This is a genomic window from Chryseobacterium sp. Marseille-Q8038 (assembly GCF_965111995.1).
On sequence record NZ_CBCOPN010000001.1, the window covers coordinates 1211104 to 1268774 of the forward strand.

The 57671-nt window shown below is 35.8% G+C and carries 54 protein-coding genes and 1 tRNA gene (2 of these 55 only partly in view); 10 read left to right on the plus strand and 45 right to left on the minus strand.

Annotated features, from left to right (window positions below):
- The 4 genes from rplT to ACWPWS_RS05655 all read left to right on the plus strand — a co-directional run.
- A protein-coding gene (gene rplT / locus ACWPWS_RS05640) for a 50S ribosomal protein L20 (protein ID WP_034694451.1) crosses the window boundary here: on the plus strand, positions 1-143 show its end. It extends 202 nt beyond the left edge of the window; 143 of the gene's 345 nt are visible here — the last part of the coding sequence; its start codon lies beyond the left edge, outside the window; it ends in the stop codon at positions 141-143.
- Positions 144-518: 375 nt separating this feature from the next.
- On the plus strand, positions 519-1700 hold the full coding sequence (locus ACWPWS_RS05645; protein WP_454045815.1) for a M28 family peptidase: 1182 nt from the start codon (positions 519-521) through the stop codon (positions 1698-1700).
- Between the two features lie 63 nt (positions 1701-1763).
- The gene (locus tag ACWPWS_RS05650) at positions 1764-2939 is read left to right on the plus strand and encodes a M28 family peptidase (protein WP_454045816.1); all 1176 of its coding nucleotides are present in this window, start codon (positions 1764-1766) and stop codon (positions 2937-2939) included.
- A 209-nt stretch (positions 2940-3148) separates the two neighbouring features.
- Positions 3149-4318, plus strand: a complete 1170-nt coding sequence (locus ACWPWS_RS05655) for a M28 family peptidase (protein ID WP_454045817.1) — start codon at positions 3149-3151, stop codon at positions 4316-4318.
- Positions 4319-4393: 75 nt separating this feature from the next.
- On the opposite strand, the gene ACWPWS_RS05660 is transcribed toward ACWPWS_RS05655, so the two are convergent.
- From ACWPWS_RS05660 to ACWPWS_RS05745, 18 genes are all read right to left on the minus strand, one after another.
- Complete coding sequence (locus tag ACWPWS_RS05660; RefSeq protein ID WP_454045818.1) at positions 4394-6517, minus strand: TonB-dependent receptor; 2124 nt, start codon at positions 6515-6517, stop codon at positions 4394-4396.
- A 217-nt stretch (positions 6518-6734) separates the two neighbouring features.
- Positions 6735-7322 carry a bifunctional phosphoribosyl-AMP cyclohydrolase/phosphoribosyl-ATP diphosphatase HisIE gene (gene hisIE / locus ACWPWS_RS05665; RefSeq protein WP_454045819.1) on the minus strand — a complete coding sequence of 196 codons (588 nt, stop codon included), beginning with the start codon at positions 7320-7322 and terminating at the stop codon, positions 6735-6737.
- The gene (gene hisF, locus ACWPWS_RS05670; RefSeq protein ID WP_454045820.1) at positions 7319-8071 is read right to left on the minus strand and encodes an imidazole glycerol phosphate synthase subunit HisF; all 753 of its coding nucleotides are present in this window, start codon (positions 8069-8071) and stop codon (positions 7319-7321) included. The genes hisIE and hisF overlap by 4 nt, the downstream gene beginning before the upstream one ends.
- Positions 8064-8786, minus strand: coding sequence for a 1-(5-phosphoribosyl)-5-[(5-phosphoribosylamino)methylideneamino]imidazole-4-carboxamide isomerase (gene hisA, locus ACWPWS_RS05675; protein WP_105682426.1), 723 nt, complete (start codon positions 8784-8786; stop codon positions 8064-8066). Before hisA ends, hisF begins: the two co-directional genes overlap by 8 nt.
- A gap of 2 nt (positions 8787-8788) precedes the next feature.
- On the minus strand, positions 8789-9367 hold the full coding sequence (hisH, locus tag ACWPWS_RS05680; protein WP_309512084.1) for an imidazole glycerol phosphate synthase subunit HisH: 579 nt from the start codon (positions 9365-9367) through the stop codon (positions 8789-8791).
- A 2-nt stretch (positions 9368-9369) separates the two neighbouring features.
- A complete protein-coding gene (gene hisB / locus ACWPWS_RS05685; protein WP_454045821.1) occupies positions 9370-10464 on the minus strand; it encodes a bifunctional histidinol-phosphatase/imidazoleglycerol-phosphate dehydratase HisB in 1095 nt (364 codons plus the stop codon).
- Positions 10465-10631: 167 nt separating this feature from the next.
- Positions 10632-11657, minus strand: a complete 1026-nt coding sequence (hisC, locus tag ACWPWS_RS05690) for a histidinol-phosphate transaminase (RefSeq protein WP_454045822.1) — start codon at positions 11655-11657, stop codon at positions 10632-10634.
- Between the two features lie 383 nt (positions 11658-12040).
- Positions 12041-13315 (minus strand): histidinol dehydrogenase, encoded by a 1275-nt coding sequence (gene hisD / locus ACWPWS_RS05695; RefSeq protein ID WP_454045823.1) that lies wholly within the window; start codon positions 13313-13315, stop codon positions 12041-12043.
- Positions 13316-13640: 325 nt separating this feature from the next.
- Entirely contained in the window at positions 13641-14498 is an 858-nt protein-coding gene (gene hisG, locus ACWPWS_RS05700; RefSeq protein ID WP_454045824.1) for an ATP phosphoribosyltransferase, read from the minus strand.
- 246 nt (positions 14499-14744) lie between these two features.
- Positions 14745-15842, minus strand: a complete 1098-nt coding sequence (locus ACWPWS_RS05705) for a glycosyltransferase family 4 protein (protein WP_454045825.1) — start codon at positions 15840-15842, stop codon at positions 14745-14747.
- Positions 15839-16615 (minus strand): polysaccharide deacetylase family protein, encoded by a 777-nt coding sequence (locus ACWPWS_RS05710; RefSeq protein WP_454045826.1) that lies wholly within the window; start codon positions 16613-16615, stop codon positions 15839-15841. The genes ACWPWS_RS05705 and ACWPWS_RS05710 overlap by 4 nt, the downstream gene beginning before the upstream one ends.
- 1 nt (position 16616) lies before the next feature.
- The gene (locus tag ACWPWS_RS05715; protein WP_454045827.1) at positions 16617-17546 is read right to left on the minus strand and encodes a glycosyltransferase family 2 protein; all 930 of its coding nucleotides are present in this window, start codon (positions 17544-17546) and stop codon (positions 16617-16619) included.
- A gap of 5 nt (positions 17547-17551) precedes the next feature.
- Entirely contained in the window at positions 17552-18721 is a 1170-nt protein-coding gene (locus ACWPWS_RS05720; RefSeq protein WP_454045828.1) for a glycosyltransferase family 87 protein, read from the minus strand.
- Between the two features lie 29 nt (positions 18722-18750).
- The gene (locus tag ACWPWS_RS05725) at positions 18751-19563 is read right to left on the minus strand and encodes a 2,3,4,5-tetrahydropyridine-2,6-dicarboxylate N-succinyltransferase (protein ID WP_209784536.1); all 813 of its coding nucleotides are present in this window, start codon (positions 19561-19563) and stop codon (positions 18751-18753) included.
- Positions 19564-19646: 83 nt separating this feature from the next.
- Positions 19647-20258 carry a methyltransferase family protein gene (locus tag ACWPWS_RS05730; RefSeq protein ID WP_454045829.1) on the minus strand — a complete coding sequence of 204 codons (612 nt, stop codon included), beginning with the start codon at positions 20256-20258 and terminating at the stop codon, positions 19647-19649.
- Between the two features lie 214 nt (positions 20259-20472).
- Positions 20473-20844: a DUF2255 family protein gene (locus ACWPWS_RS05735; protein ID WP_454045830.1), complete on the minus strand. Its 372-nt coding sequence runs from the start codon at positions 20842-20844 to the stop codon at positions 20473-20475.
- 110 nt (positions 20845-20954) lie between these two features.
- Positions 20955-21284, minus strand: a complete 330-nt coding sequence (locus tag ACWPWS_RS05740; protein ID WP_209784538.1) for a LytR/AlgR family response regulator transcription factor — start codon at positions 21282-21284, stop codon at positions 20955-20957.
- Between the two features lie 10 nt (positions 21285-21294).
- Positions 21295-21867: a C40 family peptidase gene (locus tag ACWPWS_RS05745; RefSeq protein ID WP_209784539.1), complete on the minus strand. Its 573-nt coding sequence runs from the start codon at positions 21865-21867 to the stop codon at positions 21295-21297.
- Positions 21868-22020: 153 nt separating this feature from the next.
- Here ACWPWS_RS05745 and ACWPWS_RS05750 point away from each other — a divergent pair, with 153 nt between their 5' ends.
- On the plus strand, positions 22021-22659 hold the full coding sequence (locus ACWPWS_RS05750; protein ID WP_454045831.1) for a hypothetical protein: 639 nt from the start codon (positions 22021-22023) through the stop codon (positions 22657-22659).
- 40 nt (positions 22660-22699) lie between these two features.
- On the opposite strand, the gene ACWPWS_RS05755 is transcribed toward ACWPWS_RS05750, so the two are convergent.
- Positions 22700-23068, minus strand: coding sequence for a hypothetical protein (locus ACWPWS_RS05755; protein ID WP_105682437.1), 369 nt, complete (start codon positions 23066-23068; stop codon positions 22700-22702).
- A gap of 383 nt (positions 23069-23451) precedes the next feature.
- Here ACWPWS_RS05755 and ACWPWS_RS05760 point away from each other — a divergent pair, with 383 nt between their 5' ends.
- Both ACWPWS_RS05760 and ACWPWS_RS05765 read left to right on the plus strand, forming a co-directional pair.
- Complete coding sequence (locus ACWPWS_RS05760) at positions 23452-24135, plus strand: hypothetical protein (RefSeq protein WP_454045832.1); 684 nt, start codon at positions 23452-23454, stop codon at positions 24133-24135.
- 209 nt (positions 24136-24344) lie between these two features.
- Positions 24345-24809, plus strand: a complete 465-nt coding sequence (locus ACWPWS_RS05765; RefSeq protein WP_454045833.1) for a hypothetical protein — start codon at positions 24345-24347, stop codon at positions 24807-24809.
- Positions 24810-24959: 150 nt separating this feature from the next.
- Here ACWPWS_RS05765 and arr read toward each other — a convergent pair whose 3' ends face one another.
- A complete protein-coding gene (gene arr, locus ACWPWS_RS05770; protein WP_454046889.1) occupies positions 24960-25364 on the minus strand; it encodes an NAD(+)--rifampin ADP-ribosyltransferase in 405 nt (134 codons plus the stop codon).
- Between the two features lie 528 nt (positions 25365-25892).
- On the opposite strand from arr, the gene ACWPWS_RS05775 reads away from it, so the two are divergent.
- A tRNA-Ala gene (locus tag ACWPWS_RS05775) sits at positions 25893-25966 on the plus strand.
- Positions 25967-26224: 258 nt separating this feature from the next.
- On the opposite strand, the gene ACWPWS_RS05780 is transcribed toward ACWPWS_RS05775, so the two are convergent.
- Together ACWPWS_RS05780 and ACWPWS_RS05785 are read right to left on the minus strand one after the other, a co-directional pair.
- Positions 26225-29188: a response regulator gene (locus ACWPWS_RS05780; RefSeq protein WP_454045834.1), complete on the minus strand. Its 2964-nt coding sequence runs from the start codon at positions 29186-29188 to the stop codon at positions 26225-26227.
- Between the two features lie 151 nt (positions 29189-29339).
- Positions 29340-30026: a MarR family winged helix-turn-helix transcriptional regulator gene (locus ACWPWS_RS05785; protein ID WP_454045835.1), complete on the minus strand. Its 687-nt coding sequence runs from the start codon at positions 30024-30026 to the stop codon at positions 29340-29342.
- A gap of 168 nt (positions 30027-30194) precedes the next feature.
- On the opposite strand from ACWPWS_RS05785, the gene ACWPWS_RS05790 reads away from it, so the two are divergent.
- Entirely contained in the window at positions 30195-30482 is a 288-nt protein-coding gene (locus ACWPWS_RS05790) for a hypothetical protein (RefSeq protein WP_209784558.1), read from the plus strand.
- 56 nt (positions 30483-30538) lie between these two features.
- Here the strand turns inward: ACWPWS_RS05790 and ACWPWS_RS05795 are convergent, their stop codons facing one another.
- The 18 genes from ACWPWS_RS05795 to ACWPWS_RS05880 form a co-directional block, all read right to left on the minus strand.
- Positions 30539-30910 (minus strand): response regulator, encoded by a 372-nt coding sequence (locus tag ACWPWS_RS05795; protein ID WP_209784559.1) that lies wholly within the window; start codon positions 30908-30910, stop codon positions 30539-30541.
- Between the two features lie 18 nt (positions 30911-30928).
- On the minus strand, positions 30929-31480 hold the full coding sequence (locus ACWPWS_RS05800) for a chemotaxis protein CheB (protein WP_454045836.1): 552 nt from the start codon (positions 31478-31480) through the stop codon (positions 30929-30931).
- A gap of 27 nt (positions 31481-31507) precedes the next feature.
- A complete protein-coding gene (locus ACWPWS_RS05805; RefSeq protein WP_209784561.1) occupies positions 31508-32338 on the minus strand; it encodes a CheR family methyltransferase in 831 nt (276 codons plus the stop codon).
- Entirely contained in the window at positions 32339-32704 is a 366-nt protein-coding gene (locus tag ACWPWS_RS05810; protein WP_454045837.1) for a response regulator, read from the minus strand.
- Between the two features lie 15 nt (positions 32705-32719).
- Positions 32720-36322 carry a response regulator gene (locus ACWPWS_RS05815; protein ID WP_454045838.1) on the minus strand — a complete coding sequence of 1201 codons (3603 nt, stop codon included), beginning with the start codon at positions 36320-36322 and terminating at the stop codon, positions 32720-32722.
- 5 nt (positions 36323-36327) lie between these two features.
- Positions 36328-37803: a hybrid sensor histidine kinase/response regulator gene (locus tag ACWPWS_RS05820; RefSeq protein WP_209784564.1), complete on the minus strand. Its 1476-nt coding sequence runs from the start codon at positions 37801-37803 to the stop codon at positions 36328-36330.
- A 327-nt stretch (positions 37804-38130) separates the two neighbouring features.
- On the minus strand, positions 38131-38430 hold the full coding sequence (locus ACWPWS_RS05825; protein WP_454045839.1) for a hypothetical protein: 300 nt from the start codon (positions 38428-38430) through the stop codon (positions 38131-38133).
- A gap of 128 nt (positions 38431-38558) precedes the next feature.
- Entirely contained in the window at positions 38559-39149 is a 591-nt protein-coding gene (gene ribA / locus ACWPWS_RS05830) for a GTP cyclohydrolase II (RefSeq protein WP_454045840.1), read from the minus strand.
- Positions 39150-39173: 24 nt separating this feature from the next.
- A complete protein-coding gene (locus tag ACWPWS_RS05835; protein ID WP_454045841.1) occupies positions 39174-39722 on the minus strand; it encodes a lipocalin family protein in 549 nt (182 codons plus the stop codon).
- Complete coding sequence (locus ACWPWS_RS05840) at positions 39712-40401, minus strand: lycopene cyclase domain-containing protein (RefSeq protein ID WP_454045842.1); 690 nt, start codon at positions 40399-40401, stop codon at positions 39712-39714. Before ACWPWS_RS05840 ends, ACWPWS_RS05835 begins: the two co-directional genes overlap by 11 nt.
- Positions 40398-40850 (minus strand): sterol desaturase family protein, encoded by a 453-nt coding sequence (locus ACWPWS_RS05845; RefSeq protein ID WP_209784569.1) that lies wholly within the window; start codon positions 40848-40850, stop codon positions 40398-40400. The genes ACWPWS_RS05840 and ACWPWS_RS05845 overlap by 4 nt, the downstream gene beginning before the upstream one ends.
- A gap of 1 nt (position 40851) precedes the next feature.
- Entirely contained in the window at positions 40852-41319 is a 468-nt protein-coding gene (locus ACWPWS_RS05850; RefSeq protein ID WP_454046890.1) for an SRPBCC family protein, read from the minus strand.
- A 62-nt stretch (positions 41320-41381) separates the two neighbouring features.
- Positions 41382-42218: a phytoene/squalene synthase family protein gene (locus ACWPWS_RS05855; RefSeq protein ID WP_454045843.1), complete on the minus strand. Its 837-nt coding sequence runs from the start codon at positions 42216-42218 to the stop codon at positions 41382-41384.
- Position 42219: 1 nt separating this feature from the next.
- Positions 42220-43710, minus strand: a complete 1491-nt coding sequence (locus tag ACWPWS_RS05860; RefSeq protein ID WP_454045844.1) for a phytoene desaturase family protein — start codon at positions 43708-43710, stop codon at positions 42220-42222.
- Between the two features lie 39 nt (positions 43711-43749).
- A complete protein-coding gene (locus ACWPWS_RS05865; RefSeq protein ID WP_454045845.1) occupies positions 43750-44409 on the minus strand; it encodes a MarR family winged helix-turn-helix transcriptional regulator in 660 nt (219 codons plus the stop codon).
- Between the two features lie 328 nt (positions 44410-44737).
- Complete coding sequence (locus tag ACWPWS_RS05870) at positions 44738-45796, minus strand: cytochrome-c peroxidase (protein ID WP_454045846.1); 1059 nt, start codon at positions 45794-45796, stop codon at positions 44738-44740.
- A gap of 176 nt (positions 45797-45972) precedes the next feature.
- Complete coding sequence (locus tag ACWPWS_RS05875; RefSeq protein ID WP_454045847.1) at positions 45973-47388, minus strand: RagB/SusD family nutrient uptake outer membrane protein; 1416 nt, start codon at positions 47386-47388, stop codon at positions 45973-45975.
- A gap of 10 nt (positions 47389-47398) precedes the next feature.
- Positions 47399-50188: a SusC/RagA family TonB-linked outer membrane protein gene (locus tag ACWPWS_RS05880; protein WP_454045848.1), complete on the minus strand. Its 2790-nt coding sequence runs from the start codon at positions 50186-50188 to the stop codon at positions 47399-47401.
- A 578-nt stretch (positions 50189-50766) separates the two neighbouring features.
- On the opposite strand from ACWPWS_RS05880, the gene ACWPWS_RS05885 reads away from it, so the two are divergent.
- Positions 50767-51795 (plus strand): LacI family DNA-binding transcriptional regulator, encoded by a 1029-nt coding sequence (locus ACWPWS_RS05885; RefSeq protein WP_454045849.1) that lies wholly within the window; start codon positions 50767-50769, stop codon positions 51793-51795.
- A 315-nt stretch (positions 51796-52110) separates the two neighbouring features.
- Here the strand turns inward: ACWPWS_RS05885 and ACWPWS_RS05890 are convergent, their stop codons facing one another.
- The 5 genes from ACWPWS_RS05890 to ACWPWS_RS05910 all read right to left on the minus strand — a co-directional run.
- Positions 52111-53724, minus strand: coding sequence for a UxaA family hydrolase (locus ACWPWS_RS05890; RefSeq protein WP_454045850.1), 1614 nt, complete (start codon positions 53722-53724; stop codon positions 52111-52113).
- Positions 53725-53729: 5 nt separating this feature from the next.
- On the minus strand, positions 53730-55193 hold the full coding sequence (locus ACWPWS_RS05895; RefSeq protein WP_454045851.1) for a tagaturonate reductase: 1464 nt from the start codon (positions 55191-55193) through the stop codon (positions 53730-53732).
- A 48-nt stretch (positions 55194-55241) separates the two neighbouring features.
- Positions 55242-56768 (minus strand): MFS transporter, encoded by a 1527-nt coding sequence (locus tag ACWPWS_RS05900; protein ID WP_454045852.1) that lies wholly within the window; start codon positions 56766-56768, stop codon positions 55242-55244.
- A 223-nt stretch (positions 56769-56991) separates the two neighbouring features.
- Positions 56992-57660, minus strand: a complete 669-nt coding sequence (locus ACWPWS_RS05905) for a bifunctional 4-hydroxy-2-oxoglutarate aldolase/2-dehydro-3-deoxy-phosphogluconate aldolase (protein ID WP_454045853.1) — start codon at positions 57658-57660, stop codon at positions 56992-56994.
- Positions 57661-57662: 2 nt separating this feature from the next.
- Positions 57663-57671 carry the final stretch of a sugar kinase gene (locus ACWPWS_RS05910; RefSeq protein ID WP_454045854.1) on the minus strand. It continues 996 nt past the right edge of the window, so 9 of the gene's 1005 nt are visible here — the last part of the coding sequence; the start codon falls outside the window, past its right edge — the gene reads right to left on this strand; the stop codon is at positions 57663-57665.

Consider the following 57671-nt stretch of genomic DNA (forward strand, 5'->3'; position numbering starts at 1 on the left):
GAACTAGAGAGCACGGAATGTCTTACTCTCAATTTATGGGAGCTCTTAAAAAGAACAACATCGAACTTAACAGAAAAGTTTTAGCAGATTTAGCAATGAATCACCCTGAAGCTTTCAAAGCTGTTGTAGATCAAGTAAAATAATGTAGAATAGATTTTGTTATCAATATAGTCCCGGGATTTCCCGGGATTTTTTTGTTATATACTTTTCATTTTTTTGATTGCTGTTTAAAATCCAGCTGGCAGCATAAACATTTCAGGGTAATTACCATATCAACAGCCCTACTTGCCGGATAGAAATTCTCAATGTGTAAAATATTTAAATCAAAATATATGAAACAAACGAAAAATATAAACACATCTCATTCATTAAATGAATTTTAATATAACATGATGATAAATTATATAAAAAGACATATTTTTATCAAAAAATTAAGCAAATAAACATTGATACTTATGATTATTAACAATAAATGATGATTTATTATTATATTAGCAATCTCTAAAGAAAGTATCAAAATGAAAAAAGTTGCAGCTTTATTGCTCACTTCCATTGCCCTGCAGAATATGGGTGCACAGAGTTTTATTCAAGCGTATAAAGACCGGGCAGATATGGTTACCCAAGCCAATATTACCACCAACCTTCAGGAATTTGCAGGGTTTGGGGTAAAAAAAACAGGTACAACAGCAAACACCAATGCATTAGACTGGCTTAAAAACAAATACCTGTCCTATGGATATACTGCAAGTAATATGTCTGAAGATACTTTCACTTATGGGAGCAGCACTTCAAAAAATTTAATCATTACCAAGACAGGAACGGTATACCCCAACAAATATGTTATCATCTGCGGACATTATGATACCATTGTAGGCCCCGGAGTAAGTGACAATGGCAGCGGAACTTCCATTATTCTGGAAGCAGCAAGGATATTGAAAAATATTCCGACAGAATACTCCATCAAGTTTATTCATTTTTCCGGTGAAGAACAAGGCCTTGTGGGAAGCAGCCATTATGTAAATAATGTAGCTTATCAGAATGGCAGCCAGGTTCTGGATATAAAACTGGTTTTAAATATTGACCAGGTGGGTGGACTTCTTGGAAACAATAACAATACCATTACCTGCGAAAGAGATACAGGCGGTGTATCATCCAATAATACAGCCTCTAACGCTGTAACACAGGAACTGATGAACTGTACGACTCTTTATTCTCCTCTTCAGACTCATCTTTCTTACGCCTACAGCTCAGATTATATGCCTTTTGAAGCCAAAGGATATACCATTACCGGTTTCTATGAGTATTTGAGAAGTGAAAACGAACATACGGTAAATGACACTTTTGCCAATCTGGATCCTGTATATATTTTCAATGTAGGAAAAGCAGCTGTGGGAGCTTTACAACATTTTGCTGTTGCCTCTACAGCCAGTAACCTGTTAAGCACAAACGATACTTCTTTACAAAAATCCGGTGAAGCCATCAGAATTTATCCCAATCCGGCAAAAGACCTTGTAACAGTGGAATTTCAGCAAAAAGTAAAAGAATTCAAAGTTGAAGTAAACGATATGGCGGGAAACACTGTTTTAAGTCTTGAAAATCAGGAAAAAATAAATACCTCGGCGTTAGTAAACGGAATCTATACCTTTACGATTAAAACTGACAAAGGAAATACAACCAAAAAAATAATCATTAATAAATAATGTCAGGCTGGATATTCTGAACTAGGTTTGCATTCAAAGGATATCCGATATTACTACTATAAAATGAAGAAAATCGCTACTTTTTTATTTACCTCTGTTATCATTCAAAATATTGGAGCCCAAAGTTTTATTCAAGCTTATCAGGACAGGGCGAATATGGTGAACCAGACCAATATTACAACCTACCTTCAGGAATTTGCCAATTTAGGAGTAAAAACTACAGGCTCACCTGCTAATGCCAATGCGCTGACCTGGCTTAAAAATAAATACATTTCCTATGGATATACAGCCACTCAAATTGTAGAAGATCCTTTTACAGCAGGCAGTTATAATTCTAAAAATCTGGTAATTACCAAAACCGGGACAGTATATCCTAATAAATATGTAATCATCTGTGGGCACTTCGATAGTATTACCGGCCTGGGAATCAATGATAACGGGAGCGGAACATCTATTATCCTTGAAGCAGCGAGGATTCTGAAAGATGTCCCTACAGAATATTCTATAAAATTCATCCATTTTTCCGGGGAAGAACAAGGGCTTTTGGGAAGCAAACATTATGTAAACAATGTAGCTTATCAGAGTGGAACCCGTGTTCTGGATATTAAACTGGTCTTTAATCTGGATCAGGTAGGTGGTGTAATGGGAAACAATAATAATACGGTTTACTGTGATGAAGATCAAGGTGGACTTTCTTCAAATAATGCGGCTTCCGCTGCTGTAACCCAGGAACTGAGAAACTGTACAGCACTTTACTCTCCTCTTTTAACCGCTGTAGATCCGGCTGCAGATACAGATTATATTCCTTTTGAACAGAAAGGTGAAGTGATCACAGGTTTCTTTGAAAGAATCAGAAGTACCTATCCGCATACCGTTAATGATACTTTTGCCAATACAGATCCTGTATATATTTACAAGATAGGAAAAGCATCTGTTGGAGCGCTGCAGCATTTTGCGGTTGCTACCGGTACATTGGGAACGCATGAAACTGATGTAAAAAACACTTTGGAAACGGTAAAAATCTATCCTAACCCAGCAAAAGACATCCTCAATATTGAGCTTCCTGATTCCGGAATTAAAAATTTCACTTTTGAAATTACGGATTTTCAGGGGCGTTCTCTATTCAAGAGAACCAATGAAACAAAAATCAATGTTTCCGGGCTTGAAAACGGAGCTTATATTGGAATTTTAAAAGTTGGAGACCAAAAGGTCGTAAGAAAAGTTATGATTGAAAAATAATTTGCATTGTCATAAAACCTTATTGATATAAAAACCTTTGAAGCAGTTCAAAGGTTTTATTTTTCATAGCATTAAAAGAATTATAACATTTACAAAGCCCTGTAGTATATTGATATGATATTCATAATAAATTTACATTTGTTTTGAAATATTAAACACATTATTGTGATTTATTTACTACATTCGTGTTACCAAAATAATATTTTAATATGAAAAAAATCACAACACTTTTATGTGCTGCCTTTATGATGCAGTCCATTGGAGCTCAAACTTTTATTCAGGCTTACAAAGACAGAGCGGATATGGTTACTCAAACCAATATCACAACAAATCTTCAAGAGTTTAGTAATCTGGGAGTAAAAACTACTGGTTCAGTAGCCAATACCAATACACTGAACTGGATTAAGAACAAATATCTTTCTTACGGCTATACGGCCAGTCAGATAGAAGAAAGCCCTTTTACTTTCGGAAGTACCAGTTCCAAAAATTTAATCATTACCAAAACAGGAACCCTTTATCCTAACAAATTTGTCATTATTTGCGGGCATTTCGACACCATCTATGGTCCGGGTGTGAATGATAATGGCAGCGGAACTTCCATTATTCTTGAAGCAGCGAGAATACTGAGAAATGTTCCCACTGAATACTCTATAAAATTCATCCATTTTTCCGGGGAAGAACAGGGATTAAAAGGAAGCAGCCATTATGTAAATAATGTAGTGTACCAAGGAGGTGTCCGTAAATTGGATATCAAACTGGTCTTCAATCTGGATCAGGTGGGTGGTGTGAAAGGAAATAACAACACAACCGTATATTGTGATGAAGATCAGGGAGGAGTTTCCAGCAATAATGCAGCGTCCGCAGCGGTTACCCAGCAGTTGAGAAATTGTACAGCACTCTACTCTCCTCTTCTGACTGCCGTAGATCCTGCTGCAGATACGGATTATATCCCTTTTGAACAGAAAGGTGAAGTGATTACCGGTTTTTTTGAAAGGATAAGAAGCAGCTATCCTCACAGCTCTAAGGATACTTTCACCAATATGGATCCTGTATATGTATACAAGATTGGAAAAGCAACTGTGGGAGCATTACAGCATTTTGCAACCGCTTCTACTACCATGAGCAAGCCTGCTTCTAAAAACGCAATGGAAGCCGTAAAAATATACCCTAACCCAGCCAATAATATTCTCAATATTGATTTACCAGAGTCTAAAGAGCTGAATTTCAGTTTTGAAATCAGCAATACTATGGGAAGATCCATGCTGAAAGTGAATAATGAAAGGAAAATTAATGTTTCAGGGCTTCAGAACGGAGTGTATATTGGAGTTTTGAAAGTGGGTGAAGAGACACTTGTGAAGAATATTATGATTGAAAGATAAAAGATAATTTCATTTAAAAACACAGCCCTTCTCTATTACGAGAAGGGCTGATTTTTTTTATAAAAAGAATTTAGATCAATAATTAAAATTAAGAGAAACCGTATAATACCTTCCGTTTCCACGTACATATTCTGCATCACGTGCGGTATACATTGAGGTAGGTGTGAAATAAGAGGTATTGAATACATTCTCTATTCCAAGTCCTACGGTTAAAAGTTTATTAATTTTATAGCTTCCCTGAGCATTGAAAATGTTAAAGCTTTGTACAGGACCTTCTCCTTCATCATACTTTCCTGAAGCTGCAGGCTCAAACTTATCTCTTTTAAATGAGTACATATGATAGACTCCCAACTGTAATTTTTGAGCTTTATCATTCCATTTGATGTAAGAATTCAATCTTGCCGGGGCAATTCTTAAACCACTCAAGTATTTTTCGTAGCTGTTGTCGTTTTTCACATCTACTTTCCCTTCCTGATAAGTATAATTGGTTCCGATAGTTAATCCTTGAGTTGGATAGAAATTCACTGCCAGTTCAACTCCGTTGATGTACTGAGGAGCCCTAAGCGGCGTCCAGAACCCATTAACAGAAACCAAATCAGCTCCCAACTTAGAATAATTATAGAAATAACTGGCTGAAAAATCTACATACTGTCCGATTTTACTGTTAAAACCAATTTCATAGTTGTCAATAACAACAGGATCTGTATTAATTTCACTTAAGACATTACTTTTTGCATCTCTAAGTACACGGCCTAAATCATAAATATTAAACCCTCTGGAATAAGAGGTAAAAGGCTGAAAGAAATCAAATGTGACATAGCTTACTCCCACATTGTAAGACAGGTTTGAATAATTTAATCTTCCTCCCTCTACATTGAACGGAACATCTTTATTGGATGGTAAAGTTGTATAATCCGGCACTTTCACCGACATTTTATCCCATCGTACTCCTGCTTTTACTGTCAGATCATCCGTAAGGAATAATTTTCCCTGTACAAAAGGTGCTGCAGCCAGCATATTCATTTCAGGAACCCACATCCTTCCATCTACCAAAGGCTGGCTTGTTTTTTCATTTAAAAGATCCAAACCATAAGTTAATGAACCTTTTAATCCTTTATCCTTGCCAAATTCCGTATTGAAATCAGCTCTGAACCCGTATTTTTTTTCTAAAATAGCTGACTGTCCTCCTGTTTTCCATCTTGGAGCATTTCTGTAGTCATAAATGGTATAGAAGTCCTGAAAATACAATGTCGTATTAAGGCTTGTGTTACGGAAAATATTCTTGTTAATATATTTCAGGTATCCGTTGTGATTATATCTTGTTCCTTCTTTTACACCTTCTCTATCACCCAATTTTCCGGTAGAGGGCTGCTCTCCATATTTTCCCTGATCCAAAATATATTTGGAATCCTGCAAGCTCGAATAGTAATTATACATCACTTCAAACCTGTTGTTTTCATTAAGGTCATATCCTATTTTAGCAAAAATATTATTGACAGCAGTTTCTCCCAATCCGTATCTTGGATTTTGAACTAATCCTTCACCATCTATTTTTACTCCATTTTGAGTCAAAGTTCCATTTACAAGATAATCGAACTTTCCTACTTTTCCAAAGAAGCTTTGAGAAACTCTGTATCCTGCACCACCATCTGATTTGAACATTTTATTATTAAACAAATCATGACTGGTAAATCCTAATACAGTTTTCCCCGAAAAAGGCTTACCAGAAGTACTTTTCTGTGTAATATAATTAATGATTCCGCCTTCTGCACCGTTCCCATAGATGGAAGTTGCTCCTTTTACAACTTCAATTCGTTCTAATACGGAAGGATCAATACTTCTGATTTCTCTGTCGTTGTTACGCAACGGGCTTGATTGGGGAATTCCATCGATCATGATCAGCACATTCCTTCCTCTTAATGTCTGCCCTCTGTTGCTCACAAGATTATTTCCAAATGCTAATCCAGGTACTTTGTAAGCCAAAATATTACTGAGATCAGCAGAAATCATTGATTGCTCTGCAATTTCTTTTTTATTGATGATATTGACAGTAGAAGCTGTTTTCTTTACAATTTCCGGAGATCTTGATGCGGTAACAATCACTTCATCAAGTCTGTTTTGGTCTAATGAATCTTTTTTCTGGGCAGCAAATTGAGAAAATGTCATAAGGCTCCCTATCAAAAAAATAGATTTATTCATACTTTAGTGTTATTTAGAATAATTAAAAACAAAAGTACGATTTTTGACAATTTTCTAATTATAGGTATTTTAACTGCTATGGATTTGATATGGTTTTAAATGCTTCAATTAGTCATTTTTAAATAAAATAATCAACAAACATGGTTTTTATTATTTATTTTATTCACGCTAAATGATAATCGTCATATCTGAAAACCTCTGAATTATTTCAAAGGTTTTATTTATTCCTGTTTTTAAGAATTTCTTCAATCTCTTCCAGCGTAAATCCTTTTGCTTTTAATAAAATCAAAAAGTGGTACAGCAGGTCTGCAGCTTCATTTTTAAAAAGTTCTTCGTTATTGTCTTTTGCTTCTATCACCAGTTCTACAGCTTCCTCTCCTACTTTTTGGGCCATTTTATTAATTCCTCTTTGGTAGAGCGAATACGTATAAGAATCCTCTGTTTTGTTATCTATTCTCTGAGCTATTTTCTCTTCCAGTTCATATAAAAATCCCTTGGCGTTCTTTTCTCCGAAACAGCTGAAACTTCCTGTGTGGCAGACCACATTTTTAGGAATAACATTAATTAATAGCGTATCCTGATCACAGTCTATATTAATGCTTTTTACCGTTAAAAAATTACCAGATTCTTCACCTTTTGTCCAGAGTCTGTTTTTGGAACGACTGAAAAAAGTAACGATTCCCTCCTTTTCTGTTTTTTCAAAAGCTTCTTCATTCATATAGCCTAACATCAACACCTGCAGTGTTCTGTTATCCTGAATCACCACGGGAACAAGTCCATTATCTTTATTAAAATCTATTTTCATCGTACTTCTATTTTTTGAGTTTTTAATTGTTTTTTTAGATCCTGAATTCCTATTTCATTAAAATGGAAAATACTGGCTGCCAATCCTCCTGTAGCTTTTGTTTCATTAAATACTTTAACAAAGTCATCTACCTTACCAGCACCTCCGGAAGCAATGACCGGAATACTTATATTTTCTGAAACCAGCTTTGTAATACGGAGATCAAAACCGTTTTTTGTGCCATCACCATCCATGGAAGTCAGCAGAATTTCTCCTGCGCCCAGAGACTCTGCTTGCTTTGCCCATTCTACGGTAAGAAGTTCAGTTGCTTCTCTTCCACCTTTAATATGGACAAGATCCAGATCTCCAAGTTGTCTTGTGTCAATAGCTACCACAATGCACTGACTTCCAAATTCTTTGGCCAAATCGGAAATAAGAGTAGGATTTTTCACTGCTGAAGAATTGATACTGATTTTATCTGCCCCTGCTTCCAAAAGCTTTCTCACATCTTCTACCGAAGAAATTCCGCCTCCCACCGTAAAGGGAATACTGAGTTCTTTTGCAATATCTTTTACCAGTTCTATAAACGTCTTTCTGTTCTCAATAGTGGCGGTAATATCCAGAAAAACAAGTTCATCAGCTCCTTCTTTCTCATATTTTTTAGCAAGCTCTACAGGATCTCCTGCATTTTTAAGATCTTCAAAGTTGATTCCTTTTACCGTAGCCCCATCTTTAATATCCAAACATGGAATAATTCTTTTCTTAAGCATTTTCAATAAAATTTTGAAGTTGTTGTAAGCTTATTTTTCCCTCATAAATTGCCTTTCCGATGATTGTTCCTGAACACCCTATATCTTTCATTTTATAGACATCAGCAATCCCTGAAATCCCTCCGCTTGCTACCAGCTGAACCGATGTTTTATATAAAATTTCAATATACAGCCCTGTTGATGGACCTTCCAGCATTCCGTCTTTCGAAATATCCGTACAAATCGTATTTTGTATTCCTTTTTCCTGATACTGAAGGATAAAGTCTATGATGTCATTATCACTTTCCTCAAGCCAGCCGGAGGTTTTAATTTTCCGGTTTTCACAATCTGCTCCCAAAATAATTTTCTCAGGGCCATATTTCCTGATCATTTCAAAACAGAACTCAGGATTCTGAACCGCTATACTTCCTAAAGTAATCTGCTTCGCCCCGGAATTAAAAGCTGTTTCAATATCTTCCTGAGTTTTTAATCCACCACCAAAGTCAATGTGTAAGGAAGTAGATGCCGCAATGTTTTCAAGAACTTTTTGATTGACAATATGCTTTGATTTCGCCCCATCAAGATCTACCAAATGAAGAAACTGAATACCAAAGCTTTCAAATTCTTTAGCCACTTCCACAGGATCTTCATTGTATATTTTCTTTGTATTGTAATCTCCTTTTGACAAACGGACACATTTCCCGTCGATAATATCAATAGCCGGAATTATTTTCATCATTATAAATTTATAAAGTTTTTAACGATCTGACTTCCCACGATTCCTGATTTTTCAGGGTGAAACTGCACTGCATAAAAATTATCTTTCTGTAAGGAAGCACTGAAAGGCAGTATATAATCACAAACAGACGTTGTAAAGTCTGAAAGCTCACAATAATAGCTGTGAACGAAATAAACGTCACTACTCTTTTCAATTCCGGCAAACAGTGGTGAAGTCTGTCCTGAAACCGTATTCCAGCCCATATGCGGAACAATATCTCTGGATGGAAATTTTCTGACCTTAATATCAAAAATTCCCATTCCTTCAGTATCGCCCTCTTCATTTCCTTTGCACATCAGCTGCATCCCCAGGCATATTCCCAAAACAGGCTGTTTTAGAGCTGGAATCAATAGATCGAGTTCTTTTTCTTTCAGCAGTTTCATGGTGGATGAAGCTTCTCCTACACCCGGAAAGATGACTTTATCTGCTTTTAAGATCTGTTCAGGATCATCCGTAATCACAGAATCAACATTCAGCCTGTTGAGGGCATTCTGAACAGAGTTTACATTTCCTCCGTTGTATTTTATTATGGCAATCATATTTATAAACTTCCTTTTGTGGAAGGCAGGCTGAAGTTAGTATCTGTTTGTTTTACCGCCATTTTAACGGCTTTTGCAAATGCTTTAAAGATGGATTCAATTTTGTGGTGTTCATTATCTCCTTCTGCTTTGATATTCAGATTGGATTTTGAGGCATCCGTAAAGGACTTAAAAAAGTGATAAAACATTTCGGTAGGCATATCCCCTATCTTTTCTCTTTTAAACGGAGCATCCCACACTAACCACGGTCTGCCGCCAAAGTCAATAGCCACCTGAGAAAGACAATCATCCATTGGAAGCAGGAAACCATATCTTTCAATCCCTTTTTTCTTTCCTAAAGCTTTTAAAATGGCTTCACCAAGCACAATTCCGGTATCTTCAATGGTGTGGTGTTCATCTACAGCAAGATCTCCGTTTACTTTAATCGTAAGATCCATATTTCCGTGTCTTGCAATCTGATCCAGCATGTGATCAAAAAAATGAAGTCCGGTTGAAATATCTGACCGCCCGTTTCCGTCAAGATTCACTTCAATTTCTATAGCTGTTTCATTGGTTTTGCGGGAGACTTTAGCTTTCCTCATTCCGGATTTTAAAAACTGATAAATCTCTGACCAGCTTGTTGCAGAAAGCTCAGCTTCGCTATTTAAGTTTTGATTAAGATAAATAGCTTTAGACTTAAGGTTTTTAGCGAGTTGAACGTCGGTATTTCGATCACCAATTACATAGGAATTTTCCAGATCATAATTGCCATAGATGTATTTCCCCAGCATTCCGATTCCTGGTTTTCTGGTGGGAAGATTCTCGGATTCAAAACTTTTATCAATTAAAATTTCGCTAAAAACGATCCCTTCATTTTCAAAAGCCTGTAGCATTTTTGTGTGGGGTTTTATGAAATCTTCTTCAGGAAAACTTTCAGTCCCCAAACCATCCTGATTCGTTACCATAACCAGTTCATAATCCAGTTCATTGACAATCTTTGACAGGTTTTGGAAGACTCCGGGATAAAACTCAAGTTTTTCAAGAGAATCAACCTGAAAATCAGTTGGCGGTTCAATAATAAGGGTTCCGTCGCGGTCTATAAAGAGTACTTTTTTCATATGTTTTTATCAAATTGTTTTAACCATTAAGCTTTTTTTAAGTGATTAAGAAGTAGTAAGAACATAGCTGAAGCTATTAATTTAGCTTTGCATTTTATTCATCCTGATGAATCTAAACTTTTCTTATTATCTTCGTTTCTCTTAATGGTTTATATTTTAACAAGCTATTATATTCCTTTTAAAAGGTTAATTAATTTTTCATTTTCTTCACGGTTTCCTACATTGATTCTGATGCATCCGGGAATGGCAGGATCTCTTCTGCTGGTTAAAATTTCTTCCTCGAGCATTCTTGTATACACTGAATCAACATTTTCCATTTTAATCAGAAAGAAATTGGCATCTGTTGAAAATACTTTTGAAATACAGTCAATTCCCACAAACTGCTCCTGCATCCATGTCCTTTCTTCCAGAATTCGGCTTACATTTTCCTGAAGCCTCTTTTCATCATTCAATGTCTTTATGATCAATTCCTGGCTTAAAACATTCACATTATAAGGTGCTTTTACCGTGTTGATAAAGCCGATAATCTCTGATGATGCATATGCCACACCTACTCTTGCCCCGGCAAATCCCCAAGCTTTGGAAAAAGTTTGCAGTACAATTAAGTTAGAATATTGATCCAATAGCTCCAAACTTGATTTTTTACCCGAAAATTCAATATAAGCTTCGTCAACAACAACAATTCCATTGAAGTTCTGAAGATAAAACTCAATATCGTCAATACTGTTTCCTGTAGGGTTGTTAGGTGAGCATAAAAAGAAAACTTTCAGGGACGGATCTGCTGCAATTTTTAAAAAATCATTTTTAAAAATTTCAAAATTGTCATCCAAATCCAGTTTCAAAACCTTATTTTCATTGATTGCCGCATAGAAACCATACATGGCAAATGACGGATTCATCATCAGAATGGCATCTTTTTTAGGCTCACAGAAGATTTTAATGATAAGGTCTATCAGCTCATCACTTCCGTTTCCTATGGCAATCTGTGAGGGAGAAAGCTTTTTAAGTTCTGCGAGCTTGTTTTTAAGCGTTTTATGGGTAGAATCAGGGTAACGGTTGCATTCCCCGAAAGGACTTTCATTGGCATCCAGCATTACCGGAGCATTAAATTCATTGTGATCCCTGAAACTTACATAAGGCTGTAGTTCTAATATATTTTTTCTTACTAAAGTATTGATACTGTTATTTTTCATTGTATTGATTTTCTTAAAAAATGATTCAATATAAAAATCGTTTTTAAACCATTAAGATGAATTGAGTTATTAAGAATAATGAAGAAAATATCTTCAGATCTTCATTAAGCAGTAAGCTGAATTCAAATGTATTGGAATCTTAACTTTACTTAAAAGCTTCATTTTCTTAATGGTTCAATTTTTTTGATAAACGCGAGGGCGCAAAGTTTTTTAATTGTGTAACACTTTTTTATGGCGCAAGAAAATCGAAGATTTTCAGCAAGGGTATTGGCTTTGTTTTGCGTTTTTATATACATTAATCAATTTTATCGGAGATAAAATCTTTGCGTCCCAAAAATTTATTTTTCAATATTATTTTGCGTCTTTGCGTTTTCCAACGTTTATTATTTTAATCTGATGGATACTGCATTTTTGTGAGCAAACAGACCTTCTGCTTCTGCCATGAGCTCTATTGTTTTTCCTAAATTCTGAAGACCTTCCTTTGAAAGATGCTGAAATGTTATTTTTTTTACAAAACTGTCCAGCGATACTCCACTGTAATTCTTTGCATAAGCATTGGTAGGAAGCGTGTGATTGGTTCCGCTGGCATAATCTCCTGCGCTCTCACAGGAATAGTTTCCGAGGAAAACCGAACCTGCATTCTGAATCTCAGGAATATATTTTTCAAAATCCTTGATCGCCAGAATAAGGTGTTCCGGAGCATAAAGGTTACTAAATTCCAGGGCTTCATCCAGGGAGTTCACTAAAATAAAAGAGCTGTTCTCCAAAGCCTGACCTGCAAACTCATTTCTGGGTAAGTCTCTGAGCTGCTGCCCAACAGCCTCTATAGTTTCGTCAAACACTTTAAGATCTGTGGTAATAAAAACAACCTGACTGTCACTGCCGTGTTCTGCCTGTGAAAGAAGGTCTGCAGCACAAAATTCCGGAACAGCCTGCTCATCTGCTATGACAAGAACTTCACTTGGTCCGGCAGGCATATCAATAGCAACTCCATAACGCTGAGCATATTCTTTGGCTGCTACTACAAACTGATTTCCAGGGCCGAAAATTTTATTGACTGCAGGAATGCTTTCCGTTCCAAAAGTCATTGCGGCAACGGCCTGTGCTCCCCCAGTTTTAAAGATTTCCGAAACTCCGCAAAGTTTAGCAGCATACAGAATCGCAGGATTGATATTTCCATTCTTATCGGGTGGCGTACAAAGAACTATTTCTTTACAACCAGCTAAATTGGCAGGAACAGCAAGCATCAATACTGTGGAAAATAAAGGAGCCGTTCCTCCGGGAATATAGATCCCAACCCTTTCTACAGCCCGGTTTTCACGCCAGCAAACCACTCCTTTTGTTGTCTCGATTTTTTGAATCTCCTGTTTTTGAGAAGCATGAAATGTGGCAATATTTTCTTTTGCCTGCTGGATTGCCTGTTTCAATTCATCATCAATCTGCTTTTCTGCCTCTTGAATTTCTACATCAGATACTTTAATACTCACCGTTTCGGCCTTATCAAATTTCCTGTTGAATTCTATTAAAGCTTTATCTCCGTTTTTTTCAACTTCCATGAATATTTCTGTAATCAGACCTGAAATCTCTTTCTGCTCAAGAACCGGGCGTTTTACTAAATCTGTCCAGGTATTTTTTGTGGGATATCTGTATATTTTCATTGTATTATTTTGAAAGTTTTTTTGAACCATTAAGATTCTTTTAAGTTGTTAAGTTTCATTAAGATCATAGCTGAAGCTATATTATTCAGCTATCTTAATTGCTATTTTTTTTGATAAACGCAAAGACGCAAAGTTTTTTTATCTTTTACTTTTTTAAGGCGCAAGAAAATCTTAGATTTTCAGCAAGTGTTTGAATTATATTTTTTTATTTAAAGCAGCATTCAATTTTATCGGAGATAAAATCCTTTCGCCTTAAAACAGTATTAATTTCATTTTCATTGCGCCTTTGCGTTAACCAATATTAACCATCTTAATAGTCAATTTTTTAAATAACCATTTTATCAATCGGGATGATTAAAATATCCTGAGCTCCATTGTCTTTCAGTTCATCAATCACTTCCCAGAAACGCACTTCATCAATAACAGAATGAATACTGCTCCAGCCTTCTTCTGCAAGAGGAATAACTGTAGGGCTTTTCAACACGGGAAGAACTTCAGATACTTTTTGAATTTTTTCGTTGGGAACATTCATCAGAATGTATTTTGAATTTTTTGCTTTTAAAACTGCCTTGATTCTGAACACAAATTTCTCAAGAATAGCTTCTTTTTCAGATGATAATTGAGGCGTTTGAGCTAAAACAGCCTCTGATTTCAGCAAAGTGACAGTCTCGCGCAATCCGTTTTTGAATAAGGTACTTCCGGAACTGACAATATCACATATCCCATCTGCAAGACCTATATTAGGAGCTATTTCAACAGATCCTGAAATCACGTGAATATCTGATACAATTCCTTCTTTTTCTAAAAAATTTTTGAGGGTGTTAGGGTAAGAGGTTGCAATTTTTTTACCCTGGAAAAAAGAGAGTTCATCCGTTTCAACTTCTTTGGGAACAGCCAGTGACACACGGCATTTTGAAAACCCAAGCTTCTGGATTGTTTTGATATTTTTACTTTTTTCAATCAGAAGATTTTCTCCAACAATGGCAATATCCACCACTCCGTCTTCCAGGTATTGTGGAATATCTGAGTTCCGAAGATACATGATTTCCATCGGAAAGTTATCTACTGAAACTTTGAGCTGGTCTTTGCCGTTATTGACATAGATTCCACAGTCTTTGAGAAGCTGAAGAGATTCTTCGTACAGCCGGCCGCTTTTTTGGATTGCAATTTTTAATTTACTCATTTTGCCTTTTTTGAGGTCTGAGCAAATAAAACTGATCTAATGAAATTTCTGAGGAGAATCCTGGAAACAAAAAAACCGCCTATTTACTCAGACGGTTTTAATTATTTTTGATTTTAGCACATACTTATATCAATCAATTCCGCCTAACAGAGATGATGATGATAATGATGTAATGCTAAAAATGTTGGTTTCATTGTTTGAATTATGATGCAAATGTAGGATTTATTTTTAAAATGCAAACTTTTTTCAGATTAATTTTTGATAAAAATTCATCAGCTGCTTTGCAATAGGTTCGTCATTAAACTTCTGAACAAACTCGAAACCCTTTTCCTCACGTCGTTTTCTCTCGGATTCATTTTCCCAGAGAAATTTGATTTTGGCCCGGATGTCAAGATCATTACCCGGATTGATGTAAACGGAGTCTTTTCCTCCCGCTTCCGGCAGGCAGCTTGTATTGCTGGTAACTACAACTGTTTTGGAGAAAAGTGCTTCTATGACAGGGATTCCAAAGCCTTCAAAGAAGCTTGGATAGACAAAAATATCTGCCAATTTATAAAGACAAGCCAGCTCATCCATGGAAACGCCTTCAAGGAATAGCACCTGCTTTTCCATTTTGTTCTTTTTCAGAAATCTTTCTATTTTCTGGAAATATTTGGTCTTCCTCCCTACCACAACCAATGGAATTTCTGTACCATTGACTGCTTTTACAATGTTCAAAAGATTTTTTCGGTCTTCGATAGTTCCTACGTTGAGTATAAACCTTTCCGGAAGCCTGAACTTCTCTTTTACCTCCTGCATCAGTTCCGGAGACTGATGTTCTTTAAAAGCCTGATGACATCCCTGATAAATGACTTCAATCTTAGTCTCAGGAACTTTTAAATATTGGATAATATCTCTTTTGGTCTGTTCTGAAATAGCAATGATTTTATCTGCCATATCAGCTGCTTTTTTAAATTTCCAGAAGTGAATTCTCCTGTCAAAAAAAGAATAATACTGCGGATATCTTACAAAGATCAAATCATGAATGGTAACGACCTTTTTAATAGGTTTTGAGTCCCATTTTAAGGGAAGTTCACCGGATAATCCATGGAAAATATCAGCGTTTTGCTTCTGGGCATCTTTACCCATTTTAAGCTGACGGGAAAAGTTTCCTTTTGAAGTTTCAATAAAATGAACATTCGGGTGCTCCAGGATATCCTTTCCACGCTCCGATTTGTTTTTGTTCAGTAACAGATATTCGTTTTCCGGTTGATACTCGGAAAGGATTCTTACAAGATCTCTCGAGTAATTCCCAAGACCGGATGTATTGTGGAAAAACCGTTTTGCATCAAAGGCAATCTTCATCGTTGTATCTGTTTTTGAAATTCCTGGAATGTACCGAATGTATGTCCTTTTTCTTTCAGCCAGCTTACAAACGCATCAAACCTTTCCACCATATCTTTTCCGGAGTTCTTTACCGTAAATCCAGGCAGTTTAAATGCTTCGTCTTTGATCTCTGCAAATTCCCACGGATGGAAATAGATGTTCAGATATTTATCTTTTTTCAAGCAGTCCGAAGCCAGTTTTTTGTAGAAAAATAAGGGGAAATTGTGAAAGCTCAACCAAAACAAAGGAACCCTGAAATTAGGAGAAACCGAAGCCGGAACCTGGGTTACATTTCCTTCTTTAAAATAAGTTCTGGATACTTTTAAATTATTATATCTTCCCGGCAAAAATGTGGGATTAATAGATGAATTGTATGAATATCCTGCTTTTTCCACTTCTTTGTTGTCTACAGGCATCATTCTTGGCATTCTCAACCCTGTTACCTTTGTGGAAAATAGTTCTTCCAGCTTTTCCCTTGATTCCTTCAGGTGTTTGTTTTCAAATTCTGAATGAAACCATGTGTGAGAAGCCAGTTCATGGCCTTCGTTTAATAACCTTTCAATAAGAGGTTTGCTGTTTTCTGCAAAAACTACTGTAGAAAAGAAAGTAGCTTTGGCATTATGTTTTTTAAGGATATCAAGAATTCTCTCTAATCCTGTTTGTGAAATTGAAATCTGCTTTTCAAAGGGAATTTCACCCTTATATTCTAATGGCATATCAAATTCTTCAATATCAAAACTCAATAAAACCATTTTAAAAATTTTTGTTTTTAATAATATAATTAGGTCTGTCTTTCACCTGTTTAAATATTTTTCCTAAATAAATTCCCATGATTCCGAGGATGATTAACTGAAGCCCTCCGAAGAAAACAATGGTCATAATTAATGATGCCCAACCAGAGATCTCCGTCTTTGCAATGAAAGAATGAATCACATAGGTACCGTATCCGATTACTGAAAGTGCTGAAAATAAAAACCCAAGATATGCGGCTAAATAAAGAGGTTTTACACTGAAAGCTGTGATTCCCGTGAAGGCAAAAGTGAACATTTTCTTAAGATTGTAGCTGCTTTTTCCTGAGAGTCTTTCTGCTGCGGTAAAATCAATCCCCGTTTGTTTGAAGCCCATCCAACTCGTTAACCCTCTAAGGAACAGATCGTCTTCATTAAAATTTCTCATGACTTCAACAGCGCCTGCATCCAACAGTCTGAAATCTGAGCCACCACCTTTCGTTAAATTAACATCTGACAGGCTTGATAAAAGTTTGTAAAATAAGTCTGATGTTTTTCTTTTAAAAAAAGAAATCTCTTTGGGATACGTTCTAAAGGTAAAAACGACATCATTACCTTCTTCCCATTTCTTAATCATCTCCGGGATAAGCTCCGGCGGATGCTGAAGGTCTCCGTCCATAGAAATGACTGCATTTCCGTGGGCATTATCCATTCCTGCTTTTACTGCGGGCTGATGTCCAAAATTACGGGAAAACTCAATGAATTTCACTTCATCATACTGACGGGAAAGTTCTTCTAATTTTTGTTGCGTATTGTCTCTGCTGCCATCATTCACAAATATGATTTCAAAGTCATAGTTACTCAAACCATCAAAAACTTCTTTAATTTTCTGATGGATCATGGCAACGTTACCTTCTTCGTTATAGGCGGGAATTACAATTGAAATTTTCTTCATATTTATTAATTCAAGCTATAATTTTTCTCAAAATCTTTAGTCAGGAGTTCATAAGTAACTCTCAACCAGATCACAATACAAGGTACTGCTTTTAATGAATATTTGATGATATAATTTTCTTTTACAAATTTCGGGAATAGATCCGAAGTTGAAAAACAAGTGAAAATAATGACAAAAACAAGCAATCCAATAATAAGCGGTGTTCTTTCTTTTTGAAGGAAAAACCATATCAGCACTCCTACTACTGCAATAATGTATGTTGGAGATTCTGAACTGGAGCTGAACAGGACCAGAAACAGTAATGTTGAAGCCAGAATCATCAGTTGGAAAGCATAGTGCTTGTATTGCTTAATTCTGATATAAGGCAACGCAAAAAGCGGTAATCCGCCTGCTAAAAATACAAGATTGGAAATGGAGGCATCCCCCAAAACTCTTCTTACAAAGCCCATTAATGAGATATCCTGCATATTTCCCAGCACCTGGTTTTCATTATTTTTTTCTACGATAGACTGAAACCAGTCTGAGTAACACTGAATCACAAACTGCGGACTTGAATACGCCATTGGAAGTACGAAAAATAAAATGGCAATGCCTACTCCTGAAAGAATAAATTTAGTCTTATTTTTAATAAAGAAAAACTGCGTTAATCCTACTATTCCATAGATTTTGACGAATATTCCAATTAAAATGGCAGTTACCGATTTTACTTCTTTTCTTTCGTAAATGTATACTGCAGATAACAGCAAAAGTCCTGTCAGTGCTACATTGAACTGCAAACTTAAAGCTGCTGTAATATATTCCTGAAGGCAAAGCAATCCGAAAATAGCTTTCTTACTGTCTGAAAACGGCAGTTTATAAATTCCGTAGATAAAGATAAAGGTGTTGGCAATATTCCAAAGTGAAATTCCCAGCCAATCCGGCATCATGGCAAAAGGAGCAATCAATGCACTGAAAAATACACCATAATGATTCAGATCAAAATAGAGATCCGGATAATGGATAATCAGATTTTTCTGATGAATGGTATTAAAGAATACGTTTTTAAAAATCAGATAATTATTGATCGCATAATCTCCTCTCAGATATTTGGAAATAGCTGTAACAACGGATATAATAAGATAAACCCCAAATATATATTTAGGGTTTAATAATATTTTAAGAAATTTTTCTTTCAAGATTGTGGTATTAGCTTAAAGTATTAATCTTAAACAGCTACATTATTATCTCTCAATGCATCATTCAGAGACGTTTTCTTATCTGTAGATTCTTTTCTCTGACCAATGATCAGTGCACATGGAACCTGATATTCTCCAGCCGGATACTGTTTTGTATAGCTTCCAGGAATGACTACTGAACGGGCAGGAACTCTTCCTTTAATTTCGATAGGAGTATCTCCTGTAACATCGATAATTTTTGTAGAAGCTGTCAATACTACGTTTGCACCTAATACGGCTTCTTTTTCTACATGAACTCCTTCTACAACGATACATCTTGAACCGATAAAGCAATCATCTTCAATGATTACCGGAGCTGCTTGTAATGGCTCCAATACTCCACCGATACCTACACCACCACTGAGGTGAACATTTTTACCGATCTGTGCACAGCTTCCTACTGTAGCCCAAGTATCTACCATTGTTCCGGAATCTACATAAGCTCCAATATTTACATAAGATGGCATTAAAATAACTCCCGGAGCAATATAAGCTCCTTCTCTCGCTACTGCATGTGGTACAACTCTCACCCCTTTTTCAGCATAACCTCTCTTCAAAGGCATTTTATCATGAAATTCAAACGGGCCTACTTCAATCGTTTCCATTTTTTGGATCGGGAAATACATTACGACAGCTTTTTTCACCCATTCATTTACCTGCCATCCGTTTTCAGTAGGTTCAGCAGTACGAAGTTCACCTTTATCAACTAAAGAAATAACCTCTCTGATCGCCTTCTGGCTGTCTTCATTTTGTAATAGTTCTCTATTATCCCAAATATTTTCAATAGTTTGTTGTAACGACATGTTTCTTATTTAAATTAGTTTGAAAAATTATACCAGCCAAAGATACAAAAAAGTTCAGCAAAATGGTTTTTAAGATGATGCTTTTAATGAAGGCCAAACATCCTTGCAACCCTCTTTTTATATGCAACATATATTGGTCCATGCTGTTTTAACAGATAGTCTTCTTCAATCCGGATTTGAATCTGCATCAAAATACTTCCAATCAAAAGAAAAGAAAAAGTAATTACCGTTGGAAAAACAAGAAAAAATCCTACCAGATTGATGGTCATCCCCAGAAATATGGGATTTCTTGAGAACCTGAATAATCCATGAGTAATAAGTTCTGTTTTTGTTGTGCTATCAACCCCGATCCGCCATGAATTTTTCATTTGCAGCTGAGCTATTATAACCCAAATCAGTGCGGAAATCATGATCACCACTCCAGTATATTGCAATAGAATATATTCCAGCATGGTAATTTTAAAAGCATTAAAAATCTTTTCTGGTAAAAAGAGTAAAAGCATTGTATAAATAAAAAGGACACACAAAGTCATCTTAAAATAGAATCCTACAAGTCCGTAGACAGAATCGTCTTTGGGAAGGACATTTGGGCTTTTACCGATCTGTTTTGCCACTTTATAACTGATTCCGACAAAGGAAATGGTAAAGAATACGATGAAATATAAAGGAATAAAGAATCTGATGAAATCTGCCATATGATAATAGTTTTGGGCAAATTTCCTGAGTTTAATGATGCAATACTATTGCAATGACAGAGACTTTATTGGGATTCCAGAAATTCCTTTCCTCCGGAGGGGTGGCAAAAATTCAAAGAATTTTTGACGGGGTGGTTAATTATAAGTTTTGGATAAAGCCGGTTGAAGTTTTTATTTTTCGATAAACGGGCTAAAGCCCGTTCCTATTGAATTTTTAATCCCAAATAATAAACTCCATTGTTCTGGCAATATGCTTGTCCTGAACAATTCCCTGTGAATATGGACTATTATGATCACTGTTATATTTTGTCAGATACGCCTGATTAATTTCTTCAGTAAGGTCACTGATATCTTCCGGAACGAGAGCTTTTATCGCATATGTTGTTTCGCCACATAGGATTTCACCTGCTGAGTTTTCTAAAAAGGTATTATACCAACTTCTTCTGGCGAGTCCCCAGGATCTTGCAAATATTCTGTTCTGTACCACAACCATCCATATTTCCAGGAATTCAGGTCTTTGATTTCCAGCTTTTATTCCGATAATCGTATTGTTTTGAATGTAATCTAATGCAGTGTCTTTGTTCATTGTTTTAATTTTTCAGTAAAACTAAAACATGAAAAGAGGAATGAAAATTTATTTATACATGAGATCAAAAATCTGATGTCGTTGGATCATTTTCTGATGCAGACGAGTTTTTAAAGCATCATTTTACCGAGAGCGGTTTGCAGACATTCTTTATAGCTTTTGGCTACTGTAATTTTTAAGTCGCCACAAATTAAGTGATTGTCTTCGAAAGATTCAATATTCATCAGATTGATAATATATGAATTATGAACCCGCATAAATTCGTCCGGCAGGCTTTCAATAAGATCTTTAAGTGTTTTGTAGTAAATATATCTCTTGTTGTCGATAGTGTGAACTTCCACATAATTTCCTAGCCCTTTGATCATACTGATATCTTTTAAGAAAATCTTAATCAGCTTCTTATCTGTTTTAATGAAGGCAAATGTAGGGTTCTCTATCATTTTACTATTTTTACAGAACCCTTTGGGCATGAAGGTAGGCCTTATTCCAGTATTTTTCGTTCAGGGAAGAAATGATTACACCTTTTGAAGTAGAAGCATGAATAAATTTCACTTCTCCGTCAGGACCAATATCATGAACTATTCCTACGTGGGATACTCTGCTTCCCCCTGCTGTTGCGAAAAATAAAAGATCTCCGGGCTTCACATCTTTGATATCAATATTCTTTCCTGCATCAGCCTGATCAGAAGATCGTCTGGGAAGACTGAAGTCATTTTCTTCGAATACTTTTACTGTAAATCCGGAACAGTCAAAACCTGAAGAAGTATTTCCTCCGAATTTATAGGGTGTCCCGATGTATTTTTCTGCATCTTTCAGAATATCATTGATTGATCTGGAGACATTCCCATTAAATTTTGAATCCAGCTTTCTGAGATTTTCAGCTTTCGCTACGTTCTTTGTATTTGATTTCTTACTGGCAGAAGCACTTTTCGAAGATCCGCAGGAAACTACAAAAGCAGATGCCATCAGTAAAACAGACAGCTGCTTTATCCTTATTCTTTGTTCAAATAATCCCAATCCCATATTCATCTGATTTATACTTAATTAACTAATTCATGACAAATATACATTTTATATTTTAATTATAATAGAACTATACTACAACTATATGATAAATATATGTTAAAATTTTGTTTTCCATTATTTATTGGTATATTTGATTTCTATTTTGAAGATATGGCGACATATGAAAGTGTAATTAAGATTACAGGAGCAGTGGGCGATCTGGTATTTTATACTCTGAACGGCAAAAATGTGGTTCGGAAGAAAAGCGGGTTCAATAAAGCTGCGTTTAAAAAAAATCCGTCATATGAGAAAGTAAGACAGAACAGTTCCGAATTCGGGCACTGTTCAAAAATCGGGAAGATCATCCGGAAGAGCCTTGAGGTGTATATTAAAGAATCGGGTGATCCCCTGCTCTACCAGAAGTTTGCAAAGGTGATGACGGCCATCAAGGATTTGGATATTATTTCCGAAAGAGGAAAAAGAACGGTTGAAAACGGTTTAAAGACTGAAGAAGGAAGGAAGCTATTGAGAGCATTTCAGCTGGGTACAATCCATACTGTTTCAGATTGTATCAGAAGTCAAAACCATGTTTTATATAAGAATAAAGGTTGTACCACAGATGAAGGAGTCATCTTAACCTTAAAATTAGATTCTGAAAGTTACAGCATAGAAACTCATGAAGAAATAATAAGCTGGAGCCAGCAGCAGGAAAAGTCTTTTAAAAAATATTTCTCCGAAGATGATTTTCTACTTTATTTTGTAGCATTGAAGAATGAGAAAGACGAGATTACCCATATGGGATTTGTTTAAATAAAAAAGTCTGCAGTAGATTCTGCAGACTTTCTTGTTTTTATTTCTTTTCTCCTTTCCAGCTTCCTGATATCGCAGGGGTTGGAAGTGAGTTGGACCAGTTTCCGTTTCCTTTTTTCTCTGTCGTTAACGTTCCTTTGAAATCTCCTTGTGATGGAAGTCCTACTCTGGCGTTCAGATCTCCTGTCTCACTTAAATTTCCGGTAATGCTGTAATTTTCATTATTCACATCGGAATGCATTGTTCCTACTACTTTACCACTCTCGTCTACCACAAAGTTCCAAACTCCCTTATCGCTTCCTTCATAAGAACCAGACCATGTTCCTACATAATCATAAATAGTATCATCATCAGAGCTGCAACCGATAAATAAAAACGCCGTTAATAAAAGTAAAAAAAGTTTCTTCATAGTTTCAGTAGTTTTATAACCTAAAATCCTGTTATTCTCATGTACTTTCCTCTTAAAAATCCAGTCACAGAGAATATTGCTTAATATGTATTATTTTTTGTTCCGTGCAAATCTACTAATTTTTTCATTCAAATTATCTGAATTTTAATTAGCACCCAATATGTTTATTAAAAAACAACATATTTCGGCTAAAATACAAATATTTTTCAAACAAATACAAGCTGTGTAAATTTTGAGTTATTTTAAAATTATACGTAAAACTTGGTATTATTAAATTCAATATTCGTTTACAATTACTTTATATCAGATTTCAGAGGTTTTTTCTCACTATTTTAAAGTTATTTCCTATATTAGTGAAAAATTTAACCTTTTCAAATAATAACATGAAAACAAAAACATTCTTTTTGGCAGCACTTGCTATTGGTGGGAGTTTAACAGCACAGGTTGGGATTAACACAGCTACTCCTTCTCATACATTGGATGTCAATGGTCTGGTAAGAGTAAGAGGACTTTCAAATGCTGAAAAAAAAATTGTTGCAGCGGATGCACAAGGAGTTTTAACGCTTATTTCTCCTGAAGAAATTTTTGCGCCAAAAGCATTATTAAACACTTCAATGTCAGCTACTGAGCAAAGGCTGACTATTTATGAAGGAAAATGTTTCCAGCCTGTTGACAATGCTTCTTCCTGCACAGTTTCAATCAATCATTACACCTCTTGCGCCGGGTTCAGCAATCCTGTAGATACTCAAATTATTGTAGGACAAGGAATTAATACCAGCAACGGACAGTTTTTAGGTACATGGACAGCCCGATATGTTGATAATAAGGGATTTGCAGGCTCGGCTCCCGTTGCTAACCAGACTGCTCCTGATTATCCCAGAATTTCTTATCCAAGTACTAATACAGTCAACTATTTAGGAAGCGGAAACTTTGCCGGTCAATGTAATACCGATTTGGTGACCACCATTAACCAAACGACCGGAGATATAAAAATAGAGTCTGTAAAGCGAAGCATGTACGCACACCTTGTGTACCTTATTAATATTGCCCGCTCCAGATCTTTATAATAGTCAATATTTGATTTCAAAAGAGGCAGCCACAATTGAATTGTGGCTGTTTTTTATTTAAGAATTAAAGATTTCCATTTAACTTAAGAGTATTAACTTCTATATTCAATCAAAGACTTTAATAATTCTTATGTTAAGCTGTAAATAACCAATCCAGTTTTTTTTGAATGAAAATGAAATACATCACTTAAAAACCGTACTATTATACTATGAAACAGATACTGACTGAAGAAATTTTTTCCTCACCACAATGGTTAAAAATAATCTGTTATTTTTCCGGTCCTCTCTTAGTTTTGACTGGATTCGGTCTTCTCATGCAGAAAGATCTTCCACAAGAGATTATTTTTTTGGTGCCATTACTTTTGCTGATTGCTGTGAGTATGCTGATGTATACCCGGCTAAAATTAATCATTTCAAATACGGAAATCCGCTTTACAGGTGGTTTGAAACAGCATCAGTTTCTCTGGACTGACATTACAGGAATAGATATGAAAATCGTTGGAAAATATTCAACCCCAGTCTGTACTGTATACTATGGCAAAAAATCACTGGAGCTCAATAGAGGTTTTTATTTAAAAGGAAATTTCAATAGAATCTTATCTTTATTGGAAATGAAGGCCGCACCGGAACTTTTCTCTAGGCAATATCAAACGATCCGCCGTCACCTCATTTAGTTAAAATGACCCAACAGAAACGCCCCCTATTCGGAGGCTAAAACTATAGGATGAATGAAAAACTTTTCCCAAATGTATGAAATATTCATCCTGAGTTTTATGAGTACAGTCATAATGAAACATTTTCCCAATTAACCGGATAAACAAAGATTAATTGATAATGTCACCCTTACTATTTTCTAATTTTTCGCGAAACTTCTGAAGATCTTCAGGCTTGGGTCTGCTCCATTCTGTGATCTCTCCTATGATTTTCAAAGGCATTTCGGAACGATAAGAACGGGTGGGATTTCCTGGAAATTTTTTATCTGTTACATTGGGATCATTTTCGAAATTCCCTGTTGGCTCTACAATATAAACCCTTTCTGCTCCATCCCCTTTTGCCAGTGCTGCAGCAAGACCTGCTCCTTGGGTGAAAGCGGTGAAGTAAATATGATTCATTTTAAATTCTGACTTATAATTTGAGTTTCCGCCAGCGGTCAACAGATCTCCAATCTGCAAGTCAGCTTTTGTTCCGTGGTAAAAAGGGCCTTTGTCAGACGGATGGTTTTTAAACAATTCCGACAACTCAGCATTCTTTTTTGAATTTTCATGATCTCCTGAGTTCTGATAGCATTGGGAAATATTCAGATAAAGAGAAGGTAAGGCACTTTTAACAGTATCATCATTAATTTTTAAGGCAAACGCTAAGGAAATTTCAAGCCACTTTAACTTATCTTCCACCCTTTTCTGATGACGTGATACATAATGAGATGTCAGAAACTTTTCATGGTCATCCGAAGCTTCTTTCCAGGCTTGTAAAAATAGTCGAGTCGCTTCTTCAGGCATTTCTTTCTCTTCAAAGCTCATTCCTTGCAAACAAAGCTTAATTACTGGATTAAAAGGAGAAAATTCCATGTTTTATTTTTTTCAAATCTAGGGTATTCTGTTGGAAATCTTTTGCTTAAGAGCAGATTTATATTTTAAAATCTATTAGTAAACCAAAAACTGTTCTTATTATCTTTTAATTTTCACCTAATAAAATCAACAAAATATTTGCAAATATCAATTAAATACTTACTTTTGTACCGCTTTAAAATAAAAGACGGGGGATTGGCGCAGTTGGCTAGCGCGTTTGACTGGCAGTCAAAAGGTCACGGGTTCGAATCCCGTATTCTCCACTGAGTGTATTTGAAAAAGTCTTCAAAATGCGCTAAAAGCTGATTAATCCTGCAAAATTTAATTTTTTGCAGGATTTTTTTTGAACGAGAAAATGCAGATTTTTCAAATAAATTCATAAACTTTGATTTTCATTTATGGATGAAGCTTTTCGGCTACTTGGGTAATATCGATATAGATAAAGGTTACATCTGATACATTTAAAATATATTGTGCATATGATTAACAGAAGAAATCGAGCTCCATTTTTTTCATAAGTCCTAAATACTAATATATTTTTTGAGTACTTCAACAAGGTCTGTCTTTCTTAAAGGTTTGGGAAGGAAATCATTCATTCCGGCTTCAAGACACTTTTCTTTTTCGCCCAGGACATTTCCTGCTGTAACGCCTATGATAGGGATATGTTCGTATCCCGGCAGCAATCTGATATTTCGGGTGGCATCAATACCACTCATTATCGGCATCTGCACATCCATCATTATAATGGAAAACTGCTTTTTCTTACATTCCTCCAAAGCCTGCAGCCCATTGACCGCTTCCGTTAAAAGTATATTGGGAGCAAGAGACTTCATCATTCTATTATTCAGGACCATATTCACTACGTTATCATCAACCAGAAGCACTTCTAATTCTGAGGCAAATGAATGCGAAACTTTCTCAGATTGATCCTTATTAATTTCTACTGCAAAACTTTGGTCTACCTTTTTTAAAGTTTTGTATAGATCATGTGATTTGATGGGTTTCAACAGTAAATGTGCATTTTCTATTTTCCTGACTGAATTAAGGATGCTAAGTTCTTCAGAAGAAGAAGAAAGTACAATAAACGGGGAAGTCTCTTTTCGCTCATTAAACAACCCTGTTATTTTATCTATTGTTTCCAATCCGGACATAAGAGGCATATGATAATCCATCAGGATCACATCGAACCGTTCACCTTTTAACAGGATCTCTAAGGCTTCCATTCCATTAGAAGCCAAGGTAGACTTTATATTTTTATAGGTAAGCATATGCTCAAGAATGATTCTGTTGGTTTCATTATCATCAACTACTAAAGCCGTTTGAATACTAATTTCCTCTTCCTCCCTCAATTGAGGGATCTCGTAAGGAATCTCAATGTCAAAGAAAAATACAGAACCTATTTCCTTTGTGCTGCTCAGCGACAAATGGCTTCCCATATATCCCAGGATATTGTTCGAGATCGTAAGGCCCAGACCTGTACCACCATATTGTTTACTGATTGAACTGTTTTCCTGAGTAAAGGCATCAAAAATATACTTTTGTTTCTCAACAGGGATACCGATCCCCGTATCTCTTACCGAGAAGCGCAAAGCAATAGTATTATCATCCATGCGCAATTTCTCCACCTTTAGCTCGATCTCTCCTTTTTCTGTGAATTTTACAGCATTCCCCAGAAGATTGATCAGGATCTGTTTTAACCTTCCTTCATCCATAAAAAGTATTTTTGGAAGACCAGGTTCGATATTGAGAAGAAGTTCGATATCTTTTTTCTGAGATTGATAAATAATAACATTTATAACCTGGCTCAACATATCATAAACATCGCATTTTTCAATTAAAAGCTCTAATTTTCCGGATTCTATTTTTGAAAAATCCAAAATATCATTGATGATGCTAAGCAGGTTTTCCCCTGACTCATTGATGTAATTCAGATATTGCTTCTGTGTTTCATTCAGTGGTGTGGTGAGGAGAAGGTCTGAAAAACCAATAACTCCGTTTAAAGGAGTTCTGATCTCGTGACTCATATTGGCCAGAAATTCAGATTTTGCTTTGCTGGCTGTATCTGCCGCTTCCTTGGCATTTTTCAGTTCTTCATTTATCTGCACAGCATTTGTAATATTCTGGATGGAAATAATTACACCTCCTACTTCATCTTTTGTAAGATACCAGGGACCTACTTTAAGGTCGTAATGCTGAATTTCTTCTTTTCCTTCCACCTTTAGCATAAAGTCACTGTTGATGTACGTTTTTCCCAAAAGCGCATTGTCATAGATATCTTTTCGTTCTTTGGGTATATTAGGTGATATCGCAAAAAGGTTATTACCGATAAGATCTACATTATTCATACTAAATTCCTCTCTCCATCTGCTGCTTACAGCAACATAGTTAAGATCTTTATCAAACATCGCCAAAGGAACAGGCACATCAGTGGCAAAAGACTTCATTATAGCCTCCTTTCGGGTAGCCTCCAGAAACATTTTTTTGAAGGCATCAATGTCCTGAATGATTCCGAAAACCCTTTTACAGGTATCATCTTCAAATTCGGGAATGCCTTTTACTCTTACCCAAATCGTAACACCATCATTACGCAGAAGCTGAAGTTCCTCATCAAAAGGAATTCCTTCTTGTATTGCCTTGTTAAAAAGATATTTTATTCTCTCCCTGCTTTTTCCTTTGTAAAATTCAAAGGCACTTTCGAAAGTAGGCTGGAGACCATCTTTTAGTTTGTGAATTTCTCTTGTACTTTGAGACCAGAAGAGCTTTCCTGTCTTCATATTGGCTTCCCATCCTCCCACCTGGGCAACTGAGCTTGTTTCCTCAAGCATTTCCTTCGTGTAAAACAGATCTTTTTCTAACTTACCGCGCCGGATAAGGTCAGATTTTAGTTGTATATAAACAAAAATAGTTACACCAATAGCGGCAATGGCAGAAAAGACGATTAACAAAACGGTCCTATTGGAGGACTTGTTCAAATCTTCATTTTTTATGGCAAGTTGGACTTCCTCATTTTTTACAAATTTCTGAACGAGCATGCGGCATGTGTCCATAGCCTCCTTATTTTGTAGAAGTTCTTCCGGACTCATTACTATTCCCTTTTTTCGATTCTCAATAAGCACGACATATTCCTTCATCACCATTTCTGAAGTACGCAGCAGTTCATTGAGAACATTAATCTGATCTTCATCACTAAGATTAAGTCTATCTTTACTAGAAACAAGCAACGGATATTCCTCCCTGCTTTTATTGAAAGGCTCAAGAAAATCTTCCCGTCCGGTAAGCTGATATCCCCGATTTCCCGTCTCAGCATCTAAAAGAATGTTTAAAATATCTTTTGTTAAGCTTATAGATTCCTTACTTTTTAAGAAGTCTTCCCTATTCTCCATCTGCTTATGTATGCTAATGTAAGATGCTATGGAACTAGCAATCAGAAGTATCAAAGAAATCACTACTCCTATTTGAAGATTTCTTATAATTTTTTTCGGCATTGAATAGTATTTTTGCAATAAAATACTAAAAATAGGTCATTTTATAATATTAACAAATTAATTTAAAAATTTGTCAGCAGATATTGAAAAATGGGTATAATTTAAGTGGTTTAAAGATAGAGTGCCTTTCATGAATGTATTAATTTAAATACTAAGAATCCATAAATACATACTCATCATTTACCGTATCGATAAGCTGGTCAGAATTAATATTTCTTGAAAAAATGGGATAATGAAAACGATCCAGTTTATTAAGAATACGTATAAGATCCATCTTCTCATAATAAGTGAGATTTCCTGCAACGATATTGGTAGCTTGCCGGATTTTTTCCATTTGATTTTCTAAGATCTGCAATCCTCTTCCGGTAATACGGATTAATTTACTGCGTTTGTCTAACTCAGAATCTGTCTGTTCTACAAGTCCCTGCCTTAAAAGCCTGGCTATAATAAGCATACCTACAGGTTTATCATGGATATTTCTTTTGATAAGAGCCATTTTTGTCATCTCTCCAAAAGCCTTAAGATTTATCAGGTAAATAAAGTCTTCCTGAGTAGAAAATTCAGAATCGGAGATGGCTGATTTCGAGTAGGTTTTCGCATATCGGTTAAGATGAACAAGCAATGTACTTATGGCACTTTCCGCAGTTCTTCCGTTCTCTTTACCTTCCCAATAAGGTTCTTCGAAATGTTCTTCACGATGAACATTCTCCTTGTTAGAAATCCAATCCTTAAACCCCTGAATAGTTTCCGGATATAAACCGGGAGAGGTATGAATTTCTGTTTCAAATTCCTGCAGCAAGTCAATAGAATCTTTAATAAGCTTGTAATCCATTTTCATTAAAATAGTTTACAAATATACCTAATTTTAGATTATAATTGTTCCCTGATCATATAAAATAAGAACAATTTTGCAACGAATTCAGAATGATAATTTCCTTATTCCGAATTCTTAAAATCTTTTATACGGCATAAAACTTGTTGAGAATAAATAATTATAATAATTGTTATGGACCGAATAGAAAGCCAACCATTACATTTAAAAAACGATAAAAAAATAATTGATAAATATTTCAATTTAGTTATTAAAAAGGAATTGAATATTGATGTCAATGCCAGCACTGAATATGTAGTGGTTCAGAATATTGTTTCAAAAAAATTAATTCTTGTCAAAACATTTTCGGACAGCACCATAGAAAATCCATCATTGTATCTTTTATTATCTTCTTTAATCCAGCAAATCAACACCTGTTCGTTAACGAAAAGACAGATTATTACAGTACTAGAAAAAAAATAAAAAATCTCTCAACGTTTTGTTTTGAGAGATTTTATTGATGAACTATTGAGTATCTGTTATGCAGGTTCTTGTATATGTTTTGCTACCATTGCTTCAAGATCATCCAGGTTAAATGGTTTTGAAACATAATCATCGGCACGGGCTTCTGATGCCAAAGCCACAATATCATTATTCGCCGTAACATAAATTACCGGAATGTGTTTAAATGCTTCCGTACTTTTAAGAAGTTTTGTAGCTTCTACACCTCCAATTTTTGGAATCCAGTTATCCATCAAAATAACATCCGGCTGATAATCTTCTACTTTCTCAAGAATATCATGTGATGTTTCGGAAATTCTGACTTCATACCCGTTTTCTTCAAATATAATGGTGATTACTTCTAAAATAGCTGTATCATCATCAAAAATTAAAATTTTCTTTTTACTCATATTATTTATATTCTTACATTATAACTGTTTTATATAACTCGCTAAAGTATCAGGCGTGATAATTAAATCATAATCAATTTCTTCTATAGCATGTCTGGGCATATAGTCTACTTCTGCGGTTTCCGGATCCTGAATCCAGACTTTTCCGTTATGCTTTTTGATATATCCTAACCCTTCCACTCCATCAGCATTAGCCCCTGATAAAAGGATACCAATCACATTTTCGCCATAGATCTCTGCTGCAGATCTGAATGTCACATCTATAGAAGGACGGGAATAATTCATTTTTTCGGAGCTATCTAATGACATATTTTTATTATTCTCAAACAATAAATGATAATCAGCAGGAACAATATATATTTTATTTTCTTCCAGCTCTGTTTTATCTTCAACCTCCACAACAGCTATTCTTGTAAACTGCTGCAGTAATGTCCTAAGAATATCTCCAGATTGTGCCTTACGGTGAATCACCAATATTATGGGAATATGAATTTTATTATCCAGATTTTTAATCATTTCAATAATAACCTGCAGACTTCCCGCAGATCCTCCGATAACAATTAATTTCATATTGGTTTGTGAGTTCATCGCAGTAAATTAATGGTGGTCAATTTTCTTCCAGATCTTCTGGTCTTCCATCTGATGATAATTCTTGTCAATAGTAGAAAACCGAAGGGTCTCTTTTGCTCCCAGCGCAAGAAAACCCAAATTCTCAAGGCTATTATCAAAAAGCCTGAATACTCTTTCCTGAAGATCTCTGTCAAAATAAATCAGGACATTTCTGCATACAATCAGTTGAAAGCTATTAAAAGAACTGTCTGATACAAGATTGTGAGTTGATAAAATTAATTTTTCCTGCAGGCTTTTATCAAACCTTACGCTATCGTAATTAGCTGTATAATAATCAGAAAAATCTTTTATACCACCGGAAAGCATATAATTTTCTGAATAAAGTTTCATTTGCTGTAAAGGAAAAATACCTGCTCTTGCCGTTTCAAGAACTGCGGGATTAAGGTCGGTACCATAAATCAAAGACTTATTATAAAGACCGGCTTCTTTAAGCAGGATAGCAATAGAATAAGCCTCTTCCCCGGTTGAGCAGCCTGCAATCCAGATTCTGATTAGTGGATAAGTGCCTAACTGAGGTAATATTTTCTCCCGTAAGGTTTTAAAAAAAGAGGGATCTCTGAACATTTCCGTAACATTCACTGTAACTTCCTCTACAAAGCGTTTTAAATATTCAACATCATTTATAATGGTGTATCTGAGCTCTGCAAAGCTTGTAAACCTGTCCAAGAGGCATATACGGTTAACTCTTCTTTTAAAAGAAGCTCTGCTGTAGCCAGAAAAATCATAGCCATACAGATCGTAAACATCTCTGATGAGATATTCTATTTCTTCATCTTTTACGATACTTGGTTCCAGCATCTATGAAATTTTTTCTATTGCCATTATTAAAAGATCTACATCAATCGGTTTTGAAATATAATCATCTGCTCCTGCTTCCAAGCATTTCTGACGGTCTTCGGGCATTGCCTGTGCAGTGACCGCAATTACAGGAACATGTTTGATTTCTGAAATATTTCTTATCATCCTGACTGCTTCATAGCCATCTATTCCCGGCATCATCATGTCCATCAGAACAATATAAGACTGGGAACCGGATTTCAGGGTTTCTAAAGCCTCCTGAGCCATTGTACAGGATTCAACTGTATACCCACGCGCTTTAAGAGTTAATTTCAATGCAAATATGTTGCGTGGATCATCATCCACGATTAAGATTTTCTTATTCATCAGAATTTTATCTGTTTAACTTTCATACAACCAAACACGAAGGAGTGATAATAACTGATCAATATCTACTGGTTTTGAGATATAGTCCGAAGCTCCTGCTGTAATACATTTTTCACGTTCTCCAATCATAGATTTGGCAGTAATGGCTATAATAGGCAGCTTTTTAAATGCCTGCATTTTTCTTAATTCCTTAATGGTTTCATAACCGTCCATTTCCGGCATCATCATATCCATCAAAACCACATCTACATCTGGATTCTGGTTTATTTGTTCCAGAGCGTGTTTTCCATCCATCGCCACAATTACTTCAACTTTATATTTTTCCAGGGCTTTGGTTAAAGAAAAAATATTGCGTACATCATCATCAGTAATCAATATTTTTTTACCACTCAGAACTTCCGTTAAAGAACCCAGCATTCGGCCTCTGTTATTTTCAGCTGAACCATTTTTCTCTTCTACCAGATGTAAGAATAACCCTACTTCATCCAACACTCTCTGGTAAGAATGTGCTGTTTTTACGACAATAGAATCGGCATACTGTTTTATTTTAAGCTCTTCTTCTTTAGATAAATGGTGTTCAGTAAAAATAATGATCGGAAGATTCTCCAGTCCCTCATAACTTTTAATTGACTCAATGATATGGTAATCATTTCCTTTTGCACTTCCAACATCCAGAATTACACAATCAACCAGGTTTGAAGTCAATGCTTTTACACTATCTTCAACAGTGTGTTCCACGGATAAAGAAATATTAAAATTACTCAGAAAATAGGATAATGCATTGGCATGTTTGGCATTTTCTTCAACAATCAAAACTTTTTGAGGCCCTTTTTGTAATGCTTCTTCAATTTTCCTGAATACATCAGTCATTCTATCAAGCGCTACCGGCTTATTGATAAAATCAACAGCTCCTTTCATAAGACTTTCTTTTTTCACATGCAGGGCAGACATCATGTGGACCGGAATATGCTTCACATAAGGATCGGACTTCAATTCATCCATTACTGCCCAACCATCTTTTACAGGAAGCTGAACATCCAATAAAATGGCATGAGGGTGATATTGCTGAGCTGCTGAAAGAGCATAATCTCCTCTTACCACCACAATACCTTTATAGTCTTGTAAATGAGCATATTTTAATAAAGCTTTTGCAAAATTAGTATCATCTTCAATAATAAGGATAACCTTATCCCCATCCTGAATATTCTCTCTGTCATCCTCTACATCATCAGGAATTTTCAGCGTGTTCAACGGAACAACTTCTCCCTCATCAAGAATGTTCTGAATTTCTTCAACATCTTCACGGATAATCTCTACCAGATCCTGATCAGTTTCGGAATGAGCAATTTCAGTTACGGGATGTACAGGAATTGTAAAACTGAATTCACTGCCTTTATTCACTTCACTTTTCAGAGCTAATTCACCTCCTAAAAGCCTTGCAATTTCACGACTTATTGAAAGTCCGAGCCCGGTACCTCCAAATTTCCTTTTTGTAGATCCATCAGCCTGCTGAAAAGCTTCAAAGATAATTTTTTGTTTATCTTCTGCAATTCCGATACCTGTATCTTTTACTGAAAATATAATAAATTCAGGCTTCTCAGAATGCTTTTTAATATGAAGATCAATGCTTCCTTTTGTTGTAAATTTTAAGGCATTAGACAATAGATTTCTTAAAACCTGATCAATTCGGAGACGGTCACTTTCAATCACTTTCTGGACGTTTGAATCTATCTGAATATTGAATGGAAGCATTTTCTCCTGAAATACAGGACTGAAAAGGTTTTTCAGGTCTTTTACGATGTCTTCAACAACCACCTCCTGATATTCCAGGGTCATTTTGCCGGATTCTATTTTTGCCAGATCAAGAATTTCATCTATTAATGTTAATAAACTTGTTCCTGAACTTTGAATAACTTTAGCAGATTCTACCTGATCTTCATTAAGGTTTTCCTCCGGATTTTCTGCCATTAACCTTGATAAAAGAAGGATTGAATTAAGAGGGGTACGTAATTCATGGGACATATTGGCCAGAAATTCAGATTTGTACTTGGTGCTGAGTGCCAGCTCCTCTACTTTTTTCTGAATCTCATTATTCCGTTCTGCAATTAAATGATTTTTTTCTTCCAGCAATCGTGAACGTTCTTCCAGTTCCGCATTGGCCTGCATTAATTCTTCCTGCTGTACTTTTAATTCTTCTTCCGAGGCCTGAAGTTTTTGGGTCTGAGCTTCCAGTTCAGTATTGAGATTTTCAAGTTCAGAATGTTGTACCTGTAATTCTTCAGACTGTGCCTGGGTTTCTTCCAGGAGCTGTTGTTCTTTTTCTCTTCCTTTCGCAGAATTCAGAGCAATTCCTATATTCACAGAACAATCTTCAAAATAGCTGATTCGGTCTTCATCAAAATTAGAGGTAGATCCCAGTTCAATAACTCCTATTGCATGTCCATCTGCGAAAACCGGTATCAGAACTATTCCATAGATCTTAATGGTACTGCTGGCAAAAGTTACTACAAAATCATCTTCATGAAGATTATTGTATACCTGCGTTTTAGCATTCATGAAAGCCTGCCCTACCATTCCCTCTCCGGGATCAAAGGTTCTTTTCATATTGGCTTCTAACCCAAATGCTTTATTAAGCCTTAGAACACCTTCATCAAAAAGATATAATGAACCATTGATGCAATTTCCATATTCAATCAACTGATATAAAGCTTTATCAGAAACTTCCTTTACCGATTTATTTCCTACAAGGGATTCATTCATTAAAGCAAGTCCTTTCTGACGCCAGTCGCTTTTATTAATTTTATCAAAAGATATTTTAAGGGATTCGGTCATGTGATTAAGAGATTCCACAAGATCTCCGAGATCATCCTCTGCATTATCTACTGCTTTTTCACTATAATCACCATTGGCCACTCTGTTTGCTATTTTTTGAATAGCACTTACACGCCTTGTCATTTCCTGATCTTTATCTCTCAGCATTTTCTCAAGTTCATCTCTCCGGATGAGATCTGCACGCATTTTAAAATAGAAGAATGCAGTTACCACCACTGCTGCCAGTGCAGAAAAAACAATGAACAAGACTGTTGTTTCTGATGAACGTGCTAAATCTTTATTTTTGATTTCAACCTGATTCTCTTCATATTGCACAAAATCTCTTACAATTTTACGGCACTCGTCCATATAAGCTTTACCTGTAACAATCTGCTGCTGGGTCATCACAATTCCTCTTCGTCTGTTTTCCACCAAATTTTCCAGATTATCCATCACTTGGCCGACTGCTATTTTTAATCCGTCCAGTCTTTCCTGTTGATTCTTATCCTTTACTCCAAGTGATTCTACCAGGACCAAAGCTTTAGAATATTCTCTTAGTCCACGCTTGTATGGCTCCAGAAAGTCTTCCCTTCCGGTAAGCTGATACCCTCTGTTTCCTGTTTCAGCATCCAGCAGGGCTACCAGGACATCTTTAACTGCTGTTACAGAACGTCTGCTTTGGGAAAGGCTTTCACGATGGTTCATCTGATTCTGAATACTCCAGTATGAGGCCACTGAGCTGGCTATTAAAATCAGAAGTGAAAGACCTATTCCAAATTGAAGATTTCGTATAATTTTTTTCGGCATGAAAATTAATTTAAAGGTAGGGTGAAATAAAATGTAGATCCCTCATCTACAATACTTGAAACGCCAACATTTCCATGATGCTGTTTAATGATTTCAGCGCAGATAAACAGGCCGATTCCCATCCCCTGGAACTGCAATGAAGATTCTTCTACACGATAGAATTTTTTGAATACTGCATCCTGTTTAAAATCGGGGATTCCAATCCCAAAATCAGTCACATTTACTCTTACTTCCTGGGCTTCATCATCTACAAAGGTGGTCACAATCACCTGGTTATTCTTCGGGGAATATTTAATAGCATTCGTGAGAAAGTTAATCAGTACCTGCTCGATACGGATCTCATCCAACGGAATTAAAATATCTGGTTTTGTTCCGTGACGATCAATTCTAACCTCCCGTTCATCATGGGTCTGTAATATTGTTTCAACCGCATTACTGATTACACTTTCAAGATTAACCGGCTTTTTATTAATCTTCAGTTTTCCATTTTCAATTTTCGATACGTCCAGGAGATCAGTGATAAGGGTATTTAACTTTTCAATCTGGCCCTGAACTTTTGTAACAAATCCTGCTTCCGGACTTTCTTTATCTAATTTCAGCTTTCTTTCCAATAGCTGAACGTATGCTTTAATACTGGTTAAAGGAGTTTTTAATTCATGGCTTGCAATGCTTAAAAATTCATCTTTTTCCTTTTCCACTTTTTTCTGATCATCAATATCAGTAAAGGTTCCTACCCAGTTTTTGATACGATTTTCATCATACACCGGAGTTATTCTCAGCAAATGATAACGGTAATTACCTGAAAATATATTTTTAATTCTGATCTCTAATTCGAGAGCTTTTCCTTTTTTTCTACATCGCTGCAATTCTTCTATGATATCATGATCATCAGGATGCGTTTCAGGAAAAACCTTTTCCTCTTCAGAATACTGGTACCATTTACCATTAACAAAATCAACGATTCCGTCTTCATTAAGTGTAAATGCAATCTGAGGAAGTGACTCCAGCATCAGATGAAAATGATCTATCTGAGATTTCATGGTAACCTGAGATTCGCGTCTTCCTTTCACTTCAAGTTCAAGATTCTGCTGTGTTTTTTTCATCTCAAGATTCTTCTCCTGAAGATTATAGAATGTTTTTACTTTAAGCAGAAGAATTTCAGGATCTACCGGTTTGGTTACATAATCTTTACCCCCCGAAGCGTACCCTTGGGTTATAAATTTTTTATCTGTATTGACTGCAGATAAAAATATAATAGGAACATCTTTGGTTTTGCTGTAATCTGCGAGTGTTTCCGCAACTTCAAAGCCATCCATATCCGGCATCTGAACATCTAAAATAATTAAAGCATAGTCATTCTTCAGCGCTTTACCAAGAGCTTCTTCACCAGAGCCGGCTGTTTCTACCTGAAAGTCTTTAGATTCAAGTAATTTTTGAAGTGAATAAAGGTTACTTTGGTTGTCATCAACAATTAAAATCATAGGAATTAAAATCAATAATTAGTTACGGATACTTTAGCTTCAAAAATACTCACAATATTTCGAAAAGCAGTAATTTTTAAAGGATAATCCTTAAGAATTCCATACCACATTTTACATCAAAAAAAATCCCTTGCACAGGGATTGGGATTGTTGATCCTATTTTAGGAAAAACGCTCAAAATTTCAGAAAAAAAATTCTCTATTCATTCTGATATGAACATTATCTATGTAAAATCAACCATATAGAATATTAGTAAACCAAAATCCATTTGTGATCATAAAAAAATGACCAGAACTTTAAAAGGTCTGGTCATTTTTTAAACTAACTTTAATTGGTTTTCTTTTTCCATTCTGCTTTCACATCTTCAGCGGCATCTTTCGTCTTCTCCCAAGCTTCATCAGCCTTATCTTTAATATCTTCCCAAGCATCGGAAACATTAGATTTTACTCGATCCAGCCAGTCTTCCTGAGTTGCTTCCTGATCGTTATCTCTTTTTTCATTGATATAATCTTTAGCTTTATCCGCTAAGTCGCTGATCTTCCATTTTGCCTCATCAGCTGCATTTTTTAAAGAATTTTTTGTTTGGTCTACTGCATTTTCCGCTTTGTTGTAATCTGAATTTTTCATAATATAATATTTTAGTAATTGGTATATAAATAAACAATCACTATGCCTAAAAAACAATTATTCTGTTAAAAAAATATTAAAAAAAATACTTCAATACATAGATCCCTGTTTTACAGCTATTAAGCGTGTTATATTTTTTCAAAGAGATGCCCGAAATAGTTCTTTTTCTTAACGAGATAACTTTCATTTACTTCATTAGAATCAATTTCCAAAGGAATTCTGCGGTTGAGAATGATATCGCTATTCTCTACAGATTTGATTTTATCGGGATTATTCGTTAATAAGTTGATCTCTTTTATATGTAAGATACCCAACATTTCAACTGCGATATCAAAGTTTCTTCCATCAGCAGGAAACCCCAGTTTTAAATTAGCTTCAACGGTATCCCAGCCCTGTTCCTGAAGCTCATAAGCCCTCAGTTTGTTGATGATTCCGATATTTCTTCCTTCCTGACGCAGATAGACAATTACTCCTCCATTTTTAGAGATATATTTCATAGCAGTATCAAGCTGTTGTCCACATTCACATTTTTTAGAATGAAAAATTTCTCCTGTAATACATTCTGAATGAAAACGTACATTTACGACTTTCGTAAAATTTGTATTTTCTGCCACCCAAACCAAATGAGGAGACCAGTCTTCTTCACTTTCCGAAAATGCATATACATTGAAGATTCCGTAGTCTGTAGGGATTTTTGATTGCGCCTGTATTTTAAGCATACTTTCAGATTTTGAGTTGATAATTTATTTGTCAAACGGACTTTCTTTATCCTGTTTTACCCATATAAGCTTTGAGGTATCGTAACCGATCTCCTGAGCCTTGCTGATGAAACGTTGTTTGATATTTTCAGGAATATTTTTTTCGCGGGAAAGAATCCACAGATAGTCTAAATTTTTTCCGGCAACCAATGCATATTTATAATCTTCAAGGGCAACTACATTATATCCGGCATAAAAAGGCCAGAAAAAACTCACTTTCAGAGCTGCGATATTTTTTTCTCCTCTAAATTTAGCTTTACCATTTACTGAAACCCATTTGTTCTTTTTAAAATTATACCCACTGTTCATTACATTCACGCTTCCGTCCTCATTAAGACTGTACTGAGCCATTGCATTATCAAGATCTTTTTCAAACCGATAGTCAAATCTTGCTATTTCATACCATGTTCCTAAATATCTGTTGACATCAAACTGATTGACAGGCTGAGTATTTTCAGGCATAGACGTACAAGAGGCCAGACTATTTAATAATCCGAAGCTCATTAACAAGATAAAAGTTATTCTATTTTTCATTTTTAGTTATTTTTTTAAAGAAATAAATATTTAATAAAAACTGACTGTATCCATAAACAGCATCCTCAATAGGAATTGTTCCCATTCTTACTCCTAAAAATTCATCAGGATTGTAGTTAACAACCGGCGAAGGAATTAAAGACCCTGTCAGGATTCCATTTACTGCAAAAAAGCCCGGCATCAGAATCAGATATACAAAACTAGCCCTGGCTATCCAATCTTTTTTAGCGATAAAATGCAGATAGCAAAGCGTGAGTATCGTTACCACTACTGTTAATAAAGTATATATTTTCTCATAATAAAGAAGCCCTGCCACACTGAGAACAATAACTGCTGTAAAAACAATAAGATTATTAAAAACACCCACCCACTCCATCTTAAAAAACTTTTCCAGACAGTAGTAAGTAAAAACACAGGCAAATGGAATACAGTAAAAAAACAGCCACTCTTCAATGGGAAGTTCTGCAATTTTAATCCCAAGGGTATAATGAAGATCAAACCACCACACTCCTTTTGCCGTAAACCATATATCCCAAAGAATAAATGGAATGGCTACAATAGTGGATGACAACAAAAATTTTCCGAAAAGCTTATTGAATTGTATCCTTCTGTCAAAAGAAGCCAAAAAGCAGATAATGACAGTGAAAAAATTAATCAGTAAATAAGTATAGTGCATCATTTTTTATTGAAATACATTTTAAAATATTTTACAGGAACCCATAGAAATCCAAAACATTCTCCATCTTCTTTCCCCAAATACTTATGATGTTGTTTATGTGCTCGTCTTATTGCAAGTAAATACGGATTATTTGTTTTGGTAAAAACTTTCGCTCTTTGATGAATAAAAATATCATGAACAAAGAAATAAGCCATTCCGTAAAGACTTATTCCCAGACCGATAAAAAACCAATAACTGAAATTCTGCTTTACTCCCAGATATAATAAAGCAATAGCCGGGCTTGCGAAAATGAAAAAGAACCAATCGTTCCTTTCAAGCTTGCCATCATTGCTATGATCATGATGATCCCGGTGCAGGAACCACAGAAAGCCGTGCATAATATACCGATGGATCAGCCATGTTGCTCCTTCCATTGAAATAAATACTCCCAAAACGATCAGAATATTCATTTTAATTATGTTTATTGTTAAAAAGATCATTGAGAACCCTGTATCTGAAATCAAAAATGCTTCTGAGCTTTTCTTTTACAAATAACTGATGGGCTATTTTACCTAAAACTCCCATTGGAAGTTCATAATCTACAGTATCTTTCATAAGTACTCCGGAACTGTTGGGAATAAATTCATGAAAATGATTCCAGTATTTATACGGACCTTCTTTTTGAAAATCAGTGAAGCTTTTATAGCTTTCTACCTGACTGATCACTGTTTTCCACTTCATCGGAATTCCCAATACGGGAGAAACTGTGTAATCAATCTCCATTCCTTCGAATATAGGTTCATCATTAATCTCTGAAAGAACCACAAAATTCATACTTTTAGGGGTTATTTCAGATAAGTTATGAGGAGATGAAAAAAATTTCCACGCTGCCTCAATATTGCAATTAAGCTGTTGCTCTCTGTATAATCTGTACATTATTTATTCTTTTTTTGAATAGTTCCACAACCTTAAAAAAATTAATCGCTACTACAATTTAAGTATTAGAAATAAGCAGATTTGTAGCGTATATAACTCTTGAATGCTACCAACAGTTTTTGTGAGTTTGCAATTCTTATCCTTTGCTGCAGCATTTTTTGAGAACTTGTTTTTTTTATTTTTTCAAACAGCGACAAGTAGTATCTGTATGCCAGATAAACTCCGAAAATAGATGAATTCGGTAATTTTTTAATTCCCAGTAATGCTTCTTTAAACTCTTCTTCAATCTCTTTTTCAATACAGGCTTTTAATGTATTATCAAATACTGACATATTCATAGACGGGAAATAGGTTCTGCCCAGAATCTGAAAGTCATCTTTGAGATCTCTCAAAAAATTAACTTTTTGAAAAGCAGATCCCAGTTTCATAGCGAAGGGTTTGAGTTTTTCATATTGCTGTTTATTACCTTCAGTAAATATCTGCAGACACATAAGACCTACCACTTCAGCAGACCCATAGATATATTCTTTATATAATTCCGAGTTATAATCAATACTATGAAGATCCATCTCCATACTGTACAAAAACTGACTGATCAATTGTATATCAATATTATACTTACGCACTGTTTCCTGAAATGATTGTAAAATAGGATTGAGTGATATACCATCTTCCAGTGCCTCATAGGTTTCTGTTTTTAATCTATTCAAGAGCTTTTCTTTATCATAACCATGAAAGCTGTCTACAATTTCATCCGCCAGGCGTACATAACCATAAACAGCGTAAACAGCAGGTCTGATGGAAGGCTTCAGTGCCAGTATCCCCAATGAAAAACTGGTACTGTATTTTTGTGTCGTGTACTTACTGACTTCGTAAGACAATTCATCAAACAATTTTTTCATATTATTTTATTTTTAGTTTACTGACTTCAGTTGCTACTATTTTCCCGGAAATTATCGAAGGAGGAACACCCGGCCCCGGAACAGTTAGCTGTCCCGTATAAAAAAGGTTTTTGATTTGTTTATTTTTGATTTTAGGTTTCAGGACAGCTGTTTGCGACAAAGTGTTAGACAATCCATAAGCATTACCCTGATAAGCATTATAGTCTGAAATAAAATCACTTACACAATAACTCTTTTTATACTCAATTCTTGAAACAAGATCGCTTTCTCCTGTGTGCTTTTCAATTCTATCAAGCATTTTTATAAGGTATTCTTCCCTTACCGCTTCTTCATCATGTATTCCAGGCGCAAGAGGCAGCAACAGAAAAAGATTCTCACAGCCTTCCGGAGCAACATCCGGATCTGTTTTTGAAGGACAACACGTATAAAAAAGAGGTTTTGAAGGCCATTTCTTATTTTTATAAATACAATCTATATGATTGTCAAGTTCATTTTCGAAAAAAAGGGTATGATGTTTTAAATGCGGAATTCTTCCCTTGATTCCAAGATAATAAATAAGGCACGAGGGCGCAAAGGTTCTTGTTTTCCAATATTCTTCCTTGTAGTTTCTGAGTGATTTAGGGAGTAATGTTTCTGTATGATGATAATCTGATGAAGCAATTATGGCATCAAATTCATAATTTTCACCGTCTATTGTGATTGAAACTACTCTTCCTTTTTCTGTATTTATTTTCTGTACTTCACGGCTAAAATGAAAAGTTACCCCTTGTTTTTCTGCAACTTTTTTCATGGCGAGAACCAGCTGATAAAACCCTCCCATTGGATACTTTGTTCCTAAAACATAACCTCCATAATTCATGAGACTATACAGAGCAGGAATATTTTGAGGAGAAGCACCAAGAAATATAACCGGAAATTCCATTAGCGATCTGAGTTTTGAATCAGAAAAATAGCCAGAAACATATTTCCTGAAATCACTTAAAAGATTAAGTTTCATTGCACTGCCTGCTATTTTTAAAGAAGCAAATTCTAACCAGTTATAACAAGGTTTTGTCACAAAATCTTTCATTCCTACCTCATATTTAAACTGAGCTGATTTCATAAACTGATCATACCTATTACCCGCTCCCTGCTCTATTTTTTCAAATAACTCCCGGATTTCATCATTGCTTTCAGGTATTGAAACTTTTTCTTTTGCAAAAACCATTTCAAACTGTGGGTCTAAGGATATCAGTGTAAAGAAATCGGATGCTTTATACCCAAAGTCATTGAAAAAGCCTTCGATAATATCAGGCATCCAGTACCAGCTGGGTCCCATATCAAAAACAAACCCTTCCTCTGTTTTAAATTGCCTTGCACGTCCTCCGGGCTGATCATGCTTTTCAAATACATGTACTTCATGTCCTGACTTTGCAGCATATGCAGCTGCAGAAAGCCCGGAAAAACCGGAACCTATTATCGCAATTCTCTTTCTTATGTTATCGGCATTCATTGTTATTGAGTCGTTTTATTCAACACTTTTACGATTTATTCAATTCAGTTTTTTATACGCAGCATCCAAAAGATCTCTTGCATCGAGATTCATCCGGTAAAAAGAATGATGAAATTCATCCAGTTTAGAAAGTATAGCAATGAGCAACATCTGTTCAGAATGAGTAAGATTTCCTGCCACCACCTTTGAAGCCATACGGATCTCTTCTATGCTATCAGCTAATACAGCCAGTCCTTTCTCTGTTATTTGAATCATCTTACTTCTTTTGTCTTTTTGAACAACAGTCTGTTCAGCCCAGCCATTACGAAGTAAACGGTTAATGATAAGTATCCCCGAAGATTTTTCATGAAGATTGCGTTTGATCAGTTCCATTTTAGACATGGTTCCCAATACCTTAAGGTTTATAAGATATATGAAATCATCCTGACTTGAAAAGGTAGAATGGCTAATTACAGAGCGTGAGTAAGATTTTGCATATCTATTCATTCTTATCAATAAAGTAGTGATAACACTATCAGAACTTCGTCCCAATTCTTTTCCTGTCCAATCAGGGTCTTGAGATTCAAAACCATCTTTACAGGACACATTAATCCATTTTATAAATCCTTTAAGGTCATTACTATAGAAGGATTTACCCTCATTTTGTTTCATGAATTGCTGAACAAGTTCTATAACCGATTTTATAAGATCAAAATTCATATAAAACATTTAGTACACAAATGTACTAATTTTAGAATATAAATATACTTTTATTTTATTTTTATTTGATAATAAAACCGAAATGATAAATAAACGTGCTTAACAAGAGGTAGAAAATCAATATGATCTTTAAATAAATAGTAATAAGAGAAGTATTAAATAGTAAATTAATAAACCAAAATGATTTTTTATAAATTGTTTGTTGATGACACAATGACCATAAAGACTTGAAGATACGCTCATCAAGGCTACCATAAAATAAATGGCACCCACTAAAGAAAGTGGGCGCCAAGTTAAAAGTCCATACATTGAAAAAACATGTAAATGATTATTCTGGTAATTTAGGCGGACTTATCCTTTGATTTTTAGTATTGAGTGTTCCCAGGAATGCTTCCAGTTGAGCTATTTCTTCATTGGTAAGATCCAATGGTTTCAACATTGAAGATTTCTGAGAATCTAATTGTATATTTCCATGTATTGTAGAACGTTTTTTAGGGGGCTCCGGATTTCCCTTATTATAGAAATGGATTACATCCGCCATGGTCATAAAAGCACCGTTATGCATCCAGGGGCCTGTTCTGGTAACTTCCCGTAATGACTGTACCCTGAATTTTCCGGCATCTGCAACATCCTTTGTTACCAAATATCTTCCGAGATCTTCCTGCTTTGAACCTAGTAGTGATGTTCCGATATTCTCAAAGCGATTATTTGAAAAATATCCTGAATTATGGCAGTTTATACATTGAGCTTTGGTTCTGAAAAGATGTAAACCCATAACTTCATTATCTGTAAAAGCATCTGATTTTCCATCAATAAACTGATCAAATTTACTTGACGGACTTTTGACCGTTCTTTCAAATGTTGCGATTGCTTTTGCAATTTTCTCCTTTGTCACTGATTGATCACCAAAAGCTTTTTCGAATAGACTGGCATATCCTTTTATATTGGCAATCTTTTCTGTGGCAAGATCAATATGTTCATTCATTTCTTTTTTGTCCTGAATCGGCATGTGCGACTGTTCCTCCAAAGACCCCGCACGTCCGTCCCAAAATAAAGTTTTAGCATAGGCAACATTTAAGATACTCATAGCGTTTCTTGAACCCAGCTGACGGTCATGCCCAAAAGAAAAAGTACGGTTATCCGACCAGCCCAGTTCAGGATCATGGCAGGATGCACAGGCAATCTGGTTGGACCCTGAAAGACGGGGATCATAGAAGAGTGTTTTTCCTAAAAGTACTTTTTCTGTAGAATAAGGATTATCTTCCGGGAACTGTATTTCGGGTAAATGACCTATTTCCGTAAAGTAAGGAATTGCTTCAGGGCTCAATTGCGGTTTGGGCCATCTCGAAATATCCCCTGATGAGTATAGCTTTCTGAGTTTCGCCATCAGAAAAGTCTTATCATTAACTTCTTTATTAACTCCTGTACTCAGACAATTATTAAACAGAAAAACTGTCACAAAAAAAACAAAAATCCAACTTATTACATTCTTCATTATTCCGTAGTGTTATGATACAATAATTATTTTTAAAGGGTTTACATTCATTGAGAAGCGACTCAGAATTAATATCCAGGATTCTGTTTCATATTACTATTGATCATCACCGATTCCTGCGGAATGGGAAGAACAAATCTATTGTTGGGATATGACGGACTGCAGTTATTGGCAATACACCCATTATTACGGATAATATTTTTATGATTTCTCATAAGATCAAAAAAGTATTGATTTTCAAAAACAAATTCTTTTCTTTTTTCTTCCAGTAAAACATCCATGGAAATTTGTGTTAATGAAGGTAATCCCGCCCTGTTTCTTATAGCATTCACATCCTCTAAAGCCTGAGGAGCATTTCCCTGATGAAGAGAGGCTTCTGCACGGATAAAGTAAACAAGACTTAAGCGATATACAGGACTATAATTCTGGACTTTATACTTTTTCGTGAAATAATAAGGTAGATTAGCCTGAGAGCTTCCTGTAACGGATGTTTTCAGATTTTGGGTCTCAAAGAGCTGTTTTCTTAAATCATCGGAAGTATAAAGGTTATAGATATCTTCCGAAGCCACATAAGAGGATCTGTTTGTACTTGTTTTAAAATTATAGAGATTAGCTGTATGAGATTGATTTTCAGATGTATTTGCAAAATACAGAATCATTTCTGAAAGGGCCCATTTTGAAAGGAATTCATTTTTCGGCGTAAGAGAGAGCCCGGATTCTGTAATAATTTCTCCCGCATACTGGTAAGCTTTAGACCAATCATTCTTCCACAATGCGATTTCAGCAGCAAGAGTTTTTACAGCAACAGGATTCATAAAATTGATGCTTTCTCCTGCAGGAATAGCATGCTGGGTCTGTACCAATGATAAAGCTTCAGTAATATCTTTTTCCAGTAAATCAAAAGTTTCAGCAGCGGTTCTTCTGCTTGGAAAATCAACTCCAACTTTCAGAGAAGCAATATTGTAAACAATTCCCAGGTGAGATGCATCAGGAGTATAAGTATAATTTTGGCCGTAATATTTCAATAATTGAAAATGGACAAAAGCTCTTAATGCCAGGGCTTCTGCTTTGATTTCGTTAATTTCCTGGGAGGTAGCATCGGTAAGCTTATCCACATACTGCAAAATAAGATTAACATTATTAATAACCTGATAAGAATTGGTATAATAGTCCTTTAGCTTACTTGCCGACGACTGATCATCAAATTGATAGGCATTGTCTACCCTAACCGGTACTGAAATGGTTCCTGATGTATTGGGAGGATACTTAAGGTTTCCAGATTGTAAATCGCCGTAGGTGTAGGCTGCTTCAGTAAAATAATTGTCACGAAGCTGATTGTAAGCACCATTCAGCGCTTCAAGAACTCCTTTTTTTGTTGCTAGCTGTGTGCTGATAGAAATAGCCTCTACCGGTTCATGCTCAAGAAAGTCTCTGCACGAAACAGTGGAAAACAGTACTATTGCCAGGAAAAATATTTTTTTCATTTTCTTACTTTTAAAAATTTGCTTTAAAACCAAAACTAAAGGTTCTCATTTCAGGATACATATATCTGAATTCCCTGATCCCGTTTTTACCGACCGGAGATTTTTCTTTATACCAGTACAGCACATTAGAGCAGTCTAAAAATATGCTCGCACTTTTGATAAAACTGTTTTTGATCTTATGTAAAGGGAGCTTATAATTAAGATTAACGTTCTGAAGCTTGATATAGCTGTTATCATAAACATATTTGCTGTTATTCGACATTGAAGGCTTATTTGTAGGCTTTCTATTGGGGGCCATATCTCCCGGAGCCTGCCAGTAATCCAGCGCATTAACACTTACATTACGGTTAATAAGAATGGTATATTTATCAATCAGATCACTGGCAATCAGCACATTTCCGCCCCATTCAAAATTCACTAAGAATGAAAGACTCAGATTTTTGTACCGGATGGTATTACTTAAACCTCCGGTAAAGTCAGGCTGGGTATCACCTATGATGGTATAATTGGTGGCATCCAGAGGAGTAAACTCTCCTGAATCCATAGGAACTCCTTTTACCATAAATCTGTCCAGACCATTTGCGGGATTCACTCCCAGCCATTCATATCCCCATATCGCTGAAGTTGAAGTTCCAATTTTTTGGGCACGGGCATACGCAGCTGTTGAAAATTTTTCTTCCAGTCCGAAAAGAGCGGTTACTCTGTTTTTTACGGTAGCAATATTGAAACTGCTGCTCCATGTAAAATTCTTTTTATTAAACCAGTTCCCTCTTACAGAAACTTCCAATCCCTGATTATACATTTCAGCGCCATTGATTTCTGCGGATTTATAGCCGGTTTCAATGGGAACATCCCTGGATACAATCATGTCTGAAATATTATTTCTGAAAAGTTCTATAGTGAAATCTATTTTCTTAAATAAACTAAAATCAATTCCCAGATTGTATTTTTCGTTTTTTTCCCACGTGAGCTCAACGTTCTGCGGCGAAGTCACTTCAGGATACGCATAATCATAGTCATAGGTAAACCCGTTTCCTGCCACGGTATACAACCCTGAAGAACGGTAACTTCCAATTCTGGAATTCCCGGTAATTCCCCAAGATGCACGAAGTCTCAGAAAACTTAATACTGAACTATCCTCCAAAAATCTTTCTTTAGAAATCAGCCATGAAGCACCAATTCCTCCATTTACAGAGGCGTTCACATCTTTTCCGAAAGCAGAACTTTCATCTCTTCTTACACTGGCAGAAAGAAAATATTTTTTCTTAAAATCATAATTTAGCTGACCAAAAAAGCTTCTCCCGCTGTCTTCCTGGGTAAGAGCCCGAAAAGTAGTTCCGTTAATAGCATTATAAGGATCCTGATAGGTGTCATACTCTTTAAAATTACTTCCGAGGATCGCTTCTTTATAATCTTTTGTATGGCGAAGCTCCATTCCAACCAGCAGGTCTGCATGATGTTTTTCCCAGAAAGTCTTTTCGTAATACAAATGGGTGCTCCAGTTCCATTTTTTACTGTCTGAAGTATTGATACGGCTTTTTCCAAAGCTTGTTTTCGTGGATCCGCTTTCATTAAGTCCGGATTTCCAATCTGTATTTTTCTTATCTGAGATATCAAGTCCAAAGAGTGTACTCAGCTTTAATCCCCTTATAATTTCATAGCTGATATTTAAACTTGAGAGCAAAGAATTATTTTTGACGTTGATTACATTTTGGGTGGCTGCAGCAAGAGGATTAGCAATACCTGAAGTACCTGTTGGTCTGAAACCTCCATCCTCATCATAGATTGCTTTATCCGGTGACAGGATAAAGTTGAAATAAGTATTAGGCTGCTCTTTAAAGAAATTATTATAGGCCGCATAGAGACTAATATTCAATTTTTTATATTTGAAGCCTATGGTAGCATCTATCCCTTTTTTTTCCAAAGAATTCATGACCTTGGATTCATTATTTTTTGAATAATCCAACCCTACCCGGTAAGTGAAATATTGCCCACCACCACTGGTGGTAAAATTGGTCCTGTAAAAATCACCATTCCTGTTCATTACATCAAACCAGTTGACATCTACTCCATTCCATGGATAAGCTACTGGCTTGGGAAGGTTTTTAGAATAATCATTATAAAGCTGAGCATACTGCTGTCCGCTCAGATATTTAATTTTGTTAATACTCTGCGAAACTCCATATTGGGTAGTAAATGAATAAGTCGGTTTTCCTTTATGTCCTTTTTTAGTGGTAATCAGGATCACTCCATTGGCAGATTCAGCTCCGTAAAGTGCTACTGCTGCTGCATCTTTCAGAATATTAATACTTTCAATATTATCTGTATTGAGCCTTGCCAGTGGATTAATATTCATCTCGGAATTGGATTCTGCACCATTAAAGTAAGTCTGAGCAAAGGGATTGTCTTCTCTCATAATGACACCATCTATAATGATGAGTGGCTGTGTAGAAGTTCCGAAAACTGCTGAAAGCGGAACCAGAGAGCCTAGTCCTCTAATATTTATATTTACAGGCTTTCCCAGTTCTGTATTATTTACAATCTGTACTCCGGGAGCCATCCCTGCAATCATCTTGTCTATACTTTCATAAGCTTGGGAAACATTAATATCTTTTTCTGTAAGCGTTACTATGGATCCCACAACTTCTTCTTTAAGCTTTTTGGTTCCATAGGAAGAAGTCACAACAACTTCCGCAATCGATTGCACATTTGTAGAGTCTTTTTTTTCGGCTGATGAAGTTTGGCCATTGATGAGAACAGCTCCGCAAATCATCAGAATACTTGCGACAGATTTATTCATTACTGTTGAAATAGGAATAATTTACAATAAAGAGAGGAGGTTTACAAACTATATTCTTAAAAGAAAACCTGATTGATACAGAAAGAATAAAAAGCTGATAAATACCATTGCATACCGTCCAAACTCATGAAATTTTAATTAGAATTAATAAAAATAATTGCAAATTTAAGTAATTAAAATAGAAAAAAAGAATCTGCATTTTAATTTTTACCGAAAAAGTCATCCGCTTTAATCAGCTATGCCTAAAAGTTCTATTGAGGACATTGTAATAAATCATTGCTGTTTAAAATTTGTTTTAAGCCTCAATTTTTAGTTTGAAACGGCAAGATAGCTATCATAAAAAATGATATAAGATACCTTTATTACCTTATAAATTTAAAGTTTTTCCGTACCTCCAAAAAAAGGTAATTAATATAAAAACAATAATTTAAGGGGATTCAAAACAAATTATTTAATTAATATCTTCATAAATAATGTAAAACACAGTCATTTTACTTTTAAATAGCTATAATTTGATTAAATTTACGTCAATAACGTCTGTTTATTCAGGCATCTTAAAAACGCTCAGAAAAAAAGGTATGAATAAAAAAAATGCCACTATTTATGATATTTCCAATAAGCTCAACGTAAGTGTGGCAACTGTTTCGAGAGCATTGAATGACCACCCGCGAATAAGTGAAGCTACCAAAGAGCTGGTTCGTAAAACGGCCAAGGAAATGAATTACAAGCAAAATAACCTTGCCAAAGCTTTAAAAAGCGGTGAAACCAAAAATGTAGGTATCATTGTTCCGTATATCAATACCAACTTTTTCTCGTCAGTAATCCGAGGAATTGAGGAAGAACTTTCCCCACTCGGTTATCATGTTATTATCTGCCAGAGCCACGAAGATGTGAATATTGAAAAAAGACAGCTGAACACGTTGCTGAATGCTCAAGTGGATGGTATTTTTATGTCTGTTTCCAAAACAACAACGGATATCAGTCATATCCAAAGCATTATAGATACTTCGAATACACCGGTTATTTTCTTTGACCGTAAAAAAGATATCTCAGGGATCAGCACGGTGACTATTGATGATTATCGTGGTGGTTACATGGCTACGGAACATCTTATCAAAGAGGGATATAAGAATATCTGCCATTTTGCAGGAGATCTTAATCTTGAAATTTACCAGAACCGTCTTAATGGCTATAAACAAGCTTTGGCGGATCATCACCTTCCTGTAAAAGAGGATAATATTATCTTTACGGGCAGTTCTATTGAAGAAGGAACAGAAGCCATCAAAAAACTTTGGAGCAAAAAATCTGTTCCGGATGCTATATTTTCATCCAGTGACTTTGCTGCCTTAGGTGCCTGCCAGGAATTAAAAAAGAGAAAAATAAAAATTCCTGAGGAAGTTGCCATTATCGGTTTTTCCAATGAACCATTTACTCAGTTTATGGAGCTTCCGATCAGTTCGGTAGATCAGACTCCTGTATTGATGGGGAAAATGGCAGGACAGGTATTTTTAGAAAGTGTAAAAGAAAACGGTTCCGGGGTTTCTATTGAGAAAAAGGTGGTGCTTACGCCGCAACTTTATATCAGGAAGTCGTCAAAGAAAAAATAGTTTTTCTCTTGAGATTACTACGTTACAGAAGTCATCAAAAGCCTGTTTGTCATTCTGAAGAAGGACGAATCTAAATTACACTCTATTTATAAGTTTGGCTAAAGCCAATGATCGTATCTCTGTTTTATTAAACGGGCTAAAGCCCGTTTCTATTGAATCACATTTTTACTATTTTATTGATCATTTTACTCGTGAGAAAGTTTCACTTCTCTAAATATTCCTCGCTCTGATATTTCATTATTATAAAAAGAAAATGCCTCCTACAAAGTAGAAAGCATTTTCATCCCTAATTAATATTTATAGTCAAAAAACATTTTATAAACTCACGCCTCTTCTCCAGGGAATAAAGTCGTTTTGATTTAAAATGGCAGCTTTTGTTTTTACTTCTCCACTGGCTATTTTAATAATAAACTCCAGCAGTTCTTCTGCTTTCTCGTCAATTGTCTTTTCCCCAGTAATCACATCTCCGGTATTGAAGTCGATGATATCCGGCATTCTCTCGGAAAGAGAAGTATTGGATGATATTTTTACCACAGGAACGACAGGATTTCCTGTCGGAGTTCCAAGACCTGTTGTAAACAAAACAACATTAGAGCCTGAACCTACCAAAGCAGTGGTGCACTCTACATCGTTTCCGGGAGTACATAGTAAATTCAATCCGGGTTTCTGAATATATTCGGTGAAATCAAGAACATCATTAATGGGAGATGAGCCTCCTTTTTTAGCCGCTCCTGCAGATTTCATGGCATCAGTGATCAATCCATCTTTAATATTCCCCGGTGACGGATTCATATCAAAGCCAGATCCTGCAGCAACGACTGATTCTTCAAAATCTTTCATCAATTGTAAAAATCGTTCTGCATCTTTCTCGTTTACACAACGGTTTACCAGTTCCTGCTCTACGCCGCATAATTCCGGGAATTCGGAAAGAATGGTAGCACCACCAATTCCTGCCATTAGATCTGATAACCGCCCTAAAACCGGATTGGCAGAAATTCCGGAAAAACCGTCTGAGCCACCACATTCCAATCCTAATACAAGCTTTGAAATAGATGCGGGTTTTCTTTGGATTTCATTGGCCTTTTTAATGGCTTCATAGGAATCCTTAATGATCCCGCTCAGCATTTCATCCACGGTTCCCGATTTTTGCTGCTCATAAACGATAATCGGTTTTTTATTTTCGGGACTGATCTTTTCAAGGGCATCTTTAAAAATCTGAACCTGCAAATTCTGACAACCAAGGCTCAAAACAGTTGCTCCAGCTACATTTGGATTATTAACATAGCCTGCCAGCAAACGTCCCAATGCTTCTGCATCCTGACGAATTCCGCCACAACCACCCTGATGGGTTATAAATTTAACGTCAATATTTTTAAAAACCCTGAAGTCCTGATCTTCTTCAGCGATAATTTCTTCCTCTGAATTATTGATAAGAGATCTCAGCAGTAACTGATGTTTTGTTACTTTTTCAAATAAAAGTTCTTTCTCAAAAACCTCTTTTAAAATCTCTACATTTCTGTTTTCACAAAAAACCAAAGGAAAAAACAGCCATACATTTTCTGTTCCTACCTGCCCGTCTTCCCTGTGATAGCCCATGAAAGTTCTGTCTTTCCACTGATCTACATTGGGAGCCGTCCAGGAAATAGTTTCTGTTTTGCCTTCTACTTTTGCGCTCTGATGTTTTACATTTTCCGTGGTAATCACCTCTCCTTTTTGGATGGGCTGACTGGCTTTTCCCACCAAAACCCCATACATGATAATGGAATCTCCTGCTGAAAGATTTTCTGTAACGAACTTATGTTTGGCCTTTGTATCTTTTATCATCTCATAAGTAAGATCACCCAGTGTAACCGTTTCACCCTGTGCAAGATCAACCAGCGCGACTGCTACATTATCATCAGGATTGACCTTCAGTACTTTCTTTTGCATAATATTTAAGAGTAAGATTGAATAAAGTTTTGATATGCTGTTTCCACATCATGATGGTCAATTTCCCACAATGCTTTTGCCACCGCCTCTTTCAAACCTTTAACTTGGGTAAGATCAGTATCCCAGAAAGCAACTTCACTTAGTGCCAGTGATGCTACCTTTTCATAATCGTTTGTTGTCCAGATATCTTTGAATCGATTGATAATTGCCTCTTCATCATTCAATGGAAGGGTTTCCCCATTAAAACTTCCCTGGTAGAATCTGATTAAACTTGCCAGAGAGAAGGTTAAATTAAGCGGTAATTTCTGATTAATTTCAACATACCCTAACAGGCTCGGAAGAATTCTTACTTTAAATTTAGAAACAAAATATAAAGCGATACTTGCCAGATGGTGTTTAATAAAAGGGTTTCTAAACCTGTCAAACACTTCTTCAGCAAAATCTTTCAACTCGTTCTCATCCAATCCTAAGGTTGGGTTGACTTCATTGAAAATCGCATCACGTAAAAACTTCCCGATAAATGGATTGTCAATGGATTCTTTTACCGTTTCTTTTCCTGATAAAAGTGCCGGAGCCAGCATTAAAGTGTGGCCGCCATTCAAAATTCTTACTTTTCTCAGGCGATAAGGCTGAATGTCATCCACCACTAAAATCTGCTCATTGATCTGATCGAAGGGAATTCTTTCTTTCAGATTTTTAGCATCCTGAATGACAAAAAGTAAAAATACTTCAGAAACAACCATCATCTGGTCTTCATAATCCAACTGTTCTTCATAAGATTCTGCATCATCTTTAGGATATCCCGGAACAATCCTGTCTACCAATGTATTGTGGAAATAATTACACTGTTCAATCCATTGCACAAAATCCTCTTTTAAATTCCATAATCTGGCATATTGAATAATGATATCTTTTAAGACAAAGGCATTATCTTCAATGAGTTCACATGGGATAATTCTTAATCCTTTTTCTGGTGCTCCTTTGAAATGTTTAAATCTTTCATATAATAAAACTGTCACTTTCGCCGGAAAGTTTTTGTGCGGTCCGGAATACTGATCTTCAGTTTCGTCATACGCAATTCCTGTTTCTGTGGTATTGGAGAAAACAAATTCCAACTCTTCTTCTTTTGCTAAAGCCAGAAATTCGTCATATCGTGTATAAGGATTGATGGACTTCTGAATGGAAGAAATCACCTGTTTTTCATCAATAATTTCGCCTTTTTTTATTCCTCTTGTAAAAAGGGTGTATAGATTATCCTGCTCTTCCAGCTTATGAACAGAACCTCCCTGTGTAGGCTGAACATTGACAATTCCAGCATTGAAATCTGCTTTTTTATTTAATTGATCTATAATATAATCTGTAAATCCCCGCATAAAATTTCCTCCTCCAAACTGTACGATTTTGATCGGAAGCTTTTCCTGAGAACCATTGAATTCACGATTTAATTTTTGTTTTATCTGATTTTCCATTTTTTCTAATTTGAATGAAACTATCTTTAGGTTTGATAGCTTTTGTTTCTATTTAATCACTTTATATTTCGGAACCAAAGTTTTCATGACACTCCAGGCAACCAGGTAAGCCACTGCACATACTGAGAAAATGATCATGTAGCCTTTATCAATTCCATCAGAAATAATAGCTCCTGATTTTTCCAGATCATGAACAAAATTTTCCGGAAGACGTTCATTAATGTATTGAGGATATTTTTCCAATAAAGGAATTCCGTCCACAGTAGTCCATGCTTTATGAGCATGATCAAACAGAACTCCAGAAGATTTATTAATTAAAAATGAGCCGATTCCACCTGCCATCCCTCCGATTCCTGTAATGGTTGCGATGGCTTTTTTAGGAAACATATCGCCAACCGTAGAGAAAATATTGGCAGACCATGCCTGATGTGCTGCTCCCGCAATTCCGATAATCAGAACCGGAATCCAATAGGAAACAGAACCTAATGGTTGTGCCAACAAAGCCAGCAGAGGGAAGAATGCGAATATTAACATCGCTTTCATCCTTCCGGAATAAGCATCCATGCCTTTTTTCTCTACAAAATATTTTGGAAGCCATCCTCCGATAATCGACAATAAAGTAATCATATAAAGAACAAATAGCGGTAAGGCACTTTGGGTAGAATCCATTTTATAAACAGAACTCAGATAAGCTGGTGTCCAGAACAGGAAAAACCACCAGATTCCATCTGTCATAAATTTTCCGAAAGCAAAAGCCCAGGTTTGTCTGTGACTGAAGCATTCCCTGAAAGAGAATTTCTTTTCCGGCAGCGACGCACCTTCCGATGGAAAATCATCCTGATCCTGCTGAATATAGATAAGCTCATGCTCATTAACCTTGTGATGTTCGTGAGGTTTTTTGTAATAGAATACCCAAAGGCCCATCCAAACAAAACCTAATGCTCCGATAATGATAAATGCCCATTCCCAGCCCATCGATTTTGCGATAAAAGGAATGGTAACCGGCGCAGCTAATGCTCCAACCGTTGCTCCGGCATTAAAGATACTGGTTGCCAGCGCTCTGTCTTTCTTTGGGAAATACTCTGCAGTCGTTTTTATCGCAGCAGGAAAATTCCCTGCTTCCCCAACAGCCAGAACGAAACGGGCAAAAATGAACAATGTAACACTGGTACTGATGATAGCCCCAACATTATCTACTCTTCCGATAATTTCTTTAGATTCTTCAAAACCTACCCACCAGCTTCCGGTCAGAGCCCCTGAAGTAGCAATTCCGCAGAAAGCATGGAGTACCGCTCCTATTGACCAGATTCCGATCGCCCAGAGAAATCCTTTTTTGGTATCCATCCAGTCTACGAATTTCCCGGCAAAAAGCATACTTATTGCGTAGAAAATAGAAAATAATGCAGTGATATTTCCGTAATCATTATTGTTCCAGTGAAATTCCGGAGCGATGAAATCTTTCCAGGTGAGAGACAGCACCTGCCGATCCATATAATTGATGGTCGTTGCAATAAAAAGGAGCAGGCAGATTGTCCATCTGAAGGTACTCGGTTTCGGAGATATTTCTTTTTTCATATCAATCGTTAATAGTATTGATTTTTATTGATTTTAACAATAGAACAAGACAAAAACTATCCTTTCTATGCTAAGCAAGCACAGAAACTATTAATTTTTTAAACCATTATTATGTAATTAAAGAATTGAAAACAGTTAAGTTGAGCTTCAATGGTTACCCTCTTGAAAGTTTTTACTTAGTTTTTAAATTTCTTGCTGGCTTAAATAAAATGTAAGGATCTCGTTATCTTAATTCATTAATAACCTGAATCGAATGGGCAACTGCTTCTGTAATCTTTTCATAGTCATATTCTCCTTCTTCATTTTTTACAAACAGCTGGGAACCTAATCCTACACAATAGGCTCCTGCAGAAATCCATTCGGTAATATTTTCTTTAGCAGGGATTACTCCTCCTGTAGGCATGATGTTTGACCATGGCAGCGGACCTTTCACTGCTTTGATGAATTCCGGACCTCCTACTTGTGTTGCCGGGAATATTTTTACAATTTCAGCACCCAGTTCTTCGGCGTAAGAAATTTCAGAAACGGAACCACAGCCGGGCATCCACGCAATTTTTCTCCGATTGCAAACTTTTGCGACTTCAGGATTTAAAATGGGAGCTACAATAAAATTCGCACCATTCTGAATGTATAATGAAGCCGTTGCCGGATCAAGGATAGAACCAATCCCCAGGATCAGTTCAGGAATTTCTTTGGCAGCATATTTTACCAGCTCAGCAAAAACTTCATGGGCAAAATCTCCCCTGTTGGTAAATTCAAAAACCCGGGCACCACCATCAAAACAAGCTTTCACAATTTTTTTGCAAACATCAAGATCTGTATGATAAAACACTGGTACAATCCCTGTCTGCTTTGCCATCAAGGCAACTTCTATTCTATTAAATCTTGCCATAATTATCTTTT

Coding starts and splice junctions, on each gene's coding strand:
- ACWPWS_RS05645 (WP_454045815.1), top strand. CDS start 519: ATGAAAAAAGTTGCAGCTTTATTGCTCACTTCCATTGCCCTGCAGAAT.
- ACWPWS_RS05650 (WP_454045816.1), top strand. CDS start 1,764: ATGAAGAAAATCGCTACTTTTTTATTTACCTCTGTTATCATTCAAAAT.
- ACWPWS_RS05655 (WP_454045817.1), top strand. CDS start 3,149: ATGAAAAAAATCACAACACTTTTATGTGCTGCCTTTATGATGCAGTCC.
- ACWPWS_RS05660 (WP_454045818.1), bottom strand. CDS start 6,517: ATGAATAAATCTATTTTTTTGATAGGGAGCCTTATGACATTTTCTCAA.
- hisIE (WP_454045819.1), bottom strand. CDS start 7,322: ATGAAAATAGATTTTAATAAAGATAATGGACTTGTTCCCGTGGTGATT.
- hisF (WP_454045820.1), bottom strand. CDS start 8,071: ATGCTTAAGAAAAGAATTATTCCATGTTTGGATATTAAAGATGGGGCT.
- hisA (WP_105682426.1), bottom strand. CDS start 8,786: ATGAAAATAATTCCGGCTATTGATATTATCGACGGGAAATGTGTCCGT.
- hisH (WP_309512084.1), bottom strand. CDS start 9,367: ATGATTGCCATAATAAAATACAACGGAGGAAATGTAAACTCTGTTCAG.
- hisB (WP_454045821.1), bottom strand. CDS start 10,464: ATGAAAAAAGTACTCTTTATAGACCGCGACGGAACCCTTATTATTGAA.
- hisC (WP_454045822.1), bottom strand. CDS start 11,657: ATGAAAAATAACAGTATCAATACTTTAGTAAGAAAAAATATATTAGAA.
- hisD (WP_454045823.1), bottom strand. CDS start 13,315: ATGAAAATATACAGATATCCCACAAAAAATACCTGGACAGATTTAGTA.
- hisG (WP_454045824.1), bottom strand. CDS start 14,498: ATGAGTAAATTAAAAATTGCAATCCAAAAAAGCGGCCGGCTGTACGAA.
- ACWPWS_RS05705 (WP_454045825.1), bottom strand. CDS start 15,842: ATGAAGATTGCCTTTGATGCAAAACGGTTTTTCCACAATACATCCGGT.
- ACWPWS_RS05710 (WP_454045826.1), bottom strand. CDS start 16,615: ATGGTTTTATTGAGTTTTGATATTGAAGAATTTGATATGCCATTAGAA.
- ACWPWS_RS05715 (WP_454045827.1), bottom strand. CDS start 17,546: ATGAAGAAAATTTCAATTGTAATTCCCGCCTATAACGAAGAAGGTAAC.
- ACWPWS_RS05725 (WP_209784536.1), bottom strand. CDS start 19,563: ATGTCGTTACAACAAACTATTGAAAATATTTGGGATAATAGAGAACTA.
- ACWPWS_RS05730 (WP_454045829.1), bottom strand. CDS start 20,258: ATGGCAGATTTCATCAGATTCTTTATTCCTTTATATTTCATCGTATTC.
- ACWPWS_RS05735 (WP_454045830.1), bottom strand. CDS start 20,844: ATGAACAAAGACACTGCATTAGATTACATTCAAAACAATACGATTATC.
- ACWPWS_RS05740 (WP_209784538.1), bottom strand. CDS start 21,284: ATGATAGAGAACCCTACATTTGCCTTCATTAAAACAGATAAGAAGCTG.
- ACWPWS_RS05745 (WP_209784539.1), bottom strand. CDS start 21,867: ATGGGATTGGGATTATTTGAACAAAGAATAAGGATAAAGCAGCTGTCT.
- ACWPWS_RS05750 (WP_454045831.1), top strand. CDS start 22,021: ATGGCGACATATGAAAGTGTAATTAAGATTACAGGAGCAGTGGGCGAT.
- ACWPWS_RS05755 (WP_105682437.1), bottom strand. CDS start 23,068: ATGAAGAAACTTTTTTTACTTTTATTAACGGCGTTTTTATTTATCGGT.
- ACWPWS_RS05760 (WP_454045832.1), top strand. CDS start 23,452: ATGAAAACAAAAACATTCTTTTTGGCAGCACTTGCTATTGGTGGGAGT.
- ACWPWS_RS05765 (WP_454045833.1), top strand. CDS start 24,345: ATGAAACAGATACTGACTGAAGAAATTTTTTCCTCACCACAATGGTTA.
- ACWPWS_RS05780 (WP_454045834.1), bottom strand. CDS start 29,188: ATGCCGAAAAAAATTATAAGAAATCTTCAAATAGGAGTAGTGATTTCT.
- ACWPWS_RS05785 (WP_454045835.1), bottom strand. CDS start 30,026: ATGAAAATGGATTACAAGCTTATTAAAGATTCTATTGACTTGCTGCAG.
- ACWPWS_RS05790 (WP_209784558.1), top strand. CDS start 30,195: ATGGACCGAATAGAAAGCCAACCATTACATTTAAAAAACGATAAAAAA.
- ACWPWS_RS05795 (WP_209784559.1), bottom strand. CDS start 30,910: ATGAGTAAAAAGAAAATTTTAATTTTTGATGATGATACAGCTATTTTA.
- ACWPWS_RS05800 (WP_454045836.1), bottom strand. CDS start 31,480: ATGAAATTAATTGTTATCGGAGGATCTGCGGGAAGTCTGCAGGTTATT.
- ACWPWS_RS05805 (WP_209784561.1), bottom strand. CDS start 32,338: ATGCTGGAACCAAGTATCGTAAAAGATGAAGAAATAGAATATCTCATC.
- ACWPWS_RS05810 (WP_454045837.1), bottom strand. CDS start 32,704: ATGAATAAGAAAATCTTAATCGTGGATGATGATCCACGCAACATATTT.
- ACWPWS_RS05815 (WP_454045838.1), bottom strand. CDS start 36,322: ATGCCGAAAAAAATTATACGAAATCTTCAATTTGGAATAGGTCTTTCA.
- ACWPWS_RS05820 (WP_209784564.1), bottom strand. CDS start 37,803: ATGATTTTAATTGTTGATGACAACCAAAGTAACCTTTATTCACTTCAA.
- ACWPWS_RS05825 (WP_454045839.1), bottom strand. CDS start 38,430: ATGAAAAATTCAGATTACAACAAAGCGGAAAATGCAGTAGACCAAACA.
- ribA (WP_454045840.1), bottom strand. CDS start 39,149: ATGCTTAAAATACAGGCGCAATCAAAAATCCCTACAGACTACGGAATC.
- ACWPWS_RS05835 (WP_454045841.1), bottom strand. CDS start 39,722: ATGAAAAATAGAATAACTTTTATCTTGTTAATGAGCTTCGGATTATTA.
- ACWPWS_RS05840 (WP_454045842.1), bottom strand. CDS start 40,401: ATGATGCACTATACTTATTTACTGATTAATTTTTTCACTGTCATTATC.
- ACWPWS_RS05845 (WP_209784569.1), bottom strand. CDS start 40,850: ATGAATATTCTGATCGTTTTGGGAGTATTTATTTCAATGGAAGGAGCA.
- ACWPWS_RS05855 (WP_454045843.1), bottom strand. CDS start 42,218: ATGAAAAAATTGTTTGATGAATTGTCTTACGAAGTCAGTAAGTACACG.
- ACWPWS_RS05860 (WP_454045844.1), bottom strand. CDS start 43,710: ATGAATGCCGATAACATAAGAAAGAGAATTGCGATAATAGGTTCCGGT.
- ACWPWS_RS05865 (WP_454045845.1), bottom strand. CDS start 44,409: ATGAATTTTGATCTTATAAAATCGGTTATAGAACTTGTTCAGCAATTC.
- ACWPWS_RS05870 (WP_454045846.1), bottom strand. CDS start 45,796: ATGGCGAAACTCAGAAAGCTATACTCATCAGGGGATATTTCGAGATGG.
- ACWPWS_RS05875 (WP_454045847.1), bottom strand. CDS start 47,388: ATGAAAAAAATATTTTTCCTGGCAATAGTACTGTTTTCCACTGTTTCG.
- ACWPWS_RS05880 (WP_454045848.1), bottom strand. CDS start 50,188: ATGAATAAATCTGTCGCAAGTATTCTGATGATTTGCGGAGCTGTTCTC.
- ACWPWS_RS05885 (WP_454045849.1), top strand. CDS start 50,767: ATGAATAAAAAAAATGCCACTATTTATGATATTTCCAATAAGCTCAAC.
- ACWPWS_RS05890 (WP_454045850.1), bottom strand. CDS start 53,724: ATGCAAAAGAAAGTACTGAAGGTCAATCCTGATGATAATGTAGCAGTC.
- ACWPWS_RS05895 (WP_454045851.1), bottom strand. CDS start 55,193: ATGGAAAATCAGATAAAACAAAAATTAAATCGTGAATTCAATGGTTCT.
- ACWPWS_RS05900 (WP_454045852.1), bottom strand. CDS start 56,768: ATGAAAAAAGAAATATCTCCGAAACCGAGTACCTTCAGATGGACAATC.
- ACWPWS_RS05905 (WP_454045853.1), bottom strand. CDS start 57,660: ATGGCAAGATTTAATAGAATAGAAGTTGCCTTGATGGCAAAGCAGACA.